Origin of the sequence: Aeromicrobium sp. Leaf350 (assembly GCF_916858655.1) — a bacterium.
GTDB lineage: Bacteria > Actinomycetota > Actinomycetes > Propionibacteriales > Nocardioidaceae > Aeromicrobium.
Genome location: NZ_CAKASL010000001.1, coordinates 1,464,702 through 1,519,840 on the forward strand (window position 1 = coordinate 1,464,702; position 55,139 = coordinate 1,519,840).

At 70.8% G+C, this 55,139-nt stretch carries 58 protein-coding genes and 3 tRNA genes (1 of these 61 only partly in view); 21 read left to right on the plus strand and 40 right to left on the minus strand.

The genetic code is table 11. The features are described from left to right. The 3 genes from LO931_RS07345 to LO931_RS07350 all read right to left on the minus strand — a co-directional run. Positions 1-316: the 5' end (the start) of a response regulator transcription factor gene (locus LO931_RS07345; protein WP_229052630.1), read on the minus strand. It extends 359 nt beyond the left edge of the window; only the first 316 of its 675 coding nucleotides appear in the window; its start codon is at positions 314-316; the stop codon falls past the left edge of the window. 115 nt (positions 317-431) lie between these two features. Then, the gene (locus LO931_RS17550) at positions 432-554 is read right to left on the minus strand and encodes a hypothetical protein (protein WP_255657790.1); all 123 of its coding nucleotides are present in this window, start codon (positions 552-554) and stop codon (positions 432-434) included. Positions 555-603: 49 nt separating this feature from the next. Continuing rightward, positions 604-1,818: an NAD(P)/FAD-dependent oxidoreductase gene (locus tag LO931_RS07350; protein WP_229052631.1), complete on the minus strand. Its 1,215-nt coding sequence runs from the start codon at positions 1,816-1,818 to the stop codon at positions 604-606. A 98-nt stretch (positions 1,819-1,916) separates the two neighbouring features. Between LO931_RS07350 and LO931_RS07355 the strand changes: the two genes are divergently transcribed. After that, entirely contained in the window at positions 1,917-2,606 is a 690-nt protein-coding gene (locus tag LO931_RS07355) for a GAF and ANTAR domain-containing protein (RefSeq protein ID WP_229052632.1), read from the plus strand. A gap of 68 nt (positions 2,607-2,674) precedes the next feature. Here the strand turns inward: LO931_RS07355 and LO931_RS07360 are convergent, their stop codons facing one another. After that, on the minus strand, positions 2,675-4,786 hold the full coding sequence (locus LO931_RS07360; protein ID WP_229052633.1) for a DEAD/DEAH box helicase: 2,112 nt from the start codon (positions 4,784-4,786) through the stop codon (positions 2,675-2,677). 300 nt (positions 4,787-5,086) lie between these two features. Here LO931_RS07360 and LO931_RS07365 point away from each other — a divergent pair, with 300 nt between their 5' ends. Then, complete coding sequence (locus tag LO931_RS07365) at positions 5,087-5,671, plus strand: hypothetical protein (protein WP_229052634.1); 585 nt, start codon at positions 5,087-5,089, stop codon at positions 5,669-5,671. Between the two features lie 24 nt (positions 5,672-5,695). On the opposite strand, the gene LO931_RS07370 is transcribed toward LO931_RS07365, so the two are convergent. After that, positions 5,696-6,277, minus strand: coding sequence for a dihydrofolate reductase family protein (locus tag LO931_RS07370; protein ID WP_229052635.1), 582 nt, complete (start codon positions 6,275-6,277; stop codon positions 5,696-5,698). 74 nt (positions 6,278-6,351) lie between these two features. Here LO931_RS07370 and LO931_RS07375 point away from each other — a divergent pair, with 74 nt between their 5' ends. Next, positions 6,352-6,918, plus strand: coding sequence for a TetR/AcrR family transcriptional regulator (locus tag LO931_RS07375; protein ID WP_229052636.1), 567 nt, complete (start codon positions 6,352-6,354; stop codon positions 6,916-6,918). A 253-nt stretch (positions 6,919-7,171) separates the two neighbouring features. Further along, a complete protein-coding gene (locus LO931_RS07380) occupies positions 7,172-7,357 on the plus strand; it encodes a hypothetical protein (RefSeq protein WP_229052637.1) in 186 nt (61 codons plus the stop codon). 257 nt (positions 7,358-7,614) lie between these two features. On the opposite strand, the gene LO931_RS07385 is transcribed toward LO931_RS07380, so the two are convergent. Genes LO931_RS07385 through LO931_RS07415 form a run of 7 tightly spaced genes read right to left on the minus strand, consistent with a single transcriptional unit; the run spans position 7,615 to position 14,464 of the window. After that, positions 7,615-8,859 carry an NAD(P)/FAD-dependent oxidoreductase gene (locus LO931_RS07385; RefSeq protein ID WP_229052638.1) on the minus strand — a complete coding sequence of 415 codons (1,245 nt, stop codon included), beginning with the start codon at positions 8,857-8,859 and terminating at the stop codon, positions 7,615-7,617. Beyond that, a complete protein-coding gene (locus LO931_RS07390; RefSeq protein WP_229052639.1) occupies positions 8,856-9,047 on the minus strand; it encodes a ferredoxin in 192 nt (63 codons plus the stop codon). The genes LO931_RS07385 and LO931_RS07390 overlap by 4 nt, the downstream gene beginning before the upstream one ends. Further along, positions 9,047-10,453, minus strand: a complete 1,407-nt coding sequence (locus tag LO931_RS07395) for an aldehyde dehydrogenase family protein (RefSeq protein WP_229052640.1) — start codon at positions 10,451-10,453, stop codon at positions 9,047-9,049. The genes LO931_RS07390 and LO931_RS07395 overlap by 1 nt, the downstream gene beginning before the upstream one ends. A gap of 9 nt (positions 10,454-10,462) precedes the next feature. After that, entirely contained in the window at positions 10,463-11,254 is a 792-nt protein-coding gene (locus LO931_RS07400; RefSeq protein WP_229052641.1) for a coniferyl-alcohol dehydrogenase, read from the minus strand. 2 nt (positions 11,255-11,256) lie between these two features. Beyond that, a complete protein-coding gene (locus tag LO931_RS07405) occupies positions 11,257-12,516 on the minus strand; it encodes a cytochrome P450 (RefSeq protein WP_229052642.1) in 1,260 nt (419 codons plus the stop codon). Continuing rightward, positions 12,513-14,060, minus strand: a complete 1,548-nt coding sequence (locus tag LO931_RS07410; protein ID WP_229052643.1) for an acyl-CoA synthetase — start codon at positions 14,058-14,060, stop codon at positions 12,513-12,515. The genes LO931_RS07405 and LO931_RS07410 overlap by 4 nt, the downstream gene beginning before the upstream one ends. Next, positions 14,060-14,464 (minus strand): SCP2 sterol-binding domain-containing protein, encoded by a 405-nt coding sequence (locus tag LO931_RS07415; protein ID WP_229052644.1) that lies wholly within the window; start codon positions 14,462-14,464, stop codon positions 14,060-14,062. Before LO931_RS07415 ends, LO931_RS07410 begins: the two co-directional genes overlap by 1 nt. Positions 14,465-14,578: 114 nt before the next feature. Here LO931_RS07415 and LO931_RS07420 point away from each other — a divergent pair, with 114 nt between their 5' ends. Continuing rightward, positions 14,579-15,145 (plus strand): TetR/AcrR family transcriptional regulator, encoded by a 567-nt coding sequence (locus LO931_RS07420; RefSeq protein ID WP_229052645.1) that lies wholly within the window; start codon positions 14,579-14,581, stop codon positions 15,143-15,145. A gap of 79 nt (positions 15,146-15,224) precedes the next feature. On the opposite strand, the gene LO931_RS07425 is transcribed toward LO931_RS07420, so the two are convergent. Further along, positions 15,225-15,809, minus strand: a complete 585-nt coding sequence (locus tag LO931_RS07425; protein ID WP_229052646.1) for an N-acetyltransferase — start codon at positions 15,807-15,809, stop codon at positions 15,225-15,227. 61 nt (positions 15,810-15,870) lie between these two features. Here LO931_RS07425 and LO931_RS07430 point away from each other — a divergent pair, with 61 nt between their 5' ends. Continuing rightward, positions 15,871-16,143 (plus strand): hypothetical protein, encoded by a 273-nt coding sequence (locus tag LO931_RS07430; RefSeq protein ID WP_229052647.1) that lies wholly within the window; start codon positions 15,871-15,873, stop codon positions 16,141-16,143. A 52-nt stretch (positions 16,144-16,195) separates the two neighbouring features. Next, positions 16,196-17,170, plus strand: coding sequence for an isopenicillin N synthase family oxygenase (locus LO931_RS07435; protein ID WP_229052648.1), 975 nt, complete (start codon positions 16,196-16,198; stop codon positions 17,168-17,170). A 14-nt stretch (positions 17,171-17,184) separates the two neighbouring features. On the opposite strand, the gene LO931_RS07440 is transcribed toward LO931_RS07435, so the two are convergent. The 3 genes from LO931_RS07440 to LO931_RS07450 form a co-directional block, all read right to left on the minus strand. Next, entirely contained in the window at positions 17,185-17,394 is a 210-nt protein-coding gene (locus tag LO931_RS07440; RefSeq protein ID WP_229052649.1) for a hypothetical protein, read from the minus strand. A 124-nt stretch (positions 17,395-17,518) separates the two neighbouring features. Further along, positions 17,519-17,591 (minus strand) — tRNA-Arg (locus LO931_RS07445). A gap of 35 nt (positions 17,592-17,626) precedes the next feature. Beyond that, entirely contained in the window at positions 17,627-18,931 is a 1,305-nt protein-coding gene (locus tag LO931_RS07450) for an MFS transporter (protein ID WP_229052650.1), read from the minus strand. A gap of 170 nt (positions 18,932-19,101) precedes the next feature. Here LO931_RS07450 and LO931_RS07455 point away from each other — a divergent pair, with 170 nt between their 5' ends. Genes LO931_RS07455 through LO931_RS07465 form a run of 3 tightly spaced genes read left to right on the plus strand, consistent with a single transcriptional unit; the run spans position 19,102 to position 21,762 of the window. Then, the gene (locus LO931_RS07455) at positions 19,102-20,295 is read left to right on the plus strand and encodes a glycosyltransferase family 4 protein (RefSeq protein ID WP_229052651.1); all 1,194 of its coding nucleotides are present in this window, start codon (positions 19,102-19,104) and stop codon (positions 20,293-20,295) included. 10 nt (positions 20,296-20,305) lie between these two features. Continuing rightward, positions 20,306-21,025 carry a hypothetical protein gene (locus tag LO931_RS07460; protein WP_229052652.1) on the plus strand — a complete coding sequence of 240 codons (720 nt, stop codon included), beginning with the start codon at positions 20,306-20,308 and terminating at the stop codon, positions 21,023-21,025. Next, positions 21,022-21,762 carry a sugar transferase gene (locus LO931_RS07465; protein ID WP_229052653.1) on the plus strand — a complete coding sequence of 247 codons (741 nt, stop codon included), beginning with the start codon at positions 21,022-21,024 and terminating at the stop codon, positions 21,760-21,762. The genes LO931_RS07460 and LO931_RS07465 overlap by 4 nt, the downstream gene beginning before the upstream one ends. 37 nt (positions 21,763-21,799) lie before the next feature. Here LO931_RS07465 and LO931_RS07470 read toward each other — a convergent pair whose 3' ends face one another. The 6 genes from LO931_RS07470 to LO931_RS07495 form a co-directional block, all read right to left on the minus strand. Then, positions 21,800-22,672: a hypothetical protein gene (locus tag LO931_RS07470; RefSeq protein WP_229052654.1), complete on the minus strand. Its 873-nt coding sequence runs from the start codon at positions 22,670-22,672 to the stop codon at positions 21,800-21,802. Between the two features lie 113 nt (positions 22,673-22,785). Then, positions 22,786-22,872 (minus strand) — tRNA-Ser (locus LO931_RS07475). An 82-nt stretch (positions 22,873-22,954) separates the two neighbouring features. Then, complete coding sequence (locus LO931_RS07480) at positions 22,955-23,383, minus strand: hypothetical protein (RefSeq protein ID WP_229052655.1); 429 nt, start codon at positions 23,381-23,383, stop codon at positions 22,955-22,957. A gap of 148 nt (positions 23,384-23,531) precedes the next feature. Continuing rightward, a tRNA-Ser gene (locus LO931_RS07485) sits at positions 23,532-23,624 on the minus strand. 58 nt (positions 23,625-23,682) lie between these two features. Then, positions 23,683-24,735, minus strand: a complete 1,053-nt coding sequence (locus LO931_RS07490; protein WP_229052656.1) for a hypothetical protein — start codon at positions 24,733-24,735, stop codon at positions 23,683-23,685. Next, complete coding sequence (locus LO931_RS07495; protein WP_229052657.1) at positions 24,732-25,523, minus strand: carbon-nitrogen hydrolase family protein; 792 nt, start codon at positions 25,521-25,523, stop codon at positions 24,732-24,734. Before LO931_RS07495 ends, LO931_RS07490 begins: the two co-directional genes overlap by 4 nt. 53 nt (positions 25,524-25,576) lie before the next feature. On the opposite strand from LO931_RS07495, the gene LO931_RS07500 reads away from it, so the two are divergent. From LO931_RS07500 to LO931_RS07510, 3 genes are all read left to right on the plus strand, one after another. Next, on the plus strand, positions 25,577-26,566 hold the full coding sequence (locus LO931_RS07500; RefSeq protein WP_370636079.1) for an NAD(P)H-quinone oxidoreductase: 990 nt from the start codon (positions 25,577-25,579) through the stop codon (positions 26,564-26,566). A 97-nt stretch (positions 26,567-26,663) separates the two neighbouring features. Then, the gene (locus LO931_RS07505) at positions 26,664-27,176 is read left to right on the plus strand and encodes a bacterial proteasome activator family protein (protein WP_229052658.1); all 513 of its coding nucleotides are present in this window, start codon (positions 26,664-26,666) and stop codon (positions 27,174-27,176) included. Between the two features lie 146 nt (positions 27,177-27,322). Next, positions 27,323-27,781: a WhiB family transcriptional regulator gene (locus LO931_RS07510; protein ID WP_229052659.1), complete on the plus strand. Its 459-nt coding sequence runs from the start codon at positions 27,323-27,325 to the stop codon at positions 27,779-27,781. Between the two features lie 40 nt (positions 27,782-27,821). Here the strand turns inward: LO931_RS07510 and LO931_RS07515 are convergent, their stop codons facing one another. From LO931_RS07515 to LO931_RS07535, 5 genes are read right to left on the minus strand one after another with little or no spacing between them, the layout of a single operon-like run. Further along, positions 27,822-28,607 (minus strand): HAD family hydrolase, encoded by a 786-nt coding sequence (locus LO931_RS07515; RefSeq protein ID WP_229052660.1) that lies wholly within the window; start codon positions 28,605-28,607, stop codon positions 27,822-27,824. Then, positions 28,604-29,887, minus strand: coding sequence for a serine--tRNA ligase (gene serS / locus LO931_RS07520; RefSeq protein WP_229052661.1), 1,284 nt, complete (start codon positions 29,885-29,887; stop codon positions 28,604-28,606). The genes LO931_RS07515 and serS overlap by 4 nt, the downstream gene beginning before the upstream one ends. Before the next feature lie 46 nt (positions 29,888-29,933). Next, on the minus strand, positions 29,934-30,341 hold the full coding sequence (locus tag LO931_RS07525) for a DUF6069 family protein (RefSeq protein WP_229052662.1): 408 nt from the start codon (positions 30,339-30,341) through the stop codon (positions 29,934-29,936). Next, positions 30,338-30,871 (minus strand): SRPBCC family protein, encoded by a 534-nt coding sequence (locus LO931_RS07530; protein WP_229052663.1) that lies wholly within the window; start codon positions 30,869-30,871, stop codon positions 30,338-30,340. The genes LO931_RS07525 and LO931_RS07530 overlap by 4 nt, the downstream gene beginning before the upstream one ends. Continuing rightward, entirely contained in the window at positions 30,868-31,446 is a 579-nt protein-coding gene (locus tag LO931_RS07535) for a helix-turn-helix domain-containing protein (RefSeq protein ID WP_229052664.1), read from the minus strand. Before LO931_RS07535 ends, LO931_RS07530 begins: the two co-directional genes overlap by 4 nt. A 121-nt stretch (positions 31,447-31,567) precedes the next feature. Between LO931_RS07535 and LO931_RS07540 the strand changes: the two genes are divergently transcribed. Next, positions 31,568-33,178 (plus strand): phosphatase PAP2 family protein, encoded by a 1,611-nt coding sequence (locus tag LO931_RS07540; protein WP_229052665.1) that lies wholly within the window; start codon positions 31,568-31,570, stop codon positions 33,176-33,178. Positions 33,179-33,199: 21 nt separating this feature from the next. Here LO931_RS07540 and LO931_RS07545 read toward each other — a convergent pair whose 3' ends face one another. Genes LO931_RS07545 through LO931_RS07555 form a run of 3 tightly spaced genes read right to left on the minus strand, consistent with a single transcriptional unit; the run spans position 33,200 to position 36,875 of the window. Next, positions 33,200-33,586 carry a hypothetical protein gene (locus tag LO931_RS07545; RefSeq protein WP_229052666.1) on the minus strand — a complete coding sequence of 129 codons (387 nt, stop codon included), beginning with the start codon at positions 33,584-33,586 and terminating at the stop codon, positions 33,200-33,202. 60 nt (positions 33,587-33,646) lie between these two features. Continuing rightward, positions 33,647-36,130, minus strand: a complete 2,484-nt coding sequence (locus LO931_RS07550; RefSeq protein ID WP_229052667.1) for a glycoside hydrolase family 65 protein — start codon at positions 36,128-36,130, stop codon at positions 33,647-33,649. Between the two features lie 34 nt (positions 36,131-36,164). Continuing rightward, positions 36,165-36,875 carry an HAD family hydrolase gene (locus tag LO931_RS07555; RefSeq protein ID WP_370636080.1) on the minus strand — a complete coding sequence of 237 codons (711 nt, stop codon included), beginning with the start codon at positions 36,873-36,875 and terminating at the stop codon, positions 36,165-36,167. 67 nt (positions 36,876-36,942) lie between these two features. Here LO931_RS07555 and LO931_RS07560 point away from each other — a divergent pair, with 67 nt between their 5' ends. Further along, complete coding sequence (locus LO931_RS07560; protein WP_229052669.1) at positions 36,943-38,139, plus strand: arginine deiminase; 1,197 nt, start codon at positions 36,943-36,945, stop codon at positions 38,137-38,139. Positions 38,140-38,196: 57 nt separating this feature from the next. Here LO931_RS07560 and LO931_RS07565 read toward each other — a convergent pair whose 3' ends face one another. Continuing rightward, on the minus strand, positions 38,197-38,892 hold the full coding sequence (locus LO931_RS07565; RefSeq protein WP_229052670.1) for a nitroreductase: 696 nt from the start codon (positions 38,890-38,892) through the stop codon (positions 38,197-38,199). Between the two features lie 65 nt (positions 38,893-38,957). Here LO931_RS07565 and LO931_RS07570 point away from each other — a divergent pair, with 65 nt between their 5' ends. Next, complete coding sequence (locus LO931_RS07570; RefSeq protein ID WP_229052671.1) at positions 38,958-39,815, plus strand: NAD(P)-dependent oxidoreductase; 858 nt, start codon at positions 38,958-38,960, stop codon at positions 39,813-39,815. 71 nt (positions 39,816-39,886) lie between these two features. Here the strand turns inward: LO931_RS07570 and LO931_RS07575 are convergent, their stop codons facing one another. From LO931_RS07575 to LO931_RS07595, 5 genes are all read right to left on the minus strand, one after another. Then, positions 39,887-40,753 (minus strand): ABC transporter ATP-binding protein, encoded by an 867-nt coding sequence (locus LO931_RS07575; protein WP_229052672.1) that lies wholly within the window; start codon positions 40,751-40,753, stop codon positions 39,887-39,889. Next, complete coding sequence (locus LO931_RS07580; RefSeq protein WP_229052673.1) at positions 40,750-41,823, minus strand: iron chelate uptake ABC transporter family permease subunit; 1,074 nt, start codon at positions 41,821-41,823, stop codon at positions 40,750-40,752. The genes LO931_RS07575 and LO931_RS07580 overlap by 4 nt, the downstream gene beginning before the upstream one ends. Continuing rightward, positions 41,823-42,884, minus strand: a complete 1,062-nt coding sequence (locus tag LO931_RS07585; protein ID WP_229052674.1) for an iron ABC transporter permease — start codon at positions 42,882-42,884, stop codon at positions 41,823-41,825. The genes LO931_RS07580 and LO931_RS07585 overlap by 1 nt, the downstream gene beginning before the upstream one ends. A gap of 183 nt (positions 42,885-43,067) precedes the next feature. Then, complete coding sequence (locus LO931_RS07590; RefSeq protein WP_229052675.1) at positions 43,068-45,254, minus strand: 3-hydroxyacyl-CoA dehydrogenase NAD-binding domain-containing protein; 2,187 nt, start codon at positions 45,252-45,254, stop codon at positions 43,068-43,070. Between the two features lie 36 nt (positions 45,255-45,290). Further along, positions 45,291-46,505 carry an acetyl-CoA C-acetyltransferase gene (locus LO931_RS07595; protein WP_229052676.1) on the minus strand — a complete coding sequence of 405 codons (1,215 nt, stop codon included), beginning with the start codon at positions 46,503-46,505 and terminating at the stop codon, positions 45,291-45,293. 190 nt (positions 46,506-46,695) lie between these two features. Between LO931_RS07595 and LO931_RS07600 the strand changes: the two genes are divergently transcribed. The 3 genes from LO931_RS07600 (at position 46,696) to LO931_RS07610 (ending at position 48,412) form a co-directional block, all read left to right on the plus strand. Continuing rightward, positions 46,696-47,424, plus strand: coding sequence for a MerR family transcriptional regulator (locus tag LO931_RS07600; RefSeq protein ID WP_229052677.1), 729 nt, complete (start codon positions 46,696-46,698; stop codon positions 47,422-47,424). A gap of 146 nt (positions 47,425-47,570) precedes the next feature. Further along, positions 47,571-48,047: a hypothetical protein gene (locus LO931_RS07605; RefSeq protein WP_229052678.1), complete on the plus strand. Its 477-nt coding sequence runs from the start codon at positions 47,571-47,573 to the stop codon at positions 48,045-48,047. Next, positions 48,044-48,412, plus strand: a complete 369-nt coding sequence (locus LO931_RS07610; protein ID WP_229052679.1) for a hypothetical protein — start codon at positions 48,044-48,046, stop codon at positions 48,410-48,412. The genes LO931_RS07605 and LO931_RS07610 overlap by 4 nt, the downstream gene beginning before the upstream one ends. A gap of 82 nt (positions 48,413-48,494) precedes the next feature. Here LO931_RS07610 and LO931_RS07615 read toward each other — a convergent pair whose 3' ends face one another. From LO931_RS07615 to LO931_RS07625, 3 genes are read right to left on the minus strand one after another with little or no spacing between them, the layout of a single operon-like run. Next, positions 48,495-49,553, minus strand: a complete 1,059-nt coding sequence (locus LO931_RS07615; protein WP_229052680.1) for an alpha-hydroxy acid oxidase — start codon at positions 49,551-49,553, stop codon at positions 48,495-48,497. Positions 49,554-49,563: 10 nt separating this feature from the next. Beyond that, complete coding sequence (locus LO931_RS07620) at positions 49,564-50,706, minus strand: acyl-CoA dehydrogenase family protein (RefSeq protein ID WP_229052681.1); 1,143 nt, start codon at positions 50,704-50,706, stop codon at positions 49,564-49,566. 36 nt (positions 50,707-50,742) lie between these two features. Continuing rightward, positions 50,743-51,909, minus strand: coding sequence for a CaiB/BaiF CoA-transferase family protein (locus LO931_RS07625; RefSeq protein ID WP_229052682.1), 1,167 nt, complete (start codon positions 51,907-51,909; stop codon positions 50,743-50,745). A 117-nt stretch (positions 51,910-52,026) separates the two neighbouring features. Between LO931_RS07625 and LO931_RS07630 the strand changes: the two genes are divergently transcribed. After that, positions 52,027-52,845 carry an alpha/beta fold hydrolase gene (locus LO931_RS07630; protein ID WP_229052683.1) on the plus strand — a complete coding sequence of 273 codons (819 nt, stop codon included), beginning with the start codon at positions 52,027-52,029 and terminating at the stop codon, positions 52,843-52,845. Between the two features lie 83 nt (positions 52,846-52,928). On the opposite strand, the gene LO931_RS07635 is transcribed toward LO931_RS07630, so the two are convergent. After that, complete coding sequence (locus tag LO931_RS07635) at positions 52,929-54,422, minus strand: MFS transporter (RefSeq protein WP_229052685.1); 1,494 nt, start codon at positions 54,420-54,422, stop codon at positions 52,929-52,931. Positions 54,423-54,491: 69 nt separating this feature from the next. Here LO931_RS07635 and LO931_RS07640 point away from each other — a divergent pair, with 69 nt between their 5' ends. Then, positions 54,492-55,022: a TetR/AcrR family transcriptional regulator gene (locus tag LO931_RS07640; protein ID WP_229052687.1), complete on the plus strand. Its 531-nt coding sequence runs from the start codon at positions 54,492-54,494 to the stop codon at positions 55,020-55,022. The last annotated feature ends 117 nt before the right edge of the window (positions 55,023-55,139 follow it).

The following is a 55,139-nucleotide window of genomic DNA, read 5'->3' on the forward strand; positions in this document are numbered from 1 at the left end:
TGAACGAGAACGGCTTGGTCAGGTAGTCGTCGGCGCCGCCGTCGAGCGCCTGCACCTGGTCGGCGTCGGTGTCGCGAGCGGTGAGCATGAGGACCGGGGTCCAGTTGCCCTCCTCGCGCAGCTTCTTCACGACGGTCCACCCCGAGTGACCGGGCATCATCACGTCGAGCACGATCACGTCGTACGGGTGCTCGGTGGCGTACCAGAGCCCGTCGATGCCGTCGTGCGCGACGTCGACGGCGCAGCCCTCGGCCTCGAGACCGCGGCGGATGCCCTCGGCCAGCTGGACCTCGTCGTCGACCACCAGTACGCGCACCGGTTCAGTATCAAGCACGACGCCTGAAGCCGGGCTGAAGACGTCAGCCACCACCGCTCGAGGTTTCGAGGCTCGTCGCTAGAGCTCCTCGCACCTCAACCAGCGGAGCTGGGGCTCAGGCGGCGTGGCCTGCGCAGCGCTGCTCGTCGGGGACGCCCGCGAGCGCCTCCTCGATGTGCTCGCCGCAGCCGACCCAGGTGGCCTTGCCGCAGTCCGAGCAGGTGACCTTCTGACACATGGCTGTCCCCTTGCCGTTCGACGTCGAGACCCCAGTCTACGGAGCGGAGTCAGGCCGTGGTGACGCTCGCCAGGCCCTCGGTGACGAGCGGGCGGAAGCGGCCGAGCAGGCGCGGGATCCCGAACGTCACGACCGCCACCAGCGTGTCGCCCCGGTGGTAGGCCCAGACGCTCTCGGGATCGAGGTCGTCCGCCTCGAGCCAGCCGGCCCGGTCGGCGAGCTCGGGCCGTCCGAAGACCTGCACCTTGAGGTCGAACTGGTCCGACCAGAAGTACGGCGGGTTGCGCTTCGTCGTGGCGTCGGCGGTGCCGGCGATCGTGCGCGCCACGAGCGACGCCTGCTCGCCCGCGACCTGCCAGTGCTCGCGGCGCACCGGCCGGTCGAGCACGGGGTCGTGCCACGCCGCGATGTCGCCGACGGCCCAGACGCCGTCGAGCCTCACGACCCGGCCCGAGGAGTCGCAGACGACCCCGTCCGCGAGGTCGAGGCCGGCACCCTCCAGCACGTCCAGGTTGAGCGCCGCACCGAATCCGGCGACGACGACGTCAGCGGTCAGCTCCCGACCGTCGGCGAGCACCGCGACCGTCGCGTCGCCCCGCGTCTCGAGCCGCTCCACGCCCACCCCGGTCACGAGCTCGACGCCGTTCTCACGGTGCACCCGCTCGAGCCGCGTGCCGCACTCGCTGCCGAAGGCGGCGCCCAGCAGCTGCGGCTGCAGCTCGACGATCGTGACGTCGAGACCCGCCGCACGGGCCGTCGCCGCGACCTCGGCGCCGATGAAGCCGCCACCCAGGACCAGCAGCGAGCGGCCGTCGGCGATGGCTGCCCGCAGCGTCTGGGAGTCCTCACGGGTCCGGAGCGTGTGGACCTGGTGGCCGTCGAGCATCGCGGGCCGACGGGCGGTGGATCCCGTGGCGACGACGATCGCGTCGGCCTCGACGGTCTCGCCGTCGTCGAGCGTCACGACCCCGGACCGGACCGACGCGACGCGACCCTCGCGCACCGTGACGTCGATCGACGTCGGCTCGTCGCCGCGGTACAGGCTGATGCGCGCGTCGTCGTACTCCCCGGCGAGGTACTGCTTCGACAGCGGCGGCCGGTCGTAGGGCGCCTCGTCGCCCACGACCGTCACGGGCCCGGTGAATCCGGCACCGCGCAGGTCGCGGGCGAGGCGCCATCCGGCGACTCCGGCTCCCACGACGACGACGCTCTCAGGCGCGATCTCGGACTCAGCGGACTGGGGCTGCACGGCCTCTGCACTCACGCCGTCAGTCAACCACGGGCGGCGACGGCGCAGGGTGGTCCGTCCACTGGTCCCCGAGGCCGTATCCTCCTGCCACGACCTACCTCAGGAGGTGGCTGGTGCCCGACTCGTCCTTCTTCGCCGAGATGGCCCTGGAGCTTCATGCCGAAGCCACCATGGCCGACACCTTGGCGCGCATCGTCGAGTTCGCCCAGCAGGCCCTCGCATGCGACCAGGCCGGCATCCTGCTGGTGCACAGTCGCACCCGCCTGGAGACGATGCTGGCCACGAACGACGCGGTCGAGCGGTCGCACGAGCTGCAGCGCAAGCTCGACGAGGGGCCGTGCCTGGACGCGATCGAGGGCGAGCCCGTCTACGTGTCCGGCGACGTCGAGGCCGACCCGCGCTGGCAGCGGTGGGGCTCGGAGGTCGCGCCGCTCGGGCTGCGCAGCGTCATCAGCGTGCGCCTGGCGAGCCAGAACCGTCGTTACGGATCACTGAACCTGTACTCGCACCGCACGCACGCGTGGGAGGACGGCGACGTCGAGGTCGCCCAGGTCTTCGCGCGGCACGCGTCGGTCGCCGTCGCCACCTCGCACCAGGAGGACGGGCTCAAGGTCGCCGCCGACACCCGCAACCTGATCGGGCAGGCGCAGGGCATCATCATGGAGCGCTTCGAGATCGACGCCGACCGGGCCTTCGCGGTGCTCAGTCGGGTCTCCCAGCAGCGCAACATCAAGCTGCGTGCCCTCGCCGAGGACCTCGTGCGCAACCGCGCCGACTCCGAGCTCTTCAAGCTCCCCGGCTGACGCCGCGCGAGTGGCGGCATGCCCTTCGAGGCTCACTCGTTCGAAGGGGGCACCTCAACCACCGGCGCTCAGGCGGTGCGCTCTTCCAGGGCCGTGCGCAGCAGGGCGGTCAGGGTCTCGAGCTGCAGGTCCGCCGAGGTGGTCTCCTCGTCCAGGCCGTCGAGCGCGCGGGCGGCCAGGCCGGCCTTGCGGTCGATGATGCCGACGATGCTCGTGTCGATCGTCTGCGCGGCGATGATGCGCCACGCGGTGACCGGCTCGTCCTGACCGATGCGGTGCACCCGGTCGATGGCCTGCGTCTGCTCGGCGTGGGTCCACGAGAGCTCGGCGAGCACCAGGTTGGACGCGACCTGCAGGTTGAGGCCGACGCCGGCGGCCGTCAGCGAGCAGACGATGACCTTGACGTCCGGGTCGTTGACGAAGGCGTCGATGCTCTCCTGGCGGGCCGTCGACGACTGGTTGCCGCGGACGGTCGAGTAGCGCAGGCCGCGCTGCTCGAACACCTCCTGCGCCGTGTCCATGACGTCGATGTGCTTGGCGAAGAACACGACCTTGCCGGCCTGCCGGGCCAGCTGCACGGCGTAGTCGGCCGCGAGGGCGGACTTCGCCTGACCGATGCGCCGCATCATCGTGAAGACGTTCTCGGCGTCGTCGGCCGGCGTCTCGTCGCGCACCAGCATCGCGACGTGCTCGACGATCTGCTCGTCGATGCCCTCCGGCTTCTCGCTGCGCGCCGCGACCGCGTGGTCGTAGCGCGACACGAGACGGCGGACGAGCTCGCGCTGGGTGTCGCGGATGGACCGCGCCGCCTCGCCCTCGAGCTCCACCGGGATGTCGGCGATGCGACGGTCCGGGATGTCGGCGGCGACGTCGATCTTGCGGCGGCGCACGATGCCGAGGTCGATCACGCGGCTGCGCGCCGCGGGGTAGAACTTCGGGTCGAGCGGCGTCAGCCCTGTCTCCTCGAGCGCGGCCATGAGCTGGGCGCGGGGCTGCTTCTCGTCGATCCAGCCGAGGAACTCCCAGATCGCCCGGAAGTCCTCGATCTCGTTGATCAGGGGGGTGCCGGTCAGGGCGAGCATCAAGGGGCGCGCGACGCGCTGGCGGATGCGGTCGGCGACCTGCAGCACGTGCTGCGACCGCTGCGACGACTTGTTCTTGATGAAGTGCGCCTCGTCGAGCACCATGCTCCGGAAGCCGAGGTCGCCGAGCCAGCCGACGTGGCGGTCGAGCACCTCGTAGTTGACGATCACGATGTCGGCGAAGCCGTCGATGTCGTCGCCGTTGCCGTGGATCACGGTGGCCTTGCGGCGCGGGGTCCAGATCTCGGCCTCGCGGGCCCAGTTGGCCTTCACGACGTTGGGCACCACGGCGAGCATCGGGTAGGCGTCGGCGGCGTGCGCCGCGAGGAGCGACTGCGCGGTCTTGCCGAGGCCCGGCTCGTCGGCGAGCAGGAAGGTGCGGTGACCCTCCAGGGCCGCCTGCACGACCTCGGCCTGGTGGTGCATCAGCGGCAGTCCGCCGGGGGTCATGAGGGACTTCGGCTCCGGCAGCTCCATGCACGCCGGCGACCCGGCGCTGGCGCGCTCGAACGCCGAGAGCAGCGGACCGATGAGCTCCCACGTGGACAGGCGCTGGGTCTGCGGCTGGGGCGGGGGAGGCGCGGAGAAGTCGGGCGCCATGAACGGGTTGGCGAGCTGACGGGCGACGACCGACTGCGGCAGCACGCGACGCTCGGTGCGCGCGGTGACCTCGTCGACGACGGGCTCCGGCTCCGGGGCGACCTCGAGGCCCGCGGACTGGTTCATCTCCCGCATCAGCATCTTGACCTCGTCGGAGGGCACGGCGTCGTCGGCGAGCAGGTCGAACAGCTGCGGCTCGCGGGCCGCGGTCTTGGCGAGGATCGTGGCGACGCCGTCGAGCCGCTTCAGCAGCTCGGCGCGCTGGCCCTCGCTGACCTCGGTGTCGGCCTTGACCCGCTGGCGCTCGACGCGCACGAGCAGCGCGATCGCCTGGTAGCGCGACTGGATCGACGTGCCGCGCCCGCGCTGGACGGCGGCCTCGACCTCACGGACGCCGCGCGCGAGCACGGGCAGAATGCCTTGGTTGTCGATCTCTCGTCGACGCTGGCCACCGGAGGTGCGAGCACCCCCGGAGCGACCCTGACCTCGATTGGCCACGGACTCCTCCTCGGAGGATGCGACGAGCACCGTGCTCGTCGCATCGTGAAACTCAAGAACGTGCGTCATGGTGCCGACGTACGCCACCTGGGGGCGATCGGGGCCGAGAGCCGGCTGCGATCACGTGGTGAGCGCCATGACTGGTGCTGGACCCCCGACGGGCCGAGCACCGCAGACGAGTGTACGTCAGGACGGACCATCTGCACGATTCCCGGGCAGGATCGCCCCGGCGCACTACGCTGACCCGGGGCTCCGGCGTCCGCCGCACGCCCCTCATGAACTCCTCCCGGGAGGTACGCGATGCGTGCACGGCACCCCCTCGCCGCGGCCCTGCTGCTGGCCCTGACGCTGGTCGCGTCGTGCGGACTGCTGCCGGAGGACGAGCCGGCGTCGGGCGGCAGCGACACGGCTGCGGCCACGCCGTCGCTCGATCCCGTTCCGGCCTGCAACACCTTCGACATCGGTCCGGTGTTCGACGCGTTCGGCGGGCAGGACCCGGCCCAGCCGCCGAGCGCGGCCTCGATCGGCTCGACCCGCGGCTGTGCCTGGAGCCCGCCCGATCCCGACGTCGGGCTGCGCGCGAAGGTCACCGTGCTCGAGGACCCCGACCTGTCCGATGCCGGTGTGCTGGCCTACGCGCAGCAGGAGTGGGCCGACGCGACCGGCGGCGAGCCGTTCCCGGCCGACCAGTTCCGGCCCGGCGAGCACGGCTGGTCGTACGGCATGACCAGCACCGTGCCGATCATCCAGATCCTCACCTCGAGCTGGCTCACGCTGCTCACCCCTGACGGCGCGCTGCGCTGCCACTACTGGGGCTTCAAGGACCCGGCCGTCGCGTGGGCGGCGTGCGACCAGATCCGCGCAGCGGTCGAGACGCCGGCGTAGAACACCACCGGTGGTTGAGGCACCTCAACCAGCGGTGGCCGCGGGCACGTACTCGTTGACGACGACGCCGCTGTCGTAGGGCGTGCTCTCCGCCCGGGTCCACGTGCGGGCCGACGTGACGCCGCTGAAGAGCGGGGTGCCGCCTCCGAGCACGATCGGGTTCACCTTGAGCACGAGCCGGTCGATCTCGTCGACCAGCTGGCCCGCGAGGTCGCCGCCACCGCACAGCCAGATGCCGTTGCCCGGCTCGGCCTTGAGCCGTCGCACGACGGCGACGGGGTCCTCGTCGGTCACGACGATGTTCGGCGGCGCCTCGGCCTGGGTGTGCGAGCGGGAGAACACGACCTGTCGGGTGTGGGGATACGGGTCGCGGGTCGCCTCGAAGCCGACCTCGTAGGTCTTCCAGCCCATCAGCGTCGTGTCGAACCGGTCGCCCGTCGCCGTCAGTCCCATCGCGTCGAGCCCGACCTTCGGGAGCGTGTCGGGGTACTCGCGGAAGATCATCTCGATGTGGTCGCCCGTCACGGGGAAGGCGCTGAAGTCGTGGTCCGGGCCGGAGATGAATCCGTCGAGGGACACCGCGACGAAGTAGGTCAGCTCACGCATGGACTGCTCCAATCACTACAGGTGTTGTGATTGATACGGTACTACAGATGTCGTGGTTGGGCTAGGGTGGCGGCATGGTCCGCAACGACACGCGCCGCGACGTGCTGGCCGACGCCGGCATCGCCGTGCTCGCCCGCGACGGCTCGCGCGGCTTGACGCACCGAGCGGTCGACCGCGAGAGCGGGCTGCCCACCGGCACGGCGTCGAACTACTTCCGCTCCCGTGCCGAGCTCGTCGAGGGCCTGCTGCAGCGCATCGTCGCCCGGTTGACGCCCGACGAGACCGTCTTGGCCGAGCTGGGCGCGCTGCCCCCGGGCCGCGACTCGTTCACGCGGCACCTGCGCGACATCGTGCGCCGCATGCTGGCCGACCGCGACGTGACGCTCGCCTGGTTCGAGATGCGGCTCGAGGCCGCGCGCCGACCCGAGGTCGCCTCGCTGATGCACGAGACCCTGCTCGCCGGGTTCCGCGGTGACGTCGCCTACAACGAGGCCGCCGGCCTCCCCGGCGGTGCGCGCGAGATCGCCCTGTTCCACTACGCGGTCGACGGACTGGTCCTCGACCGCGTCACCGTCTCGATCGATCCCGACGCCGACCTCGACCAGGTCGTGGACGACCTCGTCGCCGGCCTCCTGCCCTAGCGAAGTCGGCTAGGGATGGCCACTTCCGGGTCATGGCAGGGTCCGGGAACTTCTCCCTATCGTGCGAGCACCCGCAGGATCGCCCGCTCGGGCGACCACGAGGAGGCGGGTCCCGCACGTCGCGGGCCGATCACGAACGAGATCCGGGGGGATCATGGGAACATTGAGCGAGTATCTCGGCATCGACAGGGGCCCTCAGGAGAAGGGGCGCATGTGGTTCGGTGTGTCACGTCAGAGCAGGTTGCGGATTCTGATGTGCTCGAACGTCGTGGGCGTCGTGACGGGTGTCCTGGCGTACTTCGCACTTCACGCTTCACGCTTCTCTGCGGACCTCGGCTTCCTGCAGTGGTTGCTGCCCGTGATCGCGGGGCTGCTCGTGTCCCTCGCTGTCACGTCGATGGGAAACGCCGTCGCGACGCGGACGCTGCCCGAGCGGTGAGCAGGCAACCTTTCTCGAGCGCATGACGTTGCTGACGCACCGCTCACACGCGGCGGTGGTGAGCAGGCAACCTCATGTGGGGTCCGAGAGGATGCTGGCTCACCGCCACCTGGGCGTGAGGTTGTTGGCTCACCGCCGTCCGCTGCGGCTGGTCCTTGCGGCTGTCCTGCGCTGGCGGAGCTGTCAGGTGCGGGAGGTTTCGAGGCTCGTCGCGAGAGCTCCTCACACCTCAACCACCGGTGGTTGGCGTGAGCCCCTCAACCACCGGTGGCGGCGGCGGCCCGCGCTTCCTTGCGCTGGTCGGCGAAGGCGAGGGCGTCGTCCCAGGTGGCGCCCTTCAGGATCTTGCCGCGGTACTTCATGATCTCGGTCTGCCCGTTGACGGTCAGGGCTCCGACCAAGCGGTCGCCGGAGCGGTAGAGCGCGACCCAGCGCTCGCCGGCGTCAGGGTCGCCGTCGACGAGCAGCACCTCGTCGGCCTGCGGGGTGCCGACGAACTGGATGCGCACGTCGTACCAGTCCGACCAGAAGTACGGCACCGTCCGGTACGCGGTGGGGTTCGCGGGATCGAGGGCGTTCCGCGCCGCGATGGCCCCCTGCTCGGCGGCGCTGGTCCAGTGCTCGAGCCTCTGACGTCGATCGAAAACGGGATTGACCCAGCTCGCGACGTCGCCTGCCGCGTACACGCCTGGCACCGAGGAGGCGAGGGTCGCGTCGCACACGACGCCGTTCTCGAGCTCCACACCGGAGCCCTCGAGCCACTCGGTGTTCGGGATCGCGCCGATGCCGGCGACGACCAGGTCGGCGGGCAGCACCGTGCCGTCGGTGAGCTCGACCGCCTCGACCCGGCCTCCCCCGTCCGATCCGGAGCCGTGCAGGTCCGCCACGCCACTGCCGCAGAGCAGCCGGGTCCCGTGGCGCTCGTGGAGCCCCGCGATCCAGCGTCCGGGCGCCTCGCCGCACGCACGCACGAGCGGCGTCTCGAGCGCCTCGACGACCGTGACGTCCAGCCCGCGCTTCCGCGCTCCCGACGCGACCTCGGAGCCGATGAATCCGGCCCCGACCACGACGACCTTGACCCCGCGGTCGAGCTCGCGCCGCACGGCCACCGCGTCGTCGAGGGTGCGCAGCGCGTGCACCCCCGCGAGCGAGCCCGCCTGCGGCAGGGTGCGGGCTCGCGCGCCGGTCGCGACGACGAGCGCGTCGTACGGGACCCGCTCCTCGCCGACCCGCACCTCCTGCCGCTCCGTGTCGAGACCCGTCGCGCCCTGACCGAGCACCAGCTCCACTCCGAGCTCGCCCGTGAGGTGCTCCTCCTCGCGGAAGGTCGTCGGTTCCGGCTCCCCCTCGTCGAGGTACGCCTTCGACAGCGGCGGGCGGTCGTACGGCACGTGCGGCTCGTCACCCACCAGGGTGATCGGCCCCTCGTGGCCGGCCTTGCGCGCGGCCTCGACCGCGCGCAGCCCCGCCAGCGAGGCGCCCACCACGACGAGTCGTGTCACGACTCGATCCAGAGAGCCTCGGTCGGACAGCTCGTGACGGCCTCCTCCAGCTCGGTCACGTCCTCGACCGCGATCTCCTGCTTGAGCACCCGCAGCTCGCCGTCGTCGCCGACCTCGAAGTAGTCGGGCGCGACGGACTCGCAGATGCCCAGGCCGGTGCACTTGTCCATGTCGACGCAGATACGCATCAGAAGATCCTCCGCATGAGCTTGAGCGCCTTGTCCGTGTACGGCGGGTAGACGAAGCGCGGGTCGGGTGAGGTGGTCTTGCTGAGCACCGACTTGCGGTGGCTCAGCGCCTGGAAGCCCCACTCACCGTGGTACGCCCCCATGCCGCTGTCGCCGACGCCGCCGAACGGCAGCTGCGGCACCAGCACGTGCATCGCGATGTGGTTGAACACCACGCCGCCGGCCGGGACCTCGTCGGCGAGCCGCTTGCGCGTGTGCCGCGACGAGGTGAACGCGTACAGCGCGAGCGGCTTCGGCCGCTCCCGCACGAACGCGATGGCCTCGTCGAGCGAGTCGACGGTGATCACCGGCAGGATCGGACCGAAGATCTCGTCGGTCATGACCGGGTCGTGCGGATCGGGGTCGACCACCACGGTCGGCAGGATCGTGCGGTCGGCAGCGTTGCTGAGCCCGCCGTGCACGATGAGTCCCGTGGTCGAGCGCAGGTAGCCCGCCAGCCGCTCGAACTGCCGGTCGTTCACGATCGGCATGCCGCGCTCGGCATCGGCACCGCGGAACGCGCGCAGCGCGTCGGAGACCTTGTGCGCGAACTCGTCGCGCACGGAGCGGTCGACCAGCACGTAGTCGGGCGCGATGCAGGTCTGTCCGGAGTTGAGCAGCTTGACCCACGCGACGCGGCGAGCGGCGACGTCGAGGTCGGCGTCGGCCGCGACGTACACGGGGCTCTTGCCACCCAGCTCGAGCGTGACCGGCGTGAGCGTCGCCGCGGCACCGGCCATGATCTTGCGACCCACCTCCGTGCCGCCCGTGAACAGGGCGTGGTCGAAGCCGAGCGAGAGCAGCGTCTGCGTCGTGGCGCCGTCGCCCTCCACGACGGCGACCGCGCTCGTGTCGAGGTAGCGCGGCACGAGCTCGGCGATCAGCGCGGACGTCGCGGGGGCGAGCTCCGACGGCTTGACGACCGCGCAGTTGCCGGCCGCCAGCGCTGCCACGAGCGGGCCGAGCGCGAGGTAGAAGGGGTAGTTCCAGGGCCCGACGGCCAGCACCACGCCGAGCGGCTCGTACTGCACCCACGCGAGGGCGGGCTGCTGGTTGAGCGGCAGCGGGCGCGGGCGCTTGCGCATCCACCACCGGACGCGCTTGATCGCGTAGTCGATCTCGCCGGTCGTCGACACGATGTCGCCGAGCCAGGCGTCGGTCGGGGTGCGGCCCAGGTCGTCGGCCAGCGCCTGCACGATGCGCGGCTCGTTCTCGTCGACGAGCCGGCGCAGCGCCTTCAGCTGCGCGACCCGCCAGGTGGCCGAGCGGGTGCGTCCCGAGGCGTGCGCCTCGCGCAGCCGGTCGAGGAGGTCACCGAGATCGGTCACGTCGCCGGCGGCCAGCGTCGGGGGAATGGTGTCGGTCATGGCTGCTCCTCAGATCTGCGGCGGGGGCACGAGGCCCGTGTAGACGGCTCCGAACGCGCCACCCTCGACCAGCAAGGGGTGGCCGTTGACCCAGCTCGCGTCGTCGGAGCCGAGGAACAGGGCGACCTTCGCAATCTCCTCCGGCCGCGCGTGGCGACCCAGGAGCTCCTTGAGCCCGTCGAGGTTGTCGTGGCCCATCGTCTCCTCGAAGTCGGCGAGGATCGGTGTCTCGACCGGGCCCGGGAGCACGGCGTTGATGCGGAAGCCCGCCTCGGCGAACACGAGCGCCATGAGCATCGTGTAGACCGTCGCGACCTCCTTGGAGAAGTTGTAGGCGTTGCCCTCCTGGGGGTGGTCGGCGAGCCACTGCACCCCCTCCGCGAACGTGTCGGTCGTCAACAGGTCCTTGATGGTCTCGAGCCGGTCGGGCCAGCCGAAGCCCGCCGTCGACGACACCACGACGACCGAGCCGCCCGGGTTCAGCCGCTCGAGGAACGCCTCGCTCAGGTGGCGCACCGCGAGGGCGTTGACCTTGAACACGACGTCGGCGGGTGCCGTGCCGGGCAGGCCGGCCACGTTGAACAGCACGTCGAACGTGCCGTCCAGCTCGGCGAGGGCCGCGTCGATGCTGTCGGGATCGGACAGGTCGACCTTGACGTGGCCGGCGACGGCGGCGGTCGGCTCGTTGCGGTCGAGGCTGAACACCTCGGCCCCCTCGTCGACCAGCAGTGACGCGGTCGCGTGGCCGATGCCGGAGGCGGCACCGGTGACGACGACGCGCTTGCCTGCGTAGGGGGACATGGTCAGGCTCCCTTCACGGTGACGGGCATGCGCTTGACGGCGCGGACGAAGTTGCCGACGAGGTACTCCGGATCGCCGACCTCGAGGCCCGGGGCACGGGTCAGCAGCTCGCGGAACAGGTGGCGGATCTGCATCTTGGCCACGAAGTTGCCCATGCAGAAGTGCGGACCTCCGCCACCGAAGCCCTGGTGCGGGTTCGGGTCGCGGGACAGGTCGTAGTCGTACGGACGGTCGAAGACGCGCTCGTCGCGGTTGCCCGAGGCGTACATCATCGCGATCCACTCGCCGGCCTTGATCTCCTGGCCGCCCAGCACCGTGTCCTCCACCGTGGTGCGGCGGAAGGTCATGACGGGCGACGCCCAGCGCACGAACTCCTCGGTGGCGGTCTTGATCCGCGCGTCGAAGTCGTCGGCCAGCCACGCCTTCTGGTCGGGGTGGTGCTGCAGCGCGTGGGTGTTGAGCGAGATCGTGTTGCGGGTCGTGTCGTTGCCGGCGACCGAGATGAGCACGAAGAACGCCGCGATGTCGTCGTCGCTCAGCCGCTCGCCGTCGACCTCGGCCTGGACCAGGTTGGTCATCAGGTCGTTGGCGGGCTCACGCCGACGCAGGTCGGCGAACTCCAGGCCGATCGTCAGCAGGTTCACGAGCGAGTTGTTCAGCACCTCGCCCGGTTCCCGCCCGTTCGCGACGTCGGGGTCGTTGAAGGCGACCATCTCGTCGGCGAGGTGCGCGGCCTCGTCCTGCAGGGAGCCGTCGAGCCCCATCATCTCGTAGACCGTCCACATGGGCAGTCGCTTGGACACGAGCTCGACGAAGTCGCCCTCGCCCGCCTCCAGGAGCCCGTCGACGATGCGCACGGCCTGGGCCTGGATCTGGTCGTCGATGCGGGCGACCTGCTTGGGCGTGAACGCGGCGCTGACGAGCCGCCGCAGCTGCTGGTGGCGCGGGGCGTCCATCCCGAGGAAGGAGTGCGAGGCCTCGAGGAGGTCCTGCGGCACGTCCTCGAACTGCACGCCGTCACCGGAGCGGAAGCGCTCGGGCGCCTTGCTGACCTCGGCGATGTGCTCGTGCCGCGTCACGACCCACAGGCCCTCGGAGTCCGACGGCATGATGCCGCCCTGCATCGGGGGCTGCCACGAGACGGGGTCGTGGTCGCGCAGGTGGCGGAAGGTCTCCTCCCGCTCCTCGAAGCTGCGGGCCCAGAAGTCCAGGCTCGTGACGCGGTGGGCGTCGTCGGTCGGTCGGTCGTGGACGGCGGTCATGCGGAGGCCTCCTGGGCGTGTGCGTATCGCTCCTCGAGCCGGCGCTTCACGAGCTTTCCCGTCGGCGTGCGGGGGAGCTCGTCGACGAAGTCGACCGAACGGGGTGCCTTGAACGTGGCGATGCGGTCGCGGACGTGGCCGATGATCGCGGCCTCGAGCTCCGCCGACGGCGAGAAGCCCTCGCGGAGCGTGACGACCGCCTTGACCTCCTGACCCATCTCCGGGTGCGGCACGCCGATCACGGCGACGTCGCGGAGGGCGGGGTGGAGGGTCAGGACGTTCTCGACCTCCTGCGGGTAGATGTTCACGCCGCCGCTGATGATCATGAAGCTCTTGCGGTCGGTCAGGAACAGGTAGCCGTCCTCGTCGAGGTACCCGAGGTCACCGATCGCGGTCCACAGCGGGTGCTCGGGGTGGGTCGCCTCGGCGGTCTTGGCGTCGTCCTTGTGATAGCGGAACGGCAGCTGGTCGCGCTCGAACCAGATCGTGCCGATCTCGCCCGCGGGGAGCTCGGCTCCGTCCTCGTCACAGACGTGCGGGACGCCGAGCTTGGACTGTCCGACCGAGCCGCGCTTGGTCAACCACTCCTGCGAGCTGATCAACGTGAGGCCGTTCGCCTCGGTCGAGGAGTAGTACTCGACGAGCTTGGGGCCCCACCACTCGATCATCGCCTGCTTGACGTCCGGCGGGCACGGCGCGGCGGCGTGGACGGCCATGCGCAGGCTCGAGGTGTCGTACCGGGCCCGCACGTCGTCCGGCAGCTGCAGCATCCGCACGAACATCGTCGGCACCATCTGCAGCAGCGTCACGCCGTGCTGCTCGATCGCGGCGAGGGCGGCCTCGGGCTCGAAGCGCTCCATCATGACGACGGTGCCGCCGTTGGCCTGCACGACGCCGCACCAGCGCAGGGGCGCCGCGTGGTAGATCGGCGCGGCCGAGAGGTAGACCGTGTCGGTACCCATCGCGAAGGCCGAGCCGAGCAGGCCGTAGACCGGGTCACCCGGCTCGTCGACCTGGATCGGCAGCAACGGAGCCTTGATGCCCTTGGGCCGACCGGTGGTGCCGGAGGAGTAGAGCATGTCGGTACCGCGGGGCTGCTCGGCGAGCCGCTCCCCGGCGCCGGACAGGGCGTCCTCGTAGGACTCGTGTCCCTCGACGGTGCCGCCGAAGGCGAGGCGGTGCTCGACCTGCGGGGTGTCGGCGACGACGGCCTCGGCCACGACGCCGAGCGTGGCGGCGGTGATCAGCACCTTCGCGTCGCTGTCGTCGACGATGTAGGCGACCTCGGCTGCCGTGAGGTGGTGGTTGATCGCCGTGACGTAGAGGCCCGAACGTAGGCCGGCCCAGTAGACGACCATCGCCTCGGGCGAGTTGTCGACCAGCATCGCGATCACGTCGCCGCGACGCAGGCCACGGTCGTGCAGCACGCGCGCCAGGCGCGCCGAGCGGTCGTCGAGCTGGCCGTACGTGAGCGTCTCACCGCTGCCGGACATCACCACGGCGGGCTTGTCGGGCGTGGTGGCGGCGAACGTCCCGGGATACATCAGGCCACCAGGAGGTCGTCACGGCCGTCGGCCTTGAGGCGTTCGACGTACGTGCCGAACAGCTGCTTCGACAGCGGGGCGACCTTGAGCATGGCCGCGACGTTGCCGCCGACCTTGATCTTGCCCTTGGCCATCGCCAGCGGGAGGTTGACCTTGCCCTGCCAGTACGCGTTGCCCACGTCGGACGACATCGTCATCTCCGCGTCGGGGTCGAGGTCACCGACGCCCTCGGTCACGGTGCCGTTGGCCATGTCGATCACGATCACGACGTCCGGGTCCTTGAAGTCGAACTTCAGCACGATGCCCGCGGCCCGCAGCTTGTCGGCGAGCGTCGGGTCCTCGTAGGCCTTCTCGAAGATGCCGCCGATGTAGGTCATGACCTCGGTCGAGTCCTGAAAGCCCATGCTGTCCTCCTGCTGATCCTGCGATGTGGTCTGGGTCACGAAACATAACATAAGTTACGTTATGCTGCGAAGGCAAACCCCTAGACTGTCGTCGCTCGTCCCGAGGAGGTGACCATGACCGCAGCACCCGAGATCAGTCCCGTGCAGCGGCGGTTCTTCGACGCGGCCATGGAGATCCTGGCCGAGGAGGGCTACGGCGCCCTCAAGCTCGCGGCCCTGTGCAAGCGCGTCGGCGTCACGAGCGGGTCGTTCTACCACGCGTTCGACGGGTGGCAGCGGTTCACCGACGCGTTCCTTGCGCACTGGTTCGAGGAGCGGACGATGCGCATCGTCGAGCTGACCGACACCGTCGCGAGCGCGCAGGAGCAGGTCGACCTGCTGCTGGACGTGAGCCTGCGCCTGCCCCACGCCTCCGAGTCCGCCATCCGCGTGTGGGCCGGGGTCGATCCGGAGGTCCGCAAGCTGCAGGACGAGGTCGACCGGCTGCGCCTCGAGACCGTGACCCGCGCGTTCACGGGCGTCATGGGTGACGAGGAGGCGGCGCGCAAGCTCGCCGGCGCGGCGCTGTACATGCTGGTCGGCTACGAGCAGGCCGCCGGCGCGCGGGACCGTGAGGCGCTGGAGACCGGCCTCAACCTGCTGCCGGTCTACGCCCAGCGCTTCGCCGACCGCAACGCCTGACCCCCCGGCCACCGAGATGTGTGGACCTGCGCCCCAGTTCCGGGCACAGAATGGGGCGCAAGCCCACACATCTCGCCGGTCAGAGGGTGCGGCGCATGACGAGTCGGGGCATCTTCGACGCCGTGGCATCGGTCTGGCCGATGACCTCGAAGCCGACCTTCTCGTACATCGCCCGGGTGCCGACGAAGGCCATCGTGAGGTCCATGCGGCCCTGCGGGTCGACGGGGTGCACCTCGACCGCGGGCGCGCCCTGCGACCGGGCCCACTCGACGGCGCCCTCGATCAGGTGCTGGGTGACGCCCTGCTTGCGGTGGCCACCCCGGACCACGGCGCAGACGATGCTCCACACCGGGACGTCGTCGACCGGACGGATGAGCTTGCTCTGCACGAGTCGGGGGATGTCGGTGCGCGCTCCGATGTTGCACCAGCCGACGGGCGTGCCGTCCTGGTACGTCACGACGCCGGGTGGCACGTCGCGCTCGCAGAGGCGACGCATGGCCTGCTCACGACTGCCGCCGCCGAGCTCCTCGATCTCCTTCGCGCCGATGCGGTGCGACAGGCACCAGCAGTGCGTGGTGCGACGGTTCGGGTTGATGACGTCGGCGAAGTCGTCGAAGCGGTCGGGCGTGACCGGATGCGTCTCCCAGTGCGTGTCCTGGCCCATGGGGCCACGATGGCACCAGACACCGTCAGGAAACAGGCCCCGAGACCTCTTAGGAGAACCCGTGGACACGACGATCTACCTGGCGTGGTCGTCGTCGCCGATCCCGTCCGACCTGCTCGGGCCGTGGACCGAGCTGCGCGTGCTGGCCGACGACCTGGTCGTGGTCGAGGGCACCGAGTCGCTGTCGCGGGTCTACCACGAGATCAAGTGGTCGCTGCCGGACGACGCGGCGCTGCTCGTGACCCCGCTGGCCGAGCGGCCCAAGCTCAAGTACCTGCCCGAGGGCACCACCACGTGGTTCCGCGACCGGCTGCCGGCGCAGGACGACGGGTGACCACGATCTGATCACGGGCCGCACGCGTCGAGGACCGACCTACCGTGGACGGGTGACCCACGACCTGCCCGTGCTCGACCTGGCCGACCTCGGCACCGAGTCCTTCCGAGAGAGCCTGCGCGAGGCGACCCACGAGGTCGGCTTCTTCCACCTGCGCCACCGCATCCCGGACGAGGTGACGGACGAGCTGTTCGCCGTGGCCCGCCGCTTCTTCGCCCTGCCCGAGGCCGACAAGCTCGCGATCGAGATGTCGCACAGCCCGTGCTTCCGCGGCTACACGCGCGTCGGCGGCGAGCGCACCCGGGGTGCGGTCGACTGGCGCGAGCAGATCGACGTCGGTCCCGAGCGGGAGCCCAGCGCGGTGGCCGATCCGGCGTACCTCCGCCTCGACGGACCCAACCAGTGGCCCGACGCCCTGCCGGAGCTGCGCACGACGATCGAGGCCTGGACGGCGCGGCTGTCGGCCCTGGGCCATCGCCTGCTGGCGGAGTGGGCCGTCTCCCTGGGCGCGGCCCCCGACCACTTCGACGCGACGTTCGCCGACCCCTCGACCCTGCTCAAGCTCGTGCGCTACCCCGGCCGCGAGGACGCGGCCCAGGGCGTCGGAGCGCACCACGACCCGGGCATCCTGACGCTGCTGCTCGTCGAGCCGGGCAAGGCCGGGCTCCAGGTGCAGACCGACTCGGGCTGGCTCGACGTGCCCCCGGTCGACGACGCATTCGTCGTCAACATCGGTGAGCTCCTCGAGGTGGCGACCGACGGCTACCTGCGCGCGACGAACCACCGGGTCGTCTCACCCGTCCCCGGCACCGAGCGTCTCTCGATCCCGTTCTTCTTCAACCCGGGCCTGGACGCCGAGGTGCCTCGCATCGACCTGCCGCCCGTCCTCGCGGCCCGCGCGCGCGGCGTCACGCAGGACGCCGACAACGTGATCGGTTCGCGCTACGGCGAGAACCTGCTCAAGGCGCGGCTGCGGGCCCATCCGGACGTGGCGGCGATCCACCACGCCGACCTCCTGCTCGGCTGAGGTCCGGGAGCGGGTCAGGGAGCGGTCGGCTCGATGCCGTGCAAGCGGAGCTGTTCGTCGACCTCGTCGTCGATGTGCACGGCGCCCGACTCCACGTGCTGGAGGACGCGGCGCACGGTCTCCCACTTCACCCTGGCCTGCAGCTCCGTGACCGACCCGGCGACGATCCCCACGGAGATCAGCGTGAAGAACCGCTCGAGGTCGGGGCACCGGCTTCGATCCATGACCGGAACGTACCGGTAACTCGCATTTACGACCTCACCGGGCGAGGGTGACCGTGGTCACGTCGGCGTCCACGGCAAAGGCCCCCGAGGAGAACCCTCGGGGGCCTTGGTCCGTGCTGTGCTGCGCGCCCGTAGGGATTCGAACCCCAAACCTTCTGATCCGTAGTCAGATGCTCTATCCGTTGAGCTACGGGCGCCCGTCCTGCGCGTCACGCGCGAGGACTCCGAGAGTCTAGCCCAGACGATCCGGAATCCTCGAATCAGGTCCGGCCGAGGCCCGCAGGGGGTGCGCGATCTCGTCGACGCGCATGCGGGCCCACGCGACCGCGAGGACGGCCAGCGGGAGCGGGACGACGGCCGCGACGAGGAACACCAGGTCCGTGCCCACCGCGACTCCGAGCGGACCGGCCACGGCCATCGAGACGGGCATGAAGGTCAGCGAGACGAAGAAGTCGAGGCTCGAGACGCGACCCAGCATCTCCGGCGGGACCCGTCGTTGCAGCAGCGTGCCCCAGATGACGTTGGGCGCGTTGAACATCGCGCCGATGACGAACAGCAGGCCCGCCAGCGTGACCACGTCCGGGGCGATGCCGACGAACGCCAGCGGCAGCACTCCCGCACCCCACGTCAGCACCATCACGGACAGGTACCGGCGAGCCAGCGGCAGCGACGAGACGACGAGCGACGCGACGGCCCCGCCGACGCCGTACGCGGCCATGACCCAGGCATGGTCCGTCGCGTCCCCGCCGAGGTCGTCCTTGATGACGAATGGCAGGAGCACCTCGATCGGGCCCATCGAGACCAGCACCAGGATGGTGGCCAGGAGCAGCGTCGCCAGGAGCCACGGCGTGCGAGCCACGTAGACGAAGCCCTCCTTCAGGTCGCCGAGGAACCGGCCGGCGCCCTGTCGATCTGCAGCCGTCAGCACCCGACGCAACGGCACGGGCCTGAGTCCCAGGAGGAGCAGGAGGCAGGCGAGCTCGGCCAGGGCCACGGCGACGATCGCGTGGCCGGGTGAGATCGCGGCCACGATCAGGCTCGCCGTCGCCGGGCCCGCGGCCTGCAGCATGATCGGCCGCAGCACGCCCTCGACGCCGTTGGCGGCCAGCAGGTCGTCGGCCTCGACGATCGAGGGCAGCAGGGCGGAGTAGGCCGGGAAGAAGATCCCGGCGGTCATCCCGAACACCAGACCGGCAGCCGCCAGGTGCCAGATCGCACCGACCCCGGCCACCGCGGCGGCGCCGACGACGGTCGCCGTCGCCACCCGCACGACCGACACGGCGACGATGATGCGGCGCTGGGGCACCCGGTCGGCGAGCACCCCACCCAGCAGGGTCGTGGCGACCACGCCGACCGACCAGCCCACCGCGGCGAAGGACAGCTCCTTCGGTCCGCCGCCGAGCTCGATGACCTGCCAGACCGTCGCGATCATCCACATGCCGTCGGCCAGGAGCGACAGCGCCGTGGCGGCGGCGAGCCAGCGGTACTGCGCGTGACGGAACGGCTTCAAGGGGCCGCGGGCCCACGGCGACTCCACCGCGACAGCCTACGTCCGCGGAACGGGGAACCGACAGGTCGATCGAGCCGCAGCATGACGAGTCTCACCGGCCCTGGGGTTCACATAACGCTGCGGCTGGTCGATCGTTGCTCCTAGGGTTGATCCGGTCCGATCGGACCACGTCGACGTCACCTGGGAGGAGGATCACCGTGAAGCTGCTCGTCCACGACTTCAGCGGGCACCCGTTCCAGGTCCAGCTCAGCCGGGAGCTCGCCCGGAGGGGGCACGACGTCGTCCACTCCAGCTGCGACGCCTACGTCTCCGGCAAGGGCGCCCTCGTCGCCGAGCCGGGTGAGTCGATCGTGTTCGAGACGATCGGCGACGGTCTCGTCTTCGACAAGCTCCGTTTCGCCAAGCGCCTCCTGGTCGAGGTGCGGCTCGGCTTCGAGCTCGTGCGCCACGTGCGCTCGCACCGCCCCGACGTCGCCGTGCTGTCGAACGTGCAGATCCCGACCCTCACGATCTTTGCCTTCGCGATGTTGTTCGTGCGCATCCCCTGGGTGCTCTGGCACCAGGACGTGTACGCCGTCGCCGTCCGCTCCTTCGCGGGCGACAAGCTCTCGCGCGGCTTCACCGCCGTCGCCTCGGTCTTCGAGATCGCCGAGAAGTGGTGCTCGCGCCGCGCCGTCGCGGTCGTCGCGATCTCCGACGCGTTCGTGCCTGTGCACGAGAAGTGGGGCACGGCCGACAAGGTCACCGTCATCCCCAACTGGGCCCCGCTGGACGAGATCGTGCCGGTCGAGCGCAAGAACGACTGGTCGGTCGAGCAGGGCGTCGAGGAGACGCTGACGCTGCTGTACTCCGGAACCCTGGGGCTCAAGCACGACCCGTCGCTGCTGGTCGCGCTGACGCGTCAGGTGCGCGACGCGGGCGTCGACGCCGAGCTCGTCGTGGTCAACGAGGGCCCCGCGGTCGAGGTCATCCGCGACGAGGCCCAGCGCCTCGACGTGCCGGTGAAGCTGCTGCCGTACCAGCCGTACGAGCGACTTCCGGAGGTGCTGGGCTCCGGCGACGTCCTCCTGGTGCTGCTCGACCAGCGCGCCGGCGCCTTCTCGGTGCCGTCCAAGACGCTCTCCTACCTCTGCGCAGGCCGGCCGATCCTGGGGCTGATGCCGCTCGAGAACGCCGCGTCCTCGCTGGTCGAGCGCGCCGGCGGAGCGGTGTTCGTGCCGCAGGCCGAGTCCATCCCCGCGGCCGGAGCCTGGGTCGCCGAGATCCTGGCCGACCAGTCCCGTCGCACGCAGGTCGGCGTCGCCAGCCGCGACCTCGCCGAGGCGGAGTTCACGGCCGAGCGGTGCATCGACCGCTTCGAGACCCTGCTCTCCGGGATCGCCGACCGATGAGCCGACCGTCATGAGCACCGTGCACGTCGTGATCGGACCGCGCACCCAGGTGGGCGCCGCCCTCCTGGAGCAGCTGGCCGGGCAGGACGTGGTGGCCGTCGCCCGCCACGACCGCGACGTGCAGGCGCTGGGCACCCTGGCCGAGGCTCGCGTCGCGCTGTCCGCCGACGCCGCCGGCGTCATCGCTCCCGGCACCGACCTGGCCGTGCACGTGTGCGCGCTCGGCCCGATCCACCCCGAGGACCCGACGCCCGACGACGCCACCCACTTCGACGCCGAGCTGGCCGCGATCGACGCCCTGGTCGGCGCGACGACCGGTCGGGTCCGCATCGTGCTGGTCTCGACCGTGATCGCCCTGGCCCCGACCCCGGACCGTCGTCTGTACGGCGGCTGGAAGAACCTCGCCGAGGAGCACCTCGACCGCCTGGCCCTGCGCCACGGCGACCGGTGCTCCGTCACGGTCCTGTACCCGGGCCGGATCATCGCGCCGTCGGAGCGTCAGGGGCTCGGAGATCGCCTCTCCTCGACCTTCCAGAAGGTTGCCAGACGAATGCTCGCTGAAACCTCCCGTTCACCCCGTCGGGCCATCATCGGAGTGGACGCAAAACTTTGGACGGCACTTCGGGCCATGTCGCTCGTTGTGCATGTCGTGCGTCCTTCACGCACACCGAAGCTGACAACGTCGTCGCCCTCCACCTCGACCCCCCATCGACAAGAGGCACCAGAATGATTCGCAAGCGTTTGCTCGACCTGGCACTGGTCGCGCTCTCGGCCGTCGTGTGGGTGCCCGTCCTGCTCGTGGCCAGTCTCGCCGTCCTCATCACCGAGGGCCGTCCGGTCTACTACCGTTCCAACCGCCGCGTCTCCGTCGACCACGTCATGAAGGTCGTCAAGTTCCGCACCATGGTGCGCAACGCCGACAAGATCGTGAACCGCGACACCGTGCCCGTCGAGGCCCAGGTCCGCTTCCTCAACATCCCGCCGGACTCGCCGCTGTACACGCGCGTCGGACGCTTCCTCGAGGGTGTCGGCCTGACCGAGATCCCGCAGCTGGTCCACGTCATCAGCGGCCGCATGTCGCTGATCGGCAACCGTCCGCTGCCCGAGAACGTGCAGAACATGCTGCGCGAGGAGTTCCCGCACGCCGACGACCGGTTCCTGACCCCGTCCGGGCTCACGGGTCCCGCGCAGCTCGTCGGACGCCAGGCCCTGACCGACGACGAGCGCCTCACCATCGAGACGGCCTACTGCCGGGCGGCGATGCGCGGCTACTCGATCCGCCTCGATCTGGCCATCCTCTTCTCGACCGTCTTCATCGTCCTGCACGTCAAGAAGCCGATGAACTACCTCGAGGTCGAGGCGATAATCAACCGGTACAGCCGCGTGCGCACCATGGTGCTCGAGACGTCGCCCGAGCCCAGCCCCGCGGCCGTCGCCGTCGACCTCCCGCAGGAGCAGGTCGGCTGAACCCGGTCGGACCCTGGTCCGACCGCACCGGCGTCCGTCAGGAAGCCGGCTCCCACGTGCTGCCGTCCTCGGACCGCACCACCGTGTCGCCGACCACCGCGACGAAGCCGGTGGCGCTCTGCGCGAGCAGGGCCGGACCGTCGGCCGGTTCCTCGCTCGCGCAACCCAGCAGCACGGGCGAGCCGTCCTCGATGCGCAGCGCGGCCACCGCGCAGCCGTCGACGGGCGCCAGCACGACGAGACCGTCGTCCGTCCGGGCCAGAGTGGTGAGCCCGGCGACCGTGGTCACGGTCTGCCAGCTCGCGCCGTCGTCCTGCGACGAACTGACGGTGCCGTCCGCGCAGCCGACGACGCCCGAGGTGCCTTCGGCCGCGTAGGTGACCGGCGGGCATCCGGGATCGGTCGCGCCGGCCGGAGTGGTCAGCGTCGCCGCGCCGGGGGTCAGGTGCCATCGACGGATCGGGCCGGGCGGATCGACCCACTCCGTGCTCCCGGCGCTCAGCAGCACCTCGACGGGCGCGCAGTCAGCGTCCGCACCGATGACGTACACGTCGCCCGCGTCGTTCACGTCCAGGCGGAGCAGCTCGGTGACGCCGGGGTCGAGCTCGTCGCGGGTGCCGCCGACGAGCCGGTCGAGCGTCACGGGGGTTCCCTCGGAGCACGAACCACGTCCACCCCAGACCACCAGGGCATCGGCGCTGTCCACCAGTCCCGGCACCGCGGCGGACGGCGCGGGCGGAGCGGTGGGCTCCGGGGTGGCCGAGCTCGTCGGTGCCGCCGTCGGCGGGGCATCGTCGGACCCGCCGGACAGGTGCCGCAGCATGATGCCGACGAGAACGGCGTCGACGACGAGGAACACCGCCAACCACCGCCACGTGCGCTGCGTCGTCATCTCGTCCTCGTCGATCATTCCCTCGCACGGCAGGCTAGCCCAGCCGGGCCGGAGCGGCAGCGGAAATGCCGGTGCTTGATGACAGACTCAGCCCCCGCAGCAGAGAGCGCTGCGGGGGCTGAGTCTGTCGGCGGAGGTGGCGGGATTTGAACCCGCGAGAGGTTTGAACCTCAACCCGCTTAGCAGGCGGGCGCACTAGGCCACTATGCGACACCTCCATGCCGCCACCCGCGGGTGGCAACCCCGCCACGATACCGACACCGCACCGCTCAGGACCAATCGGGCTCCAGCGGGCGTCGTTCAGCCGAAGCGGGTGTAGCCGTGGGCCGAGTTGAGGCGGTCGTACACCTCGCGCAGGAACGTCTCGCGGGAGCCCGGCTCGATCATGCGCAGGTCGACGCGGGCCGTTCCCTCACCCGTCAGCACCAGGAAGCCCGCGTCGAGCGTGACGTCGTCGACCTGCTTCCACGCCGCGCGCGTGCGCGGACGGGCGACCATGAACCCTCGCTCGTCGAACCGGGCGATGACCGGCGGGCGGAAGGCGAACCGCAGCGCGAGCAGCAGGGCCAGGACGGCAAGCCCCCCGGCCACCGCGGCCGCGACCGTGCGCCACGTCGCGTCGTCCGCCAGCAGGAAGGCGGCGAACACCAGGACGCCCGTGGCGATCGTGAAGGCACCGGTCGCGACGAGCGCCGGACCACGACCGAGCCGGTAGGTGGACGACGACATGCGCCCCAGCATAGGAGGCCGCCGCGAGCACGCCCTCACCCGGAGTGGCCTCCAGATGTGTGCGCCAATCGACCTGTTCCGCCCCCGAGACGGTCGGTACGCGCACACATCTGGAAGGTCCCTCCGAGGGGCACCGCTTCGCGGCGGGTGGCAGAGGGGGCGGGATTCGAACCCGCGGCTGGGCTGTAGACCCAGCGACCGCTTTCAAGGCGGTTCCGATCGGCCGCTCCGGCACCCCTCCTCGCCCTGGCACCAGGGCACCGGGACGAGGACAGTCTGTCACTCGGGCCGGCGCGGTGTCAGCGCAGGCCCGACCACCGTGACGGCTCGACGCGGCGCGTGGACTCGACCCGACGTGCTGCCCGCTTGGTGCTCGGGGCGAGCACGAAGAGCGAGACCAGCCAGCCGACGACGAAGCCGATGACCGCGGAGTAGAGGATCGAGAGCCCGATGTACGTCGGGTAGGCGAGCGGCGAAACGAGCGCCGTCGTGACCGAGCTGGTCGCGAGCACCGCGAAGACGAGGATCCACCAGCCCTCACGCCGCTGCGACCGCAGGCGCAGCCCGACCACCAGCGCCGGGAACCCGGCGAACGCCTGCACGGGGCGCGGCACGCCGCCGATCGTCGTGCGCATCCAGTAGATGGCGCTGTCGATCGTGTTGATGACCGACGTCGAGCCGTAGCTGCGCACCGCGTACGTGTAGACGACCAGCAGCAGCAGCACGACGGCGACCGCCGCGAGGATCGCGAGGTGGTTGCGGCCCAGGCCGTGCAGGCCCTCCCCGAGCGCCCACACGAGACCCAGCACGACCAGCAACGACACGGCCACGACCGTGACGCTGAAGACCACGACGTTGACCTGCGCGTTCCAGGCCGCGACGCCGGCAGCGCCGCTGACCGCGATGCCCACGCTGACGACGTACTCGCGCAACGTCGCCGCGACGCCCTCGGAGGGCAGCGTGAACACGACCGCGAGCACCGCACCCACGACGCCCGTGGCCGCGGCCGCCGCGGCGACGAGACCCGCGAGCTCGGTGACGGCCGCAGCGACGCCCAGCACGGCGACCAGGCTGACCCAGATGCGCATGTGCCCGCCGGCCCGGTGCACGAGCGCCGTGGTGAGGGCGATCGTCAGGAGCGCGGCGGACGGACGGTAGACGGCACTCGGCACGTCGACGGCGACGATCGAGAGGACGCTGCCGATCGCGCCGGCCAGGGCTGCCAGGGCGACGATCGCGCCGACCGATGCGGCCGAGCGCCGCGACTCCAGGCGGGGTGGGCGGACCTGCTGCTCGTACTCGGGCGGCACCGAGGCGTCGAGGCGACGCCGACCGGTGGCAGATCCGCTCATGTCCGGTCTCCTCGCGGGGGGATGCGTCGGTTGGCCAGCGACGGGTTGGTCGCGCGCGTGCGTCCCGGCTCGTCCGGGTCCAGCACGGCGGACAGGGTCTCGTCGCCCTCACCCGCCTCGACCACGATAGAGCCCGACGGATCGAGCACGAGCGAGTGTCCCGTGTAGCGCCGACCACCCTGCGCCGCCGCCAGGACGTGCACCGTGTTCTCGATGGCGCGAGCCGTCAGCAGCGTGCGCCAGTGGTGCAGCTTGCCCTCGCCGGCGACCCACGCGGCGGGGATCACGAGCGTGTCGGCGCCCGCGTCGACGAGGAGGCGGGCGAGCTCGGGGAAGCGGAGGTCGTAGCAGGTCATCAGGCCGATCGTGCGGCCCGCGACCTCGATCGTCACCGGGCTCAGCTCGCCCGCGGAGAGCCGGTCGGACTCGCGATAGCCGAACGAGTCGTAGAGGTGGATCTTCCGGTACGTGGCGGTGAGCCCGCCGTCGGGACCGACGACCACGAGAGTGTTGAACGGCGGGGCGTCCTCCCGCTTCTCGAACGAGCCGGCGACCACGGTCGCGCCGAGGCGCCGGGCGTGCCTCGCGAGCAGGTCGACGAAGGGGCCGTCGAGCGGCTCGGCGAACTGGTCGAGGTCCAGGTCGGTCGGACCGAAGTCGGTCATCGTGGCCTCGGGCAGCACGACGAGCTGCGGCCCGGGCTCCAGCGCACCGAGCCGAGCGTCGACGTGCTCACGGTTCTCGGCCGGGTCGATGCCGGCCGCGAGCTGCACCAGGCGGACGTCCATGGCCTCCACGCTAGCGGGCGAGCCCGCGCTCGACCGCGCGTTATCGTCGGAGCGTGACCTCTCCTTCCGCCATGCGCGCCGTGACCGTTCCCGACCCGGGTGGACCCGAGGCGCTCGTCGTCGGCGAGCAGCCCGTGCCCGACCCGGCCCCCGGAGAGGTGCTGGTGCGGGTCGTGGCCGCCGGCGTGAACCGGGCGGACGTGCTGCAGCGGCAGGGCTTCTACAACCCGCCGCCCGGCTCGACGGACGTGCTGGGCCTGGAGGCGGCCGGCACGATCGTCGCCGTCGGTGACGGCGTCGACCCGGCCCGGGTGGGCGAGGAGGTCGTCGCGCTGCTCGCCGGCGGCGGGTACGCCGAGCACGTGGCCGCTCCGGCCGGCCAGGTCGTGGCACGCCCGGCCGGACTGTCCGACGCCGCTGCCGGCGGGCTGGTCGAGACCGCGGCCACGGTCTGGTCGAACGTCTTCATGCACGCCGGCCTCCGTGAGGCGGAGACGCTGCTCGTGCACGGCGGCGGCAGCGGCATCGGCACGACGGCGATCCAGATGGCGGTGGCGCACGGTGCCCGCGTGGCGGTGACCGTCGGCTCGGCTGAGAAGGCCGACTTCTGCCGCGACCTCGGCGCCGAGATCACCATCAACTACCGCGAGCAGGACTTCGTCGAGGTGCTCAAGGACGGCGACGCCCGGCCCGACGTCATCCTCGACAACATGGGCGCGAAGTACCTCGACGCGAACGTCCGTGCCCTCGCCACGGGCGGACGCCTCGTGGTCATCGGCATGCAAGGCGGCGTCAAGGCCGAGCTGAACCTCGGCCTCCTGCTCACCAAGCGCGCCTCGGTCGCCGCGACCTCGCTGCGCGCCCGGCCGAGCGAGGAGAAGGCCGCGATCATGGCCGACCTCGTCGAGCACACGTGGCCCTGGGTCGAGAGCGGCGCCCTGCGTCCGATCGTGCACGAGACCTTCAGCCTCGACGCCGTGGCCGACGCCCACCGCGTCATGGAGGCCTCGACCCACATCGGCAAGCTCGTCCTCCTGCCCTGAGGGAGGAGCGCACGCCTGACCGCTCGTGGTCCTTGCGCTTGTCAGTTGCAGCCGCCGGGCCGCACCGACGTTCCGGTCGACCTCCTAGGCTGAACCCATGAGTGAGACCCCCATGACGATCGGCCCGGACGGCACGCCCGTCGAGGTGCCCGCGACCGAGGCCGCCTCCCCGACGCCGCTGACCGACCTGGTCGAGCAGCCGGCGAAGGTCATGCGCATCGGCGGGATGATCCGCCAGCTCCTCGAGGAGGTGAAGGCGGCTCCGCTCGACGAGGCCAGCCGGGCCCGACTCCGCGAGATCCACGAGCAGTCGATCGCGGAGCTCAAGGAGGGCCTGGCGCCCGAGCTCGTCGACGAGCTGTCGCGGCTCAGCCGACCGTTCGAGGCCGCGTCACCGTCCGAGGGCGAGCTGCGGATCGCCCAGGCCCAGCTCGTCGGCTGGCTCGAGGGCCTGTTCCACGGGATCCAGGCCGCGCTGTACGCCCAGCAGGTGCAGGCCCAGTCGCAGCTGCAGAACATGAGACTGGCCCTGCCGTCATCAAATGACGCCCAAAGTGGCGAAGATGGGCAATCCGGTCAAAACGGCACCCCAGGGGGAATGTACTTGTAGGATCGCGTCGTTCGATCGGTTCAGGGAAGAGGGAGCCCATGACCATCGTCGATAATTCCGTCGTACCTGCGTGCGCGGATGATCCGACCACATTTCTCGACGACGCGCTGGAGACGCCACTCGGGAGACACGGCCTGACGGCGGCCATGCGCCGTGACGTCACGCGCAAGCGTGCCGAGGCGCACCGCCGCTGTGCGGCGTGCCCGTTGCTCACCGACTGCCTGTACCGGGCCGTCGTGGAGGTCAACGTCTCGGGCTTCGTCGCGTGCACCACCGAGTCCGACCGGCAGGACATCCGTCGCCGGCTGGCCATCTCGGTCGCCGACACGGAGATCGCGAGCTTCGGCGCGGCTCGACTGGGCAACGGCCCGGTCGACCACGAGTCGGTGCTCGCGGCCCGGCAGGCGCACCCGAGTGACACGTGCCAGCAGCTCGCCGAACGCCTCGGCTGCTCGACCTCGACGGTCAAGCGTCACCTGCGCCGCGCGCGCCAGGGGCTGATCGCCGAGGCGACGCAGGACGTCAGCGTGCTGCCAAGCCTCGACGAGGTGCTCGACGCGTTCAGCGACATGGAGTCCGGCCGCCGCCTCATGCAGGTCGGCTGACCTCAACCACCGGGGTCACCGCCGGGGGTTGAGCTGCGGGTCAGAGGTAGCGGCGGAGGACGTCGACGACACCGTCGTCGACGATCGTCCCCGTGACCTCGTCCGCGGCTGCGACGACCTCGGGAAGCGCCTGGCCCATCGCGACGCCGAGCCCGGCCCAGGCCAGCATCTCGACGTCGTTGTTGCCGTCACCGACGGCCAGCACGTCGGCCTGCTCGATACCGAGGTGCTGGGTCAGGAAGTCCAGGCCCGACGCCTTCGAGGTGCCGACCGGCGCGATGTCGAGCCACGCGGTGTAGCCGATGTAGTAGTTGGTGTCGGTGAGCCCGAGGTCGGCGACGACCTCACGGAACTCCTCCGTGCTGTGCTCGGGCGACCGCACGATGACGCGGGTGACCGGCTCACCGATGAGCTCGTCGACCTCCTGGACCGTGATCGTGCCGCCCAGCTCGTCCGCCGGGAAGGCGCGGTTCACGCGGTAGCCCACGCCGACCTCCTCGACCGCCACGAGCACGTCGGGCATGCGCTGCAGGATCGAGCGGACCGCCTCGGAGGCGTCGAACGTGACGGCGCGCAGCATCTCGAGCGGACGGTACGTGAAGACGAGCGAGCCGTTGCTGCCGATCGCGTAGCCGTGGTCGAAACCGAGCTTGTCGGCGGTGTCCATGACGCCGGGCACCGACCGGCCGGTCGAGATGACGACCTCCATGCCGGCCGCGCGCGTGGCGCGCACCGCCTCGCGCACGGCGTCGGACATCTCGTTGCGACCGTTGACCAGCGTGCCGTCGACGTCCAGCGCGACGAGCCGGGGCTTCCAGTCACTCATGCGGAAGCCAGGGGCTTGAGCACCGGACCGAGGTACGGGTGCAGGGCCTTCGGCAGCACGACCGAGCCGTCGGCCTGCTGCCCGTTCTCGAACAGCGCGACGATCGTGCGCGTCATGGCGCACAGCGTGCCGTTGAGGGTGGCCGCCGGGACCGTGCCGGAGTCGCCGTCGAGCCCGCGCACGCGGATGTCGAGGCGACGCGACTGGTACTCGGTGCAGTTCGACGTCGAGCTGACCTCGCGGTAGCGCTCCTGCGTCGGGATCCACGCCTCGCAGTCGAACTTGCGGATGGCTGACGACCCGAGGTCGCCCGTGGCCACGTCGATGACGCGGTACGGCAGCTCCAGCGCGTCCAGCCACTCACGCTCCCAGCCCAGCAGCCGCTCGTGCTCGGCGTAGGACTCCTCGAGCGTCGTGTAGGTGAACATCTCGACCTTGTCGAACCAGTGCACCCGGAAGATCCCGCGGGTGTCCTTGCCGTGCGAACCCGCCTCACGGCGATAGCACGGGCTGAAGGCGGCGTACCGGCGCGGCAGCGACGCCGCGTCGAGGATCTCGTCGGAGTGGTAGGCCGCGAGCGGCACCTCCGACGTGCCCACGAGGTACAGGTCGTCGTCCTCGAGGTGGTAGACGTCGTCGGCCGCCTGACCCAGGAAGCCCGTGCCCTCCATCGCGCGCGAGCGCACCAGGGCCGGCGGGATCATCGGGGTGAAGCCCCACGTGGCGGCCGTGCTCATCGCGAGCTGGACGAGCGCCAGCTCGAGCTGTGCGCCCACGCCCGTCAGGTAGTAGAAGCGCGAGCCGGAGACCTTCGCGCCACGCTCCATGTCGATCGCGCCCAGCATCGTGCCGAGCTCGAGGTGGTCGCGCGGCTCGAAGCCCTCGGCGGCGAAGTCGCGCGGAGTGCCGACGGTGTGGAGCACCGTGAAGTCCTCCTCGCCGCCCTCGGGCGCCTCGGGCGCGACGAGGTTCGGCAGCGCGCGCAGCAGGCCGTCGAACTCCTGGCCCGCGGCGCTCTGGCTCGCATCGGCGGCCTTGACCTCGGCACTGAGGGCCTTGGTGCGCTCCAGCAAGGCGGTCTTCTCGTCGCCGGACGCCTTCGCGACCTGACGGCCGATCTGCTTCTGCTCGGCACGCAGGGCCTCGAACGAGGCGATCGACGAGCGGCGGGCGGCGTCGGCGGCGACCAGCGCGTCGACGGCGTCGGGCGACTCGCCGCGGCGACGCAGCGAGGAGCGGACCAGGTCCGGATCGTCACGGAGGAGGCGGGGATCGATCACCCCGCCAGCGTATCGGCCGGGCGGACAGCCGCCGCCGGTGGTGGAGTCACACCTCAGGGCCCAGCACGTCGCCGCCCGAGGCAGCGAGCCTGCGGGCGAGGGCGGGGATGACGACCAGGGCCGCGAGCACGTGCGTGCCGACGAGGACCAGTCGCGTCGCGGTGTCGTCGGGCAGCGCGATCGCCGGCACGAGGGACACCGCGGTGATCGAGGCCGTCACCAGGACGAACCGGCGCGCGTCGCCGAGGACGCGTGCGAGCACGATGCCCAGCACGGCGCCGACGATCGTCCAGAGCGCGAAGGCCGCCAGGGGGATGGCGGCGCCGTCGACCTCGAGGCTGACGTCCGCCGCCGACGCGGTCGCGGCCACGGCCGTCGTCCCGATCGCCGCGACGACGCCCGCCAGGAGGCCCGTGGGAGCCAGACCTCGGAAGGTCGGTGCCGGGCCGGTCACGACCGGACCCCCGCGCCGAGATGGGCCGGCAGCTGGTCGAGGATCGGCACCAGGCTCTCGATCATCTGGTCGAAGAACTCGTTCTCCCAGTCGGCACCGCTGCCGTAGGCACTCGTCACGACGCGCACCACGCAGCTCCCGCCGGACTCCGCCTCGATGAGGAACTCCGTGGCGATCGGGGTCACCGACTCCAGACCCGTGCGCACCTCGTCGAGGGTCACGCCGATCGAGTCGAACCACGCCAGCATGCCGGCCGGCACGTCCTCGTCGCGCTCGGCGACGGGCCACGGCTCCTCGTAGGCGAACCGCTCGTGCGGGCTGTACTCGGTGACGACGCCGGTGGAGACGAAGTCACCCACGTCGAAGGTCACGTCGCCCCCGACGCGCGGGTCGAGCCGGGTCGGCAGCATCCAGGCCGAGATCCCCTGGGCCGTGGCGATCGCCTCCCACGCCTGCTCGGGCGTGACGGGGACCGGGTAGCGGCGCTCCATCCGGTGGGCGACGCGGTCGGGCTGATCGGGCTGGCTCATGCTGACTCCTTCGTGGACGGTCGTGGGTAGGACGTGACGGTCAGGCGGTGGGGCCGCCCGTCGTCGTGGTGGTAGCGGGCCACCACCGTGGCGACGGCGGCCTGCAGCTCGGCGGCGAAGGCACTGCGGTCGTGCGCCGACCTGAATCCGACGACCGTGTCGACGGTGAGGGTCGGCACGCGCTGCTCGCCGGCGGAGCGCAGCACGTCGCCGAGCTCGGCGACGGTGCGCGCGTTGACCGCGACGAGGTAGTCGGCGGAGAGCCGGTCGGAGATCTGCTCCGGATCGATGCCGGCGCCCTGGAGCACGTCGGGCGATACCACGAGATGGCGCGCCGCGCGACGGACGAAGCGCTCGGTGATGCCGCCCCAGGCGCGGGTCTCGGCCGGCACGACCAGGCCGTGCGCCTCGAGCGCCTTCAGGTGGTAGTTGACCTTCTGGCGGGTGGAGCCGATGGCCGCCGCGACGGTGGTCGCCGAGCCGGGCTCGGTCAGCGCGTCGAGGATCGCGGCCCGGACCGGGTCCAGGGCGATCTCGACCGTCGCGGTCTCGGTCAGCAGCATCAGGTCGTCCACCCCGGCACGCTAACCCTTGACAGATTTTCTTGTCAAGAGCGCACTTCCGCCGAAAGGTCGACCACGCCACGGTTCGTTACGCTGGCCCGGGCGCGCACGGGGCGTGACCAGGGAGGAACACGTGTCGGTCGACCTGCGACGAGCCGAGCCGAGCCGGCGGGGCGTGTTCACCGCCGTGCTGGGCTGCCTGGCCCTGCTCCTGGTCCTGCTGACCGTCGAGGTCGTCTCCGGGTGGGACCCCTTCGGCAGCTTCGACCGGTCGCTGTCCGACGACGCCGTCGCCACGACGTCCGACCACACCTGGCTGCTGCGCGCCTGCGAGGCGCTGGCCGAGGCCTTCGCCACGATCCCGGTCGTCGCGGTCGTCCTGGCGGTCGTCGCCTGGGCCGTCTGGCGGCGGGAGTGGCGCATCGCGACGTGGCTCGCGACGAGTGGTCTGGTCGTGCTCCTCGGCAACCCCGCGATCAAGTCGATCGTCGACCGCCCCCGCCCGCGCTGGAACGGCACCCTGCACGAGATCAGCGGCTGGTCCTTCCCGTCCGGCCACGCGGCGGGCGCCGGCCTGCTGCTCGTGATCGCCGTGCTGCTCACCATCATCACGACCGGCCGCGGCCTGAAGCGGCGTCTCCTCATCACGGTCTGGTCGCTGCTGGCCGTGGCCGTCGCTGCCAGCCGCGTCTTCCTCGGCGTCCACTACCCGACCGACGTCGTGGCGGGCCTCGCCTTCGGCGCCGGCGCGACCCTCGCCCTCTGGCTCCTCATCGCCACCGACGCGACCCGACTGCCGTCCGAGCTCGCCATGTTCACGGGCACGGGTGCTCGCCAGGCCGCCGTCGTGCTCAACCCGTCCAAGGTCGGCGACGTCGAGGAGTTCAAGACCCGCGTCCGCGTCGCGGCGACGACCCACGGCTGGAGCGAGCCCCTGTGGTTCGAGACGACGGTCGAGGACCCCGGTTACGGGCAGTCGCTCCAGGCGCTCGCCGCCGGCGTCGACCTCATCATCGCGGCCGGCGGCGACGGCACCGTCCGGGCGGTGTGCGAGGAGGCGGCCCGCACGGGGGTCGCGATCGGCGTCATCCCGCACGGCACCGGCAACCTGCTGGCCCGCAACCTCGGCATCCCGCTGAACTGGCGTGACGCGCTGGACGTCGCCTTCGGCGGCCAGGACAAGGCGATCGACCTGGCCCGCTACCGCACCGACTCCGGCGTCGACACCTCGTTCCTGGTCATGGCCGGTCTGGGCATGGACGCGATGATCATGACCGGCGTCGACGACGACCTGAAGAAGCGTGTCGGCTACCTCGCGTACTTCGTCTCGGGCGTCAAGGCGCTGCGCTTCCCGGGCATGAAGGTCACGATCACGGTCGACGACGCCGAGCCCGTCAAGATGCGGGCCCGCACCGTCGTGATCGGCAACGTCGGCTTCCTGCAGGCCGGTATCCCGCTGCTGCCGGAGGCGCTCGTCGACGACGGCGAGCTCGACGTCGTGGTGCTGGCACCACGACGCTTCCTCGGCTGGCTCGGCATCGCCTGGAAGGTCATCACGCGGCGCAAGCGCAACACCGACCGCTTCGCCCGGTTCACGGGTCGCACGGTGCACATCCTGGCCGGCTCGAGCACCCCGATGCAGCTGGACGGCGACCCGGTCGGCGAGGGCACCGAGATCACTGCCGAGATCCGTCCGGGCGTCGTGCTCGTGCGGGTGCCGGTCGTGCCCGTCTCGGCCAGCTGACGCGCGACGCCCCGCGCCCGGTCAGGCCGTGGGTGCGGGCTCGGGCAGCAGGCGCTCGAACGTGCGCGGCCGGATGCCGAAGCTGACGTCGGCCAGGAACACGACCTCGCCACCGAGGTGCAGCTCGACCCGGTTGACGTCGGCGGTCAGGTTCGCCGCCGTGCCCTGCTCGATCCATCGCCGCTGGCCCAGCAGCGTCACGAGCGCCACGAAGGCCCCGTTGTCGCGCTGGCCCCGGAAGACGACGGGACCGGGAGCGGTGTCGCGGATGACGAGCGCCTCACGACTGAGTCCGGGCACGTCGAGATCGACGGTGCAGCCGTGACGTCCGAAGCTGAAGCGGTCGCGGCCGCGCACCTCGACGTCGCCGGTCGCCCCGTCGGCCAGACGCCAGGACACCGTGAACATGCCACGATTGTCGCCGATCCCGACGCCGCTGTCCGGCCTTTCGGCTGAAATCCCAGGGACCTAGGTCCCGGGCACCGTCGCGGTGATGACCGAGCCGTCGCCCCGCTGGCGACCGGGGACCGGCACGGGCTGACCTGCGAGCCGCGGACCCTGCCCGTCGAGCGCGATCGTGACGGGGCTGCCGCTCTTCACGCCGACCTTCTCGCCCCGCACCGACAGCTCGGCCGCGTCGCCGTCCTCGACCACGAGCTCGACCTCCTCGGTGCGCACCGTGACGCGCACGCGGGTGCCGTGGAGCGTGATGCGGTAGGTCAGCTCGTGCCACTCCTCCGGCAGGCGCGGGTCGATCGTGAACTCGCCGCCGTGGTCACGGAAGCCGCCGAAGCCGCAGGCCAGGGCACTCCAAACGCCGCCCGTCGAGGCGACGTGCACACCGTCGGCGGTGTTGGCGTGCCGGTCGGCCAGGTCGACGTACAGCGCCGACAGGAAGTAGCGGAACGCCAGGTCGGCGTACCCGACCTCGGCCGCGATGATCGACTGCACGACCGCCGAGAGCGTGGAGTCGCCCGTCGTGATCGGGTCGTAGTACTCGAAGTCGGCCCGCTTCTGCTCGGCGGTGAACTGGTCGCCCTGCAGGAACAGCGCCAGCACGACGTCGGCCTGCTTGAGCACCTGGAAGCGGTAGATCACCAGCGGGTGGTAGTTGAGCAGCAGGGGCCGCTTGTCGAGCGGCGTGTTGTCGAGGTCCCACACCTCGCGGTCGAGGAAGTGGAAGTCCTGCGGGTGGATGCCAAGGTGGTCGTCGAACGGGATCGACATGTCCGTGGCCGCCTGCTCCCACGAGGCGACCTCGTCCTCGGTCAGACCGAGACGGCGGACGACCTGCTCGTGCTCGGCGGCGTCGCGCTCCTCGAGCTCGCGCACCGAGGCGGCGGCCCGGGCCAGGTTGAACCGCGCCATCACGTTGGTGAACAGGTTGTCGTTGACGACCGTCGTGTACTCGTCGGGTCCCGTGACGCCGTGGATGTGGAAGGAGCCGTCCTCCTCCGAGCGCCAGAAGCCCAGGTCGACGAACATGCGTGCCGTCTCGACGAGGATGTCGATCGCCTCGCGCGCCAGGAAGTCGGTGTCGCCCGTGGCCCGCACGTACTTGTCGATGGCGTACGAGATGTCGGCGTCGATGTGGTACTGCGCGGTGCCGGCGGCGTAGTAGGCCGAGGCCTCCTCGCCGTTGATCGTGCGCCAGGCGTAGAGCGCGCCCTGCTGGGCCAGCTCGTGGGCGCGCCGGCGTGCGGAGTCGAGCAGCGTGTAGCGGAAGCGCAGCGCCGAGCGGGCGATCTGCGGGGTCGTGTACGTCAGGAACGGCAGGGCGTAGATCTCGGTGTCCCAGAAGTAGTGGCCGCTGTAGCCCGAGCCCGTGACGCCCTTCGCGGGGATGCCGTTGCCCTCGGCGCGGGCCGAGGCCTGCAGCACCTGGAACAGGTTCCACCGCACGGCCTGCTGGACCTCCGGCTGACCGGGCACCTCGACGTCGGAGCGGGCCCAGAAGTCGGCGAGCCACGCGCGCTGTTCGGCCTGCTGCTGCTCGATGCCCTCCGCGCGGACGCGGTCGAGCGTGCGCCGGCAGCGGTCGATCAGCTCGCGCACCGGGACGCCGCGGGAGGTGTGGTACGCCACGACCTTGGTGAGGGTGATGGGCTCGCCGGGCTGCGCGTCGACGCGGAACGTCATCTTGGCGAGGTCGTCCTCGACCCGCACCTGCGTCGTGCTGGGGTTGGCCGTCTCGAGCCGGTGGTCGGCCGCGACCGCGAGGGTCATGCCGCTGTCGTGCGTGCGGTAGCCGAGCTCGACGCGACCGTCCTCGAGGCTGCCGCGGCTGTGCTGCGGATCGAGCACGCGACGGTCGAGGTTCTCGGACTTGCGCGGGTCGACGCCCTCGCCCATCGCCTTGGCGCGCACGTGGTACTCGTCCTCGCCGTCCTGGCGGTTGAGGATCTGCGAGCTGATCGCGACCGGGGCGCTGGCGTCGAGCATCGTGACCTCGAAGGTCATGACGGCGAGGTGGCGCTGCTCGAAGGAGACCATGCGGCTCGAGCGGATGCGCACCCGCTTGCCCGCCGGCGTGCGCCACACGACCTCGCGACGCAGGACGCCCTCGCGGAAGTCGATCGACCGCTCGTACTCCGAGATGTCGGCGATGGGCAGCAGCAGCGGCTCGTCGTCGACGTAGAGGCGGATGACCTTGGCGTCGGGTGCGTTGACGATCGTCTGGCCCACGCGCGCGAAGCCGAACGCCTCCTCGGCGTGGCGGATGGGCCACGTCTCGTGGAAGCCGTTCAGGAACGTGCCGTGGGCGTGCGAGTCGCGGCCCTCCTCGACGTTGCCGCGCAGGCCGAGGTAGCCGTTGCCGACCGCGAAGAGGGTCTCGGTGACCCCGAGGTCACCCGCGTCGTAGCGCTGCTCGACGAGGCGCCACTCGTCGACGGGGAAGCGGGTGCGGTCGAGGTACTCGTGCACCGGGGGTGCCTCGTGCGACGGGGTCATGCGTGGTCCTTCGCTCGCTGGGGGTGACGCGCGCTCACAGCAGCTCCTCGAGGTCGTCGACCACCACGTCGGCTCCATGATCGCGCAGCGCCTCGGCTCCGGCGCCACGGTTCACGCCCACGACGAGACCGAAGTCACCGGCGGCACCGGCCTCGACCCCCGAGAGCGCGTCCTCCAGCACGACGGCCCGGCCGTGGGGGACGCCGAGCTGGTCGGCGGCGTACTCGTAGGTGTCGGGGGCGGGCTTGCCCGCCAGACCCGCCTCGGCCGCCACGCCGCCGTGGACGATGAGCTCGAACTCCTGGGTCATGCCCGCGGCCTCCAGCACGGCGGGCGCGTTGCGCGAGCTCGACACGATCGCGCGCCGGACGCCCTTCTCCTTCAGCGCGGCGACGAGCGCCACCGAGCCCGGGTACGCCTCCACGCCCTCGTCCTCCAGGACCTGGGAGAACACGTCGTTCTTGCGATTGCCGAGGCCGCCGACCGTCTCGGCGTCGGACGGGTCGTCGTGGGTGCCCTCGGGAAGGGTGATGCCCCGCGACTCGAGGAACGACCGCACCCCGTCGTAGCGCGGCTTGCCGTCGACGTAGCGGTGGTAGTCGGCGTCGGTGTACGGCTCGTCGACGCCCTTCGACCGCAGGTAGTCGTTGAACATCTGGGCCCAGGCACGCATGTGCACCTCGGCGGTCGGCGTGATCACGCCGTCGAGGTCGAACAGTGCCGCGTCGTACTTGCTCCAGTCCACGACGACGAGCCTAGGCCGGTCGTGTGTCATGAGCGTGAACCGGTGTCCGCCCCCTACGCTCGGAGCCATGACGGAGCGTCAACGGTTCGGGGTCGACAGCGAGGTCGGACGACTGCGGACGGTGATGCTGCACCGTCCGGGGGCGGAGATCGCCCGGCTCACGCCGCGCAACAACGACGCGCTCCTGTTCGACGGGATCCCGTGGCTCGGGCGCGCGCAGGAGGAGCACGACGCCTTCGCCGCCGCGCTCCGCTCGCAGGACGTCGAGGTGCTGTACCTGGTCGAGCTGCTGCAGCAGACGCTCGAGTCCGCGGCGGCCCGCGAGCAGGTGATCGCCTCGACGACCGACGCGCTGCACCTCGGCGACGCGTTGCAGACCTACCTGACCGGCTGGCTCACCGACCTGCACCCGACCGACCTCGCGGCGGTCCTGACGGCGGGTCTCCGCAACGACGAGGTTCCGGTGCGGACGCTCGTGACGAGCCTGCTCCGCCACGACGACTTCGTGATCGACCCGCTGCCGAACCTGCTCTTCACGCGCGACTCCTCGGTGTGGCTGCCCGACCGGGTCGCGGTCACGAGCCTGGCGATGCCCGCCCGTGTGCGGGAGACCCAGCTGACCGGCCTCGTCTACGCGCATCACCCGCGCTTCGCCGGCGCACCGCTCGTGCACGGTCCGCACCTGGAGCACGTCGAGGGCGGTGACGTGCTCCTGCTGGCGCCCGGCGTGGTCGCGATCGGCGTGGGCGAGCGCACGACCCCGGCCGGGGCCGAGCGCTTCGCGCGGCAGGTGCTGGGCGAGGGCCTGGCGCACACGGTGCTGGCGGTGCCGATCGCCCAGGAGCGCGCCACGATGCACCTCGACACGATCGTGACGATGGTCGACGTCGACACGGTCGTGATCTTCCCGACCATGGCCGACGACCTCGAGGCCGTGAGCCTCACGCTCAGCGACGGCGAGCTCGTCGTCGGATCGCGGCAGCCGTTCTTCGCCGCGGCGGCGACCGCGATGGGCATCGACGAGCTGCGCCGCATCGACACGGGCCTCGATCCCGTGACGGCCGAGCGCGAGCAGTGGGACGACGGCAACAACACCCTCGCGATCGGGCCCCGCCTCGCCGTGGCCTACGAGCGCAACGAGCAGACGAACGCCCGGCTCGCCGAGCAGGGCATCGAGGTCGTCGCGATCAGCGGCAGCGAGCTCGGCTCGGGTCGCGGCGGGCCCCGGTGCATGTCGTGCCCCGTGCTCCGCGACCCGGCGTGAACCTCGCAACCACCCCTGCTGTTTGAGGAACCCCCTTCGAGGCTCCTTCGTCGCACCTCAGTCGAAGAAGGTAACGGCGTCGCTCACGTCGGCGCGGTGCGCTCGGAAGGAGTTCGCCGGGTGCTCGGGATCGGGCCAGCCGAACGAGATGCCGCAGACGACCTGGCGGTCCTCGCCCCAGCCGATGCGTTCGTGCAGCACCTCGGACTTCATCGCGACGGCGGCCTGGGCGATCGTGCCGATGCCGTGCGCCTGGGCCGCGAGCAGGAACGACTGCACGTAGAGGCCGCAGTCGACGTAGCCGTACGGACCCAGGTCGGCCGGCGCCGAGACCACGGCGACGTGCGGGGCGTCGAAGAAGTCGAAGTTGCGGAGCATCTGCACGGCCGAGGCCTCGCGGTCGCCCCGCGCGACGCCCACCGCGTCGTACAGCTGCAGGCCGACCTCGCGTCGGCGCTCCTGGTGCACGCCCGCGTACCCGGGTGGGAAGGGGATGTCGGGGGTGATGCGCTGGTCGCTCGCGAACACCGAGCGCAGGTCGTCGATCGCGTCACCGGAGAAGATCGCGAGCTGCCACGGCTGCGTGTTGCACCACGACGGAGTGCGCTGCGCGGCGGCGAGGACGGCCTCGATCGTCGCGCGCGGGACGGGCTCGGGGAGGAAGCCGCGACAGCTCCACCGCTCGGCCAACGCCTGGACCACGGTCACATCGCTCGCGTCCTCGGAGGTCGATGATTCGTTCTGCGCCGCCATGGTCATCGTGCCACCACCACTGTCATGATGACCAGACTGCCACACACGATCGACCTGGAGGACGCATGTCACTGGCCGGAGTCACCATCATCATGTCCGGCGGGAGCCGGGGCATCGGCGAGGCCATCGCCGTGCGGGCCGCCCGCGACGGGGCGAACGTCGCACTGCTGGCCAAGACCGCCGAGCCTCACCCGAACCTGCCGGGCACGATCTACACCGCCGCCGAGGCCGTGGAGGCCGCCGGCGGCAAGGCCCTGCCGCTCGTCGGCGACGTGCGCGACGACGCCTTCGTCGCCGACGCGGTCGCGCAGACCGCCGAGACCTTCGGGGGCATCGACGTCGTCGTGAACAACGCGAGCGCGATCGACCTGTCCCGCACCGAGGACATCTCGATGAAGAAGTACGACCTGATGAACGACATCAACTGCCGCGGGTCGTTCCTGCTCAGCAAGACCTCGATCCCGTGGCTGAAGCAGTCGGCGAACCCGCACATCCTGACGCTCAGCCCGCCGATCAGCCTCGACCCGAAGTGGCACACGACGTTCACGGCCTACACGATCGCGAAGTTCGGCATGAGCCTGGTGACGATGGGCCTGGCCGGTGAGCTGCGCGAGGACGGCGTCGCCGCGAACTCGCTGTGGCCGCGCACCGCGATCGACACCGCGGCCGTGCGCAACGTCGTCGGTCCCGGCCTCAGCGCCAGCTCGCGCACGCCGGCGATCATGGCCGACGCGGCCTACGAGATCCTGACCCGTCCCAGCCGGGAGTGCACCGGCAACTTCTTCATCGACGACGACGTGCTGGAGGGAGCCGGCGTCACCGACTTCAGCGTCTACCTCAACGGGGGCGAGGAGAAGGACCTGGCGCTCGACTTCTGGGTCGAGCCCAAGGGCCCGCACAACCCCGACCTCAGCCTCCACTAGCCGGCCAGATGTGTGGCCCTGCGCCCCATCTCGTGACGAGAACTGGGGCGCGGGGCCACACATCTCGGTGGTCAGGGAGCGGTGGGGGCGGCCGCTCGGCTGCGGCCGAGCGGCACGACGAGCGGCGTGCCGGTCACCGGGTCGGGGACGACCTGGCAGGGCAGGCCGAACACGTCCTGCACGACCTCGGCGGTGATGATGTCCGTCGGCGACCCCTGCGCGATGATGTGGCCGTCCTTCATCGCGACGATGTGCTGCGCGTAGCGGCACGCGAGGTTGAGGTCGTGCAGCACCATCACGACGGTCTTGCCGTGCTCGGTGTTGAGCTCGTCCAGGAGGTCCAGCAGGTCGACCTGGTGGCTGATGTCGAGGAACGTCGTGGGCTCGTCGAGCAGCACCAGGTCGGTGTCCTGCGCGAGCACCATCGCGATCCAGACGCGCTGGCGCTGACCACCGGACAGCTCGGCCAGGGTGCGACCGGCGAGCTCGGTCGTGTGCGTCGCGGCGAGCGCGATCTCCACGGCAGCGTCGTCCTCCGCGCTCCAGCGTCGGAACCACCCCTGGTGCGGGTACCGGCCGCGACCCACGAGGTCGGCGACGGTGATGCCGTCGGGCGCCACCGGATTCTGCGGCAGCAGTCCCATGACGCGCGCGATCTCGGTGCTGTTCCACTCCTTGAGCGGCTGGCCGTCGAGCTCGACCGCGCCGGAGCGCGGCTTCAGCAGGCGAACGAGCCCGCGCAGCAGCGTGGACTTGCCACACCCGTTGGCACCCACGATGACCGTGACCTTGCCGTCGGGGACGTCGAGGTCCAGCGAGTGCACGATGTCGACGCCGTTGTACCCGAGCGTCAGGTCGCGGGCGCGCAGGTCGTGGTGCCGCGACGGCGCGTCGGCCGCCGCCAGGGCGACCGGGGGCGGGATCTCGCGATCGGTCATCCTCCACGTCCTTCCCGGTTGACCGAGACGAGCAACCAGATGAGATACGGCGCGCCGATCGCGCCGGTGATGACGCCGGTCGGCAGCTGCGAGGGCAGCGCGTGCTGGGCCACCAGGTCGGCGGTCAGCACGATGATGGCGCCCACGAACGCCGCGGCCAGCAGCCCCGAGCCGCCGGCGCCGACCAGTCGTGCGGCGATGGGGCCGGCGATCAGGGCGACGAAGGCCATCGGCCCCGCGGTCGCGGTGGCCAGCGCGATCAGCACGACCGCCGTCAGCATGAGGGCCACGCGCATGGGCTCGACGCGGGCGCCCAGCGCCTTGGCCGTGTCGTCGCCGAGCTCCAGGGCCGAGAGCTGGCGGCTGAGCACGAACACGATCGGCAGCACGATCGCGAGGCTCACGAGCAGCACGCGCAGCTCGGTGTCGCCCGCCTGTCCGACCGCGCCGACGAGCCACGTCATCGCCTCGCGGGCGTTGTAGAGGTCAGCGCGGGAGAGCACGTAGCCCGACCCGGCGAGGAAGAACTGGCTGACGCCGATGCCGATCAGGATGAACCGGTAGCCCGTGATGCCGTCGCGCCAGGCGAGCACGTAGACCAGGAACGCCGCGACCAGGGCTCCGACGAGGGCCGCGACCGAGACGAGCTCGCCCTGGAAGTTCAGCATCACGATCGAGCCGACCGCGAAGAAGCTCGCTCCCGAGGACACACCGACGAAGTCGGGCGAGGCCAGCGGGTTGGCGAGCAGGCGCTGGAAGATGATGCCCGCCAGGCCCATCGCGAGGCCGACCGCGAGCGCCGTGGCGGCGGTGGGCAGACGCAGGTCGCGCACGACGTAGTTGATGCCACCATCGGACTCGAAGCCGAACGTCGCCCTCACGACCTCCCACGGCGTGACCGTGAAGCTGCCGATCATCATCGTGCCGACGAAGAGGGCGAAGGCAACCGCGGCGAGCACGAGGGTCACGCCGATCGTGCGGCTGCGACGCAGCAGCCGCGCCCGCACGATCACCGAGTGGGTGTCGGGCGCCTCGGCCGCGGGCGCGGGATCGCGCTCGAGGAGGGCCATCAGAGCTCCGCCACGTTCTTGCGCCGGATCAGGAAGGCGAAGGCAGGAGCACCGAGGAGTCCGAGGACGACCCCGACCTGGACCTCGCCGGAGAACTGGATCATCCGGCCGAGGATGTCGGCGGTCAGGAGCACGATGGGGCTGAGCAGCAGCGAGTAGGTCATGATCCAGCGGTAGTCGGGGCCGCAGATGGCCCGCGCCATGTGCGGCACCACCAGGCCGATGAAGACGATCGGGCCGCACGCCGCGGTGGCGCCGCCGGCCAGCAGCACGACGATGACGAACAGCAAGCCTCGCGTGCGTCCGACGCGCTGGCCCAGCGCCGTCGCGACGTCGTCGCCGAGGGCCAGCCCGTTGAGCCAGCGGCCGGTGAACAGCGCGATGACGACGCCGGCCACCAGGAACGGTGCGGTCTGCTCGACGATGGGCCAGTACCGACCAGCCAGCGAGCCGACCTGCCAGAACCGCAGCTCGTTGAGCGCGTCGGCATTCACCATCGTGACGCCCGTGGTGATCGAGTAGCAGCCGGCGCTGACCGCGGCTCCGGCCAGCGCGAGCTTGATGGGGGTGGCTCCCTCGCGCCCGAACGACGCGACCCCGTAGACGATGGTCGTCGCGACCCCGGCACCCACGAAGGCCCACCAGATGTAGGTGGTGACGTCGGACTGGCCGACGACCATGATCGAGATGACGACCGCGGCGGCGGCGCCGGAGTTGATACCCATGATCCCGGGGTCCGCCAGGGCGTTGCGGGTCAGGCCCTGCAGGATCGCGCCGGCCATGCCGAGCGCCGCGCCCGCCAGCAGGCCGAGGACCGTGCGCGGCAGCCGCAGGTCGCGGATCACGACCTCGTCGGTGTTGGACGGGTCGTGGTGGAACGCCGCGTCCCAGATCGTGCCGAACCCCACGCCGCGCGAGCCGAAGACGATGCTCAGGAAGGTGACGGCCAGCAGCACGCCGAGCAGGACCAGCAGGCCGGCGCTCAGGCCGGCCGTCGATCGGTGCTCGGGCCGCGGCGCGGGCGTCGCGGACGCCGGCGGTGCGGAGCTGGTCGTGGTCACAAGAGTCCACGATAACTGAGGGAAGCCTCACCTGACGGGTCGCGTGAGCAGAACCTCGGTCAGCTCCCGCCCGAAGGAACCCCTTTCGAGGCTCGCTCGTTCCTCGCTCGCACCTCAAGGGGCGAAGACGCACGAGGGCCCGCGACCGGGTGGTCGCGGGCCCTCGTGGTGATCAGGTGCGGATCAGGCGAACTTCTCGCCGTTCTTCGCCTTCTCCAGCAGCAGCGCCGGCGGCTCGAAGCGGTCGCCGTAGGTGGCGGCCAGCTCCTGGGCCCGTGCCGTGAACGCCTCGACGCCGATGCTGCCGTCGGCAGCCTCGTAGCCGTTGATGTACTGGATCGCACCACCCTGCAGCGCCGGGAAGCCGATGCCGAAGATCGAGCCGATGTTGGCGTCGGGGATCGTGCGGAGCACGCCCTCCTCCAGGCACTTGACGGTCTCGAGGCTCATGATGAACGTCAGACGCTCCTTGAGGTCCTCGAAGTCCGGCTGCGTCTCGGCGACCGGGAACTCCTCGGCCAGGCCCGACCAGAGGCCGGTGCGCTTGCCGTCGACGTACTCGTAGAAGCCCGCGCCCTTGAGCCGGCTCGGACGCTCGATCTCGATCATGCGGTCGATGACGGCCTCGGCCGCGTGCGGCGTGTAGGTGCCACCCTCGGCCTCGACGGCCGCCTTCGACTCGTTGCGGATCTTGGTCATGAGCTCGAGGTTGAGCTCGTCGCTGAGCTGCAGCACCGGGGCCGGGAAGCCCGCGATGCTGGTGGCCCGCTCGATCGCCGCGGGGTTGACGCCCTCGGCGAGCATGCCGATGCCCTCGTTCACGAACGTGCCGATGACGCGGCTCGTGAAGAAGCCACGGCTGTCGCCGACCACGATGGGCGTCTTCTTGATCGCCTTCGTGTAGTCGATGACGCGCGCGATCGCCTCGGGGTTGGTCTTCTCACCCGCGATGATCTCGACCAACGGCATCTTGTCGACCGGGCTGAAGAAGTGGATTCCGATGAAGTCCTCGGGACGGTCCACTCCCTCGGCGAGGATCGTGATGGGCAGGGTCGAGGTGTTCGAGCCGAGCAGCGCGTCCGGCTTCACGACCTTCTGCACCTCGGCGAAGACCTCGTGCTTGAGCTTGACCGACTCGAAGACGGCCTCGACGACGAAGTCGGAGCCCTCCAGGAGCGCGTAGTCGTCGGTGGGCGTGATGCGGGCGAGGATCTCGTCGCGCTTGGCCTCGGTCAGCTTGCCGCGCTGGACCTGCTTCTCGAGGAGCTTGACGGAGTAGTCCTTGCCCTTCTCGGCGGCCTCGAGGCTGACGTCCTTGAGGACGACCTCCATGCCGGCGCGCGCCGAGACGTAGGCGATGCCCGCGCCCATCATGCCGGCGCCCAGGACCGCGACCTTCTCGGCCTTGGTCGGCGGGATGCCCTCGGGGCGGCTGGCGCCCGCGTTGATGGCACCCAGGTCGAAGAAGAACGCCTGCGTCATGTTCTTGAACTGCTGACCGACGATCAGCTCGACGAGGTAGCGCGACTCGATGCGCGTGGCCGTCTCGAAGTCCGTCGACGCACCCTCGACCGCAGCGGCGAGGATGTTGCGCGGCGCCTTGTAGGGCGCTCCCTTGGTCTGCTTGCGCAGCATGGCGGGGAAGGCCGGCAGGTTGGCCGCGAGCTTCGGGTTGGACGGCGTGCCGCCCGGCATCCGGTAGCCCTTGCGGTCCCACGGCTGCGTGGCGGCCTCGGCGTCGCCCTGGACCGACTCGATCCAGGCCTTGGCCGCGCTGAGCAGCTCGTCGGCCGGGACGATCTCGTCGATCAGGCCGAGCTCCTTGGCCTTGGCCGGCTGCATGCGCGGACCCTGGAGCAGGATGTTCATGAGCGCGTCCTGCAGGCCGAACATGCGGACCGTGCGGGTCACGCCGCCGCCGCCGGGCAGCAGGCCGAGGGACACCTCGGGCAGGCCCAGCTCGAGGCGGATGTCGGCGACCACGCGGTGGTGGGCCGCGAGAGCGATCTCGAGGCCACCGCCGAGCGCCGCGCCGTTGATGGCCGCGACGACGGGCTTGCCCGCGGTCTCGAGCTTGCGCAGCGTGGCCTTGATGTCCTGCACCTCGTCGAAGAGGCGCTGGGCGTCGGCCGGCGTGGACTGGGTCATGAGCTTCAGGTCGCCGCCGGCGAAGAAGGTCTTCTTCCCCGACGAGATGATGACGCCCTTGATGGAGTCGGCGTCCGCGGCGATCTCGTCGACCAGGCGGTCGACGGCCTTGGCCATCGAGTCCGCGTAGGCCTGGTTCATCGTGTTCGCGGACTGCGACGGATCGTCGATGACGAGATTGACGATGCCGTCCTCGACCTCGTAACGCACTGCTTCAGTCATGTGTGTTCTGCTCTCCTGGAAAGTGTGAGGTCGGGGTCAGATGCGCTCGACGATGGTGGCGATGCCCATGCCGCCACCGATGCACAGCGTCGCCATGCCGTAGCGCTTCTCGCGGCGCTCCAGCTCGTCGACGAGGGTGCCGAGGATCATGCCGCCGGTCGCGCCGAGCGGGTGGCCCATCGCGATCGCGCCACCGTTGACGTTGGTCTGCTCGTGCGGGTACTTGTCGAGGTCCTTCATGAGCTTCATCGCGACCGCGGCGAACGCCTCGTTGATCTCGATGAGGTCGATGTCCTCGATCGACAGGCCGGCCTTGTCGAGCGCCTTGCGGCACGCCGGGGCCGGGCCCGTGAGCATGATTGTGGGCTCGGACCCGATGACGGCGGTCGAGACGATGCGGGCGCGCGGGGTGAGGCCGTGGCGCTCACCGGCCTTCTCGTTGCCGAGCAGGACCAGCGAGGCGCCGTCGACGATGCCCGAGGAGTTGCCGGCGTGGTGGACGTGGTTGATCTTCTCGACGTCGACGTACTTCTCGAGCGCGACGGAGTCGAAGCCGGCGAAGTCGCCGAGGTCCTTGAAGGACGGCTTGAGGCCCGAGAGCGACTCGACCGTGGTGCCCTCGCGCACGAACTCGTCGTGGTCGAGGATCGGCAGGCCGTTGACGTCGTGCACGGGGACGATCGAGCGCGAGAAGTAGCCGTTGGCGATGGCCTTGGCGGCGCGCGCCTGCGACTCCGCGGCGAACGTGTCGACGTCGTCGCGGCTGAAGCCCTCGAGCGTCGCGATCAGGTCGGCGCCGATGCCCTGGGGCACGAAGTCGGAGCGGAGCGCGGTCTGCGGGTCCATGGCCCACGGTCCGCCGTCGGAGCCCATCGGCACGCGGCTCATCGACTCGACACCGCCGGCGATGATGAGGTCCTCCCAGCCGGACTTGACGCGCGAGGCGGCCTGGTTGACCGACTCCAGGCCCGAGCCGCAGAAGCGGTTCAGCTGGACGCCGGCGACCTGCTCGCCGAAGCCGGCGGCGATCACGGCGGTGCGCGAGATGTCGGCACCCTGCTCGCCGACGGGCGACACGACGCCGAGGATGACGTCGTCGACCTCGTTCGGCTGCAGGTTGGGGTTGCGCTCGCGGAGCTCGTCGAGCAGTCCGGTCACGAGCGAGATCGGCTTGACCTCGTGGAGCGATCCGGTCTTCTTGCCGCGGCCACGCGGCGTGCGGATCGCGTCGTAGATGAAGGCTTCGGTCATGAGTGGGTCCTCGCAGACGGGTGGAACGTGGCGGTCAGCATTGTGACACTACTACTGTCAGCGTACTCGGACATCAGTCCTGGCGGTAGGCCCGGGGCGATGAACAGTCAGCGCAGACTGTACGCGCTCGACGGGCCGTGCGACAGGCGATCGCGACCGTGCCAGTGGAACTGGCACTATCCTCGACCCGATGAGCACCACCGACGAGCCCACCGCGGCCGACTCCCTGAGCGTCGAGCAGCTCGCGTCCCGGGTCGGCATGACGGTGCGCACCGTCCGCTTCTACGCGGGCCGCGGCCTCATCCCGCCGCCCCGGCGGGAGGGCCGCAACGGCTTCTACGGCCCTGACCACCTGGCGCGGCTCGAGCTCGTCCGCGAGCTCCAGGCGCACGGCCTCACGCTGTCGGCGATCGAGGGCTACCTCGAGCGCATCCCGGCCGGGGCCACGCCGGAGCAGGTCGCGCTGCACCGCACGCTGCTGGCGCCGTGGAGCCCCGACATGCCCGAGCAGATGGACCGCGCCACGCTCGAGGTGCGCTCCGGGCGAGCCCTGAGCGACGACGACCTCGACGTGCTGGTGGCGATCGGCATCGTCGAGCCCACGCCGGCCGAGGACGTCTTCCGGGTCGCCCCCGCGCACCTGGCGGTCGGCATCGGGTTCCTCGACGCGGGTCTCCCGGTCGCGGCCGCCCGCGCCTCCCGCCACATCGTGCTCGAGCACGGCACCCAGCTCGCCGAGCAGCTCACCGAGCTCTTCCGGCGCGAGGTGTGGCCGCACCTCAAGGCCTCGGGCCAGCCGCCGGAGGCCATCACCGCGATGGTCGAGCGCTTCAAGCCCCTCACGGTGCAGGCGCTCGTGTCGGCCTACGAGGACGCGGTCGACGAGCTCAAGCGCGACACCGTCCGCCGCCGCGCGTAGGGGCTGACCAGAGTCGGCGCAGACACCGTCTCGTGATCCTGGTCCCCCACGATGCTGTGATCCCTGGCGGAGCGCCTGAGGTGGGTCGTTGCGAAGTGTCAGGCAGGACTGGGATGTTCGACTCACCGACCACGAGAAGAGCTTCCATGCGATCCCTGACTCATTGCTGCCTGTGCCTGGCGATCCTCCTCGGGCTGATGGCCTCCACCAGCAGTTCGTCAGCAGCATCGGAAGACACGCCGCACGCTCTCACCTCCGCGGAGGTCACTGCAGCGAAGGACGCCGGCTTGATTGGTGACGTGCCGACCCAGACGAAGCAGGAGTTCCTGGAGGGAAGCCCCGCCAAGGCACCAGACCCCGCTGATGTTTGGTGTTTCGTCTACTCCACTGCCGCCGGTTGGCGGTTTCCGCTCGCCGGGGCGGCGATCGGTGCTGCGTGCCTGTTCACCCCCAAGTCGACAGGTCAGTCGCTCTACAGCTGCTACAAGACTGCGCCGGTGAACCTGGGCTACGGTCTCGTGGCGAAGTACGGTGCGAAGGGCGTCTATCGGTCAGGACGATGCCTCAAGGGTGAGTGGGGCTACCTGCACGGGAAGGGCAAGTGGTCGCAGCAGAAGGCGTGAGCAGCGTCGAGGTCCCGCGGTACTCGTCGACCTCGCGCGACACTTCACCACGGCGCGACCTGCCCATGTCGAGCGGACCGTACGGAGAGCACATCACCATGAGACGCCGAACCGGCCGAGACCACCCGCGTGCGGACGTCGGACTCACGCACTTGGACCTCAGCACGCTCGCCGCGTGCGTCGTCATCCTCGCCCTGGCCGTAGCGATGTGGCGGCCCGTCAGCATCCTGGCAGGGACCTTGGGGATCATCCTCGCCCTGCGGGTGTGGACCCGCCGATCCACTACCTCGCAGACACTCTGGGCCCTGGTCTACCTCGGGGTGGCGGCCCTTGGTGTTGTCTGTTATCTGATGGCGAGCGGCTGACTCACACGAGTTCATCGCCACTCGACCCGCCGGGTACCTGGAGCAAGGACACGACACCTCCACCGATCGACGCCGTGGCACTTCAGATGACCGCCTCACGACTCGTCCGAGGACCGACGTAGGACTCGTCGAGGTCGGCTGCCCTGGGGCAGCCGAGGAGGGCGAGGGTGCTGTCGAGCTCGGCCAGCAGCTGCTCGAGCACGGCCTGCGCGCCGTCCACTCCTCCCCGCGCCAGGCCCCACAGCACGTGGCGTCCGACCAGCACGGCGTCCGCGCCGAGCGCGAGCGCCTTGGCGACGTCCCAGCCGCGCGTGATCCCGCCGTCGACGAGCAGGTCGACCGAGCCGCCCACGGCCTGCACGATCGGCACGAGCGCGTCGACCCCGGCCAGGGTCGTGTCGAGCTGTCGGCCTCCGTGGTTCGACACGATGATGCCGGCGGCTCCGGCGTCGACGGCCCGCTCGGCGTCGTCCGGCCGGAGCACGCCCTTCAGGACGACGGGCATTCCGGCCGCGTCGGCGAACTCGCCGATGTCGTCCCACGTGAGGCTCGGGTCGTGCATCGCGAAGAGCTGCTCGGTCGTGAGTGCCGGACCGGACGGGTTCAGGGCGATCGGGTGCTCGACCGTGAAGCCGGTGCGCTTGTCGCGCTCGCGCCAGCCGGCCACGGGGAAGTCGACCGTGATGACGAGCGCCTCGTAGCCCGACTCCCTCGCCTGAGCGACGAGGTCGTGCGAGACCGCGCGGTCGCGGAAGACGTACAGCTGGAACCAGCGGTCCGAGCCCGGCGCGACCGCGTCCATCGACGCAGCGACGTCGGCGGGGCTCGTGGTGGTCTGCGACGACAGCACGTACAGCGACTCGGTGGCGGCAGCCGCCTCGGCGGTGCCGCGCTCGCCCACCTCGTGGGCGTGCTTCTGGTACGCCATCGGCGCCACCAGCACGGGGTGTGGGCGGTACCGGCCGAGCAGCGTCGTGCCGAGGTCGCGCTCGGAGACGTCGACGAGCACGCGCGGGTGCAGCGCGTAACGGCTCCACGACGCGAGGTTGTCGCGCAGCGTGAGCTCGGCCCCGGCGCCCCCGGCGAAGTAGCCGTGGGCACCGGGGCCGAGCAGTGCTTCCAGGTCGAGGGGATCGCTCACCCTCGCCAGACTAGATGCCGAGTCCGCGACCCACGATCTCCTTCATGATCTCCGTCGTGCCGCCGTAGATCGTCTGGATGCGGGTGTCGAGGTACGCCTTCGAGATCGGGTACTCGCTCATGTAGCCGTAGCCGCCGTGCAGCTGGAGGCACTCGTCGGCCGCACGCTTCTGCAGCTCGGTGGTCCACCACTTGCCCATCGCGGCGTCCTCGACCGTCAGCTCCTTCGTGTTGTGGCGCGTGATCGACTCGTCCACGAACACCTGCGCGATCGAGGCCTCGGTGTGCAGCTCGGCCAGCTTGAAGCGCGTGTTCTGGAAGTTGCCGATCGGGCGGCCGAAGGCCTTGCGGTCCTTGACGTACTCGAGCGTCATGTCGACGATGCGGCGCGTCGCGGCCGCAGCCACGACCGAGATCGACAGGCGCTCCTGCGGCAGCTTCTCCATCAGGTAGATGAAGCCCTTGCCCTCCTCGCCGATCAGGTTCGTCACCGGCACGCGCACGTCGTCGAAGAACAGCTCGGCGGTGTCCTGCGCCTTGAGGCCGATCTTGTCGAGGTTGCGGCCCCGCTCGAAGCCCTCCGCACCGCGCTCGACGGCGATCAGGGAGAAGCCCATGGCGCCGGCGGACGGATCGGTCTGGCAGACCACGAGCACGAGGTCGGCGTTGATGCCGTTGGTGATGAAGGTCTTCGAGCCGTTGATGACGTACTCGTCGCCCTCGCGCACGGCCGTGGTCTTGATGCCCTGCAGGTCGGAGCCAGTACCCGGCTCGGTCATGGCGATCGCCGTGATGATCTCGCCCGAGCAGAAGCCGGGGAACCACCGATCCTTCTGCTCCTCGGTGGCGTGCGACAGCAGGTAGCCCGAGACCAGGTCGGTCTGGATCACGAAGCCGACGCCGGAGGCGCCGATGCGGGTGATCTCCTCGTTGAGGATGGCGTTGTAGCGGAAGTCGTCGACGCCACCGCCGCCGTGCGACTCCGGCATCATGAAGCCGAGCAGGCCCATCTCGCCGGCCTTGAGCCACAGCTCGCGCGGGACGATGCTCGCCTTCTCCCACTCGTCGTGGTGGGGGACGATCTCCTTCTCGGCGAAGGCGCGGACGGTGTCGCGGAAGGCGTCGTGGTCGGAATCGAAGATCGTGCGCTTCATGGTTCTCCTCGTTCGGGGGTTCTGGGGTTCGGGTGATCAGTCGTTCTGCACGGCGATGCCGCGCGTGATGAGGGACTCCACGTCCGCCACGCCCCAAGCGGTGAGGGCCTCACGGGTGTCGGCGCCGGTGCGTGACGGCGGGGCGCCGAGGGTCGCCGGCGTGGCCGAGAAGCGGGGGGCCGGTGCGGGCTGCACCAGCCCGTCGCGCTCGACGTACGTGCCACGGGCGACGTTGTGCGGGTGCTCGAAGGCCTCGGCCAGCGGCACGACGGGGGCGATGCAGGCGTCGGTGCCCTCGAAGACCTCGGCCCACTCGGCCTGGGTGCGCGACGCGAACGCCTCGGTGAGGCGTGCGCGCAGGTCGCGCCAGTTGCGGGGGTCGTTGCGGTCGGGCAGGTCGGCGAACCCGGCCTCGGCGAGCAGCTTCTCCGTGGCGGCCCAGAACTGCGGCTCGAGGCCACCGACCGACATCCACCGACCGTCGGACGTCTCGTAGACGTCGTAGAAGGGCGAGCCGCCGCCGAGGAGGCTGGTGCCGCGCTGACCGTCCCAGACCTGGTTCTGCTGCATCGTCACGGCCATCGACAGCAGGTGCGCGACGCCGTCGGTGATGGCGGCGTCGACGACCTGGCCCTCGCCGGTCGAGCGGGCGTGGGTCAGTGCGGCCAGCACGCCGGCGACGAGGTAGAGCGAGCCACCGCCGAAGTCGCCGAGCAGGTTCTGCGGGAAGGCGGGCGGCCCGCCGCGCCGACCCAGCGGGTCGAGCCCGCCGGCGACGGAGATGTAGTTGATGTCGTGGCCCGCGCTCTGCGCCAGCGGGCCGTCCTGGCCCCATCCGGTCATGCGTCCGTAGACCAGGCGCGGGTTGCGGGCGTGGCAGGCCTCGGGGCCGAGGCCGAGCCGCTCGGTCACGCCGGGCCGGTACCCCTCGAGGAGGATGTCGGCCTTCTCGACCAGGTCGAGGACGAGGTCGATGCCGCCGTCAGCCTTCAGGTCGATGGCCACGCTCGGTCGCCCACGGCCGAGGACGTCGCGCTCGGCCGGTCCGAGGGTGAGCCCACCACCTCCCGGTCGGTCGACGCGGATCACGTCGGCACCGAGGTCGGCGAGCATCATGGCGGCGAACGGGCCGGGTCCGATGCCGGCGAGCTCGACCACGCGGACGCCGGCGAGCGGGCCGGAGGCAGGCTGGTGAACAGTCACAGCCCCATTGTGACAGTATCGCTGTCACGGTTGTCAACATACTCGCGGTACGCTGCGGCGCGGAACGTGTCATCATCGATGGCGCATCCGAACCGCGCCGGCCCGGAAGGACCCCTGATGCTGCTGCCCGACCTCACCTACGTCCGCAAGGGCTCAGGCCCCACGATCGTGCTGCTGCACGGCATCGGCCACAACAAGGGCGCCTGGGACCCGATCATCGACGACCTGGCGACGCGCTACGACGTCATCGCCCCCGACCTCTCGGGCTTCGGCGAATCACCCGCCTTCGCCGGCGGCGTGCCGTACACGATGCCGAACGCGGTCGACCACCTCGCGACGCAGTTCGAGCGATGGGGCGTCACGAAGCCGCACGTCGTGGGCAACTCCCTCGGTGGGGCGATCTCGCTCGAGCTCGGCGCCCGCGGCCTGGTCTCGTCGGTGACGGCGCTCAGCCCGGCCGGCTTCTTCGGCCCGATCAGCAAGGTGCAGGCGCTGCTCGCCCTGTTCGTGCTGCGCTTCGTCGCGGTGCTCTCACCCGGGTTCGTGGTCGAGCGCCTGACCCGCACGTCGCTCGGCCTGCGGCTCTCGGGCCAGCTGCTGTACGCGCACCCCGAGCGCATTCCGGCCGAGGCGGCGCTGCGCGACGCGCGCGGACTCAAGTACTGCACGGCCTTCGAGCGCACGGCGATCCAGGCCCTGGGCTACTCCTTCCAGCACCAGGTGCCCGTCACGACGACCGTCGCCTGGGGCACGAAGGACCTGATCCTCCCGTACTCCCAGGCCGCCACGGCCCGCGAGCGCCTGCCCCACGCCCGCCACGTCGACATCCCCGGCGCGGGTCACGTGCCGATGATCGACGACCCGCAGCTGGTCACCCGCCTGATCGACCAGACCGTCGCCGAGGCCGAGGAAGCCCGCACCCCCACCGCCGCCTAGGGCCGACGAGATGTGACGGCTTTGGCCCCATTCCGAACCGGAATATGGGGCCGAAGTCGTCACATCTGGTGAGGTCGGTTGACCTATCGCGGGAGGGTGCGCCAGCTGATGAGGGCCGCCAGCAGGGCGACGACGATCGCGGCGCCCGAGGAGTACTGCACGCCGAGGTCGAACGCCGCCACGGCGGAGTCGGCCAGGGCGGTGCCGACCTGGTCGGGCAGGGTCGCGGCGTGCTCGAGGGTCGCGCCGAGGGTCTCGTGCGAGGAGCCCGTGCCCGCGGCGTCGACCGGCACCACGAGGTGCGCGCGGTAGGTCGCGGTGAGCACGCTGCCGAGCACCGCAGTGCCGAGCACGGCGCCCACCTCGTACGCGGTCTCGGAGATCGCCGCCGCGGCACCGGCACGGTGCGGCGGGGCGTGGCTGAGGACGAGGTCGTTGGTGAGGGTCTCGGCCATGCCGATGCCGATGCCCATCACGACGAACGCGATCATGACGCTCGCCACCGTCGGGTGACCGGTGAACGCCGCGATGGCGTAGCCACCGGCGGAGGCCACGAAGCTGCCCGTCACGAGCGCCCGTGCGGACACGACCTTCAGCAGGGCGACCGCGACGAAACCGCCCGCGACCGTCACGACCAGGCCCGGCACCAGCACCAGCGCCGCGATCATCGGGTCGAGGCCGAGCACGAGCTGCAGCAGCTGCGCGGCGAAGAACAGGAACCCGGTCAGCGCCATGAGGCTCAGCAGGTTGGCGACGACCGAGCCGGCGAACACGCGGTTGCGGAACAGGTTCACGTCGAGCATGGGCTCGGCGGTGGCCCGCTGACGACGCACGAACGCCGTGCCCGCCACCGCGGCGAGGGCAGCGCAGCCCACCGTCACGTCGTCGAGGCCGGCGTGAGCCAGGTGCTTGATCGCGTAGACGGCCGGGAACATCGCGAGCAGCGACAGTCCGATCGACGGCAGGTCGACGGGTCCCGGACGCGGGTCGCGCGACTCCGGCACGAGCCACAGTGCGAGCGGCACCAGGATCGCGACGACCGGCACGTTGATCAGGAACACCGACCCCCACCAGTAGTGCTGCAGGAGCCAGCCACCGACGATCGGACCGAGCGCCGCGCCGCCGGAGAACATGGCGGCCCAGGTGGCGATCGCGATCCGACGGTCGCGGGCGTCCGTGAAGATGTTGCGGAGCAGCGAGAGGGTCGAGGGCATCAGCATCGCGCCGAAGAATCCCTGCAGCGCGCGCAGGCCCACGAGGACCTCCGCGCTCGGGCTGAACGCGGCACCGAGCGAGACGACGCCGAAGCCGATCGAGCCGATGACGAGGAGCCGGCGACGTCCGAGGCGGTCGCCGAGACTGCCCATCGCGATCAGCAGGCCGGCGAGCATCAGGGCGTAGATGTCGACGATCCAGAGCAGCTGCGAGCCGGTCGGGGCGAGCGCGGTGCTGACGGCGGGGAGGGCCAAGCTCAGCACGGTGTTGTCGACCGAGACGAGCAGGACGGGGAGCATGAGGGCGGCAAGTGCGGCCCACTCGCGGCGCGTGGCGCGCGCGGAGAGGACGTGGGTGGACATGCGCCCAACTGTACCGTCTGGACGGTACAGTAACCAAGTCGGCCGGACGTGACGTCCTACACTCCCGGCATGGCCTCGCGCGACGACCGCAGCACCCGCGACCGACTGCTCGACGCCTTCGAGCAGCAGCTGGTCGAGGGGGGCAGCCGCTCCGCCACGCTCGACGCCGTCGCAGCCGCGGCGGGCGTCTCCAAGGGCGGGCTGCTGTACCACTTCCACAGCAAGGACGAGCTCGTCGAGGGCATGCTCGAGCGACTGCACGAGCAGGCCGACGCCGACGTCGAGAAGATGCGGACCGCACCGGCCGGCCCGGTCGACTTCTACCTCGAGACCTCGGTCGACTCCGGCAGCCCGTTCGACCGCGCGCTCATCGCGGCCACCCGCGTCGCGCAGGAGAACGATCCCCGCGCGGCCGCGGCGATGGCGCGCGTGCGCGACGCCTGGTTCGCGGTGCTGGCCGAGCACCTCGGCGACGAGGCGCTCGCGCGCACGATCCAGCTGATCGGCGACGGTCTGTACTTCGACGACTCGACCGGACTGCGCGATCCCGACGCCCTGGCCCACGTGCGCAAGGTCCTGGGACGGCTCGACGTCCTCTGACGTTGGTCCGCGCTGCACCGGCACTTCACCCGCAGTCCATCTCCAGGGCGTGCACTTGAAGCATGAGCGAGCGCCAGCGAGCGATCATCCAGGTGTCCCTCATGCCGGAATCGCCCA

Coding starts and splice junctions, on each gene's coding strand:
- LO931_RS17550 (WP_255657790.1), bottom strand. CDS start 554: ATGTGTCAGAAGGTCACCTGCTCGGACTGCGGCAAGGCCACCTGGGTC.
- LO931_RS07365 (WP_229052634.1), top strand. CDS start 5,087: ATGCGTGCACGGCACCCCCTCGCCGCGGCCCTGCTGCTGGCCCTGACG.
- LO931_RS07370 (WP_229052635.1), bottom strand. CDS start 6,277: ATGCGTGAGCTGACCTACTTCGTCGCGGTGTCCCTCGACGGATTCATC.
- LO931_RS07375 (WP_229052636.1), top strand. CDS start 6,352: ATGGTCCGCAACGACACGCGCCGCGACGTGCTGGCCGACGCCGGCATC.
- LO931_RS07380 (WP_229052637.1), top strand. CDS start 7,172: ATGTGCTCGAACGTCGTGGGCGTCGTGACGGGTGTCCTGGCGTACTTC.
- LO931_RS07390 (WP_229052639.1), bottom strand. CDS start 9,047: ATGCGTATCTGCGTCGACATGGACAAGTGCACCGGCCTGGGCATCTGC.
- LO931_RS07395 (WP_229052640.1), bottom strand. CDS start 10,453: ATGACCGACACCATTCCCCCGACGCTGGCCGCCGGCGACGTGACCGAT.
- LO931_RS07400 (WP_229052641.1), bottom strand. CDS start 11,254: ATGTCCCCCTACGCAGGCAAGCGCGTCGTCGTCACCGGTGCCGCCTCC.
- LO931_RS07405 (WP_229052642.1), bottom strand. CDS start 12,516: ATGACCGCCGTCCACGACCGACCGACCGACGACGCCCACCGCGTCACG.
- LO931_RS07410 (WP_229052643.1), bottom strand. CDS start 14,060: ATGTATCCCGGGACGTTCGCCGCCACCACGCCCGACAAGCCCGCCGTG.
- LO931_RS07415 (WP_229052644.1), bottom strand. CDS start 14,464: ATGGGCTTTCAGGACTCGACCGAGGTCATGACCTACATCGGCGGCATC.
- LO931_RS07420 (WP_229052645.1), top strand. CDS start 14,579: ATGACCGCAGCACCCGAGATCAGTCCCGTGCAGCGGCGGTTCTTCGAC.
- LO931_RS07425 (WP_229052646.1), bottom strand. CDS start 15,809: ATGGGCCAGGACACGCACTGGGAGACGCATCCGGTCACGCCCGACCGC.
- LO931_RS07440 (WP_229052649.1), bottom strand. CDS start 17,394: ATGGATCGAAGCCGGTGCCCCGACCTCGAGCGGTTCTTCACGCTGATC.
- LO931_RS07460 (WP_229052652.1), top strand. CDS start 20,306: ATGAGCACCGTGCACGTCGTGATCGGACCGCGCACCCAGGTGGGCGCC.
- LO931_RS07465 (WP_229052653.1), top strand. CDS start 21,022: ATGATTCGCAAGCGTTTGCTCGACCTGGCACTGGTCGCGCTCTCGGCC.
- LO931_RS07470 (WP_229052654.1), bottom strand. CDS start 22,672: ATGATCGACGAGGACGAGATGACGACGCAGCGCACGTGGCGGTGGTTG.
- LO931_RS07480 (WP_229052655.1), bottom strand. CDS start 23,383: ATGTCGTCGTCCACCTACCGGCTCGGTCGTGGTCCGGCGCTCGTCGCG.
- LO931_RS07490 (WP_229052656.1), bottom strand. CDS start 24,735: ATGAGCGGATCTGCCACCGGTCGGCGTCGCCTCGACGCCTCGGTGCCG.
- LO931_RS07495 (WP_229052657.1), bottom strand. CDS start 25,523: ATGGACGTCCGCCTGGTGCAGCTCGCGGCCGGCATCGACCCGGCCGAG.
- LO931_RS07505 (WP_229052658.1), top strand. CDS start 26,664: ATGAGTGAGACCCCCATGACGATCGGCCCGGACGGCACGCCCGTCGAG.
- LO931_RS07510 (WP_229052659.1), top strand. CDS start 27,323: ATGCGCCGTGACGTCACGCGCAAGCGTGCCGAGGCGCACCGCCGCTGT.
- LO931_RS07515 (WP_229052660.1), bottom strand. CDS start 28,607: ATGAGTGACTGGAAGCCCCGGCTCGTCGCGCTGGACGTCGACGGCACG.
- LO931_RS07530 (WP_229052663.1), bottom strand. CDS start 30,871: ATGAGCCAGCCCGATCAGCCCGACCGCGTCGCCCACCGGATGGAGCGC.
- LO931_RS07545 (WP_229052666.1), bottom strand. CDS start 33,586: ATGTTCACGGTGTCCTGGCGTCTGGCCGACGGGGCGACCGGCGACGTC.
- LO931_RS07550 (WP_229052667.1), bottom strand. CDS start 36,130: ATGACCCCGTCGCACGAGGCACCCCCGGTGCACGAGTACCTCGACCGC.
- LO931_RS07560 (WP_229052669.1), top strand. CDS start 36,943: ATGACGGAGCGTCAACGGTTCGGGGTCGACAGCGAGGTCGGACGACTG.
- LO931_RS07565 (WP_229052670.1), bottom strand. CDS start 38,892: ATGGCGGCGCAGAACGAATCATCGACCTCCGAGGACGCGAGCGATGTG.
- LO931_RS07570 (WP_229052671.1), top strand. CDS start 38,958: ATGTCACTGGCCGGAGTCACCATCATCATGTCCGGCGGGAGCCGGGGC.
- LO931_RS07575 (WP_229052672.1), bottom strand. CDS start 40,753: ATGACCGATCGCGAGATCCCGCCCCCGGTCGCCCTGGCGGCGGCCGAC.
- LO931_RS07580 (WP_229052673.1), bottom strand. CDS start 41,823: ATGGCCCTCCTCGAGCGCGATCCCGCGCCCGCGGCCGAGGCGCCCGAC.
- LO931_RS07590 (WP_229052675.1), bottom strand. CDS start 45,254: ATGACTGAAGCAGTGCGTTACGAGGTCGAGGACGGCATCGTCAATCTC.
- LO931_RS07595 (WP_229052676.1), bottom strand. CDS start 46,505: ATGACCGAAGCCTTCATCTACGACGCGATCCGCACGCCGCGTGGCCGC.
- LO931_RS07600 (WP_229052677.1), top strand. CDS start 46,696: ATGAGCACCACCGACGAGCCCACCGCGGCCGACTCCCTGAGCGTCGAG.
- LO931_RS07605 (WP_229052678.1), top strand. CDS start 47,571: ATGCGATCCCTGACTCATTGCTGCCTGTGCCTGGCGATCCTCCTCGGG.
- LO931_RS07620 (WP_229052681.1), bottom strand. CDS start 50,706: ATGAAGCGCACGATCTTCGATTCCGACCACGACGCCTTCCGCGACACC.
- LO931_RS07630 (WP_229052683.1), top strand. CDS start 52,027: ATGCTGCTGCCCGACCTCACCTACGTCCGCAAGGGCTCAGGCCCCACG.
- LO931_RS07635 (WP_229052685.1), bottom strand. CDS start 54,422: ATGTCCACCCACGTCCTCTCCGCGCGCGCCACGCGCCGCGAGTGGGCC.
- LO931_RS07640 (WP_229052687.1), top strand. CDS start 54,492: ATGGCCTCGCGCGACGACCGCAGCACCCGCGACCGACTGCTCGACGCC.